Source organism: Bacillus cereus group sp. BfR-BA-01441, from assembly GCF_022663075.1.
GTDB classification, from domain to species: Bacteria; Bacillota; Bacilli; order Bacillales; family Bacillaceae_G; genus Bacillus_A; species Bacillus_A cereus.
This window is the reverse complement of sequence record NZ_JAKUEU010000038.1, coordinates 1-48,901: the sequence shown is the minus strand read 5'-3', so window position 1 is coordinate 48,901 and position 48,901 is coordinate 1. Positions and strand designations below refer to the sequence as shown.

Below are 48,901 nucleotides of genomic sequence, written 5' to 3'. Positions count from 1 at the left end.
CTTTAAAAAAAGAATGAAACCATTCATAATAGCGTTTGTAGAGATTAAATATGTTTTTTAGAAGATAAAAGGGCCTTTTTATCGCACTATTATGATAGGAATTATAGGGAAGAGGGGAAACTCAATTGAATTCATATACAGCATCGTCTTCAGAAGTTCAGACGAATCGAAGAAGTATATTTGCGTTGTTAGCGTTAGCAATTAGTGCGTTCGGGATTGGGACAACTGAATTTGTTAGTGTCGGTTTATTACCATCTATTTCGGAAGATTTACATGTGTCGGTTACAACGGCTGGTTTAACAGTTTCTTTATATGCGTTAGGCGTAGCGTTTGGGGCTCCAGTATTAACGTCATTAACAGCTAATATGTCACGAAAAACGTTATTAATGTGGATTATGATTATTTTCATTATTGGTAACGGGATCGCAGCGGTAGCAACAAGCTTCACTGTATTACTTATTGCGCGAATTATTTCTGCACTTTCGCATGGTGTGTTTATGTCAATTGGTTCAACAATTGCTGCGGCACTTGTCCCAGAAAATAAACGGGCTAGCGCGATTGCGATTATGTTTACTGGTGTAACAGTTGCAACTATTACAGGTGCACCAATTGGAACATTTATTGGTCAACAATTTGGCTGGAGAACATCATTTTTAGCAATTGTAGTAATTGGAATTATCGCCTTAATTGCAAATAGTATTCTCATTCCATCTAATATGAAAAAAGGTGCGTCTGTATCATTCCGCGATCAATTTAAACTGATTACGAACGGAAGACTGTTACTAGTTTTCATTATTACTGCATTAGGATATGGGGGAACATTCGTAACTTTTACGTATTTATCTCCGTTATTACAAGAGGTAACAGGATTTAAAGCAAATACGGTTACTATCATTTTATTAGTGTATGGAATCGCCATTGCGATAGGGAATGTGATTGGCGGAAAATTATCGAATCATAATCCAATTCGAGCGCTATTCTACATGTTCTTTATTCAAGCGATTATACTATTTGTTTTAACATTTACGGCACCATTTAAGGTAGCTGGGTTAATCACAATTATTTTAATGGGGCTATTCGCATTTATGAATGTTCCAGGGTTACAAGTATATGTCGTAATGTTAGCTGAACGATTTGTACCGAGTGCTGTCGATGTTGCATCGGCAATTAATATTGCGGCGTTTAATGCTGGGATTGCTCTTGGTGCTTATTTAGGCGGTATTGTAACGAACTCGTTAGGGTTAATTCATACAGCTTGGGTAGGCGGCATTATGGTAGTAGGTGCTGTTATTTTAACAGCATGGAGCATGACATTAGAAAAAAGAGATCAAGTAAAATAAAAGGAGAGAAAATAAAATGAAAAACTTACAAAGTAAAACAGTATTAAGTAATGGTGTGGAAATGCCTTGGTTTGGTTTAGGTGTATTTAAAGTAGAAGAAGGACCAGAACTTGTAGAAGCGATTAAATCAGCAATTAAAGCAGGATACCGCAGCATTGATACAGCTGCAATTTACGGAAATGAAGCAGCTGTAGGTGAGGGGATTCGTGCCGGTATTGAAACAACTGGTATTTCAAGAGAAGAATTATTTATTACTTCAAAAGTATGGAACGCAGATCAAGGATATGAAGAAACGATTGCTGCATACGAAGAGAGCTTAAAAAAATTAAAGCTAGATTATTTAGATTTATATCTTGTTCACTGGCCTGTAGAAGGGAAATATAAAGATACATGGAGAGCGTTAGAAACACTTTATAAAGAAAAGCGTGTACGTGCAATTGGCGTAAGTAATTTCCAAATTCACCATCTGCAAGATGTAATAAAAGATGCAGAAATTAAGCCGATGATCAACCAAGTAGAATACCATCCTCGTTTAACACAAAAAGAATTACAAGCTTTCTGTAAAGAACAAGGTATTCAAATGGAAGCATGGTCACCACTTATGCAAGGTCAATTATTAGATAATGAAACATTACAGGCAATTGCTGAGAAACATGGTAAAACAACAGCACAAGTGATTTTACGTTGGGACCTTCAAAATGAAGTGATCACAATTCCAAAATCAACGAAAGAGCACCGCATTATTGCAAATGCAGATGTATTTAACTTTGAATTAACGAAAGAAGATATGGAAAAAATCGATGCATTAAATCAAAATCACCGCGTTGGTCCAGATCCTGATAACTTTGATTTCTAATAGAAATGAGTAAAAAGAGTGCAAAAATTGCACTCTTTTTTTATTTTCTATTCAATAAAATGTTTCTGTTTATATTATGATTTTTAAATTACTTTAGGCGAGCTAAAGAACTTATTAACAGTATTAAAGTTTGACATAAAATAATGCATTCTATATTATATATGCTATAGCATATAAATTGCGATTTATTTGAAGGTGGCATATGGACTTATATGAGTTAACAGGACATCTTGTTCATCATACTGATGTGAAGTTAACAAATTATATAATGTAAGTTTTTAATCACATATTGCTTATAAAATTTATCCTTTATATGCTGTAGCATATAAGTGTTATCTCATAACTTGTAACGGTAAAAATTTAAATAATACAGTAGATATATTATGAAACGAGGAGATTTTAGTTATGGAAAAATTCATATTAGCGTTTGATAGAGAACTTGTAATTGCAGAAAAAAAAGACTCAACATGGAGCGTCCAATCGCAGTTTGTAGGTGCGAATCCGGTTGCGTTAGCTTCAGATCCATACGATCCAGAAAGAATGTATTGTGGTACCTTTGACAGGGGATTATGGAGAAGTAAAGATGGAGGAAGTTCATGGGAAGCGATTGGTGCGTTACCTTCCTTTGGTGAAGTGTTCCCAGCAAATGCTATTCATATGAGAGCTATTACAGCAGTTTCTGTATCTCCAGCGAAGGGGGATGACGGTAACGGGATTGTATATGTAGGAACTGAACCGAGCGCAATGTTCGTATCCAAAAATGGAGGAGACAGTTTTGAGCTGCTAACTGATTATCGACAAATGCCATCATATTCATCATGGTTCTTTCCTCAAAGAACATATACACACCATGTAAAACATATTGAAATTGATGCTAATAATCCAGAAACTATTTATACGACTATTGAGGTAGGCGGATTAATTAAAAGTGTAGATGGAGGTAAGACATGGACTGAGGAAAAAGAGGGGAACTATCCTCAAGATATTCACATTCTTAAATCACATGGCGATGCGCCAAATCGTTTATACGGGGTGTTAGGTGATTCATTCTTGAAAGAACCAGGTCAAGAGTATGCGGAGAGTAATGATGGAGGTAAGACTTGGAACTATATGTGTAGTGGGCTAAAGCATCATTACGCATATCAAATGGCAGTTAACCCAAATGATCCAGAAAATATTATTATCGCGACATCTTCAAATCCACACGTAGCGCATGATTACAATAATGGAAATTGTGAATCATTTATTTATAAGAAAGAAAAAAATCAGTCTTGGGCAGAAATGAATGTAGGTTTACCAACTCCTAAAGGCACAATCATACCAGTATTAAAGGCAACAAGTGATGGAACGTTTTATCTGTTTAGCAATAAAGGAGTGTATCAGTCAGTAGACGGTGGTTCAAATTGGACATCATTAGAGATTCCTTGGGAGAATAGATTTATGGAACAACATCCTTATGAGATGTTAATTATTAAATAAGTGACAGGTATAGTTTTTACTACTATTCATTGGTAATGTTTAGTTGAATTTAAATTAAAAATGTAAAAAGCCAGGTAATGTGTTATTCATGCTACCTGGCTTTTTTGACCAGCAATTTAAGGTTATTTTCATATTTGTGTAAATATGAAACAAGCAGGATACATGAATAGAGAATGGGTAAAATAATACCGAATGATCACTAGATTGTATCAATGATGCTATAAGTGTTTTTTTAGGGAAACTGAAGCAAGAAGCAGTGGTTTAGATTCAGAATGACTAGCAATTGGTGTTATGGTGTTCAATGGTTCAAAAATGAACTCATTTCAACTCATATTATCTTCGCAATGTATCATTTTGAAGAATATTAAAACTTAGGAGGAAATGAATTATGACAAAAGATTTCTATACTGCACTGAAAGAAAGACGTACTTACTATGGAATTAACAAAGAGGTACAAGTATCGGATGAAAAAATTAAAGAAATTGTGGAGTTTGCTGTGAAATATACTCCATCAGCTTTCAATTCTCAAACTGCGCGATTAGTTGTATTATTTTGTGAAGCTCATGATAAATTATGGGATATTACAACTGAAACATTAAGAAAAGTAGTTGGAGATGGAGATTTCTCAGGAACGCAACAAAAAATGGATTCTTTTAAAGCTGGTTATGGAACAGTACTATTCTTTGAAGATGAGGCTATCGTTAAATCGCTTCAAGAAAAATTTGCTGCATATGCTGAAAACTTCCCAATTTGGTCACACCAAGCATCAGGTATGCACCAATTAGTCGTGTGGACAGGTTTAGAAGCAGAGGGATTAGGGGCATCTTTACAACATTATAATCCATTAATTGACGATGAGGTAAAACAAGAATGGAATGTCCCTGCTAATTGGAAGCTAATTGCACAAATGCCATTTGGTAATCCAACAGCTGCACCAGGTGAAAAAGAATTCCAACCACTTGAAGAGCGTGTGAAATTTCATAAGTAATATTCAAATGCAATAAAATGGAAATTTAATTAGTGGTGGTCTTACTGTCCGCAAATAGCGGGATAAGCTAACTGTATTGTGAAAATAAAACTGTTTAGTTACAAAAATTCTATTTATTATTTCTGTTAATCGAGTATGTATTAATAAAAGTTGTTAAAATCACTATTTTAATCTTTAAAGGAACAAGGTGATCGGTTTGATCATCTTGTTTCATTTCTTAAATTTTATTTTATTCATTAAAAAACGCTAGCTTTTCATAAATGCTTGAAAAACTAGCGTTTTAATAATAGGTATCTGTAATTTGATTACTTAAAACTATATAAGAAAAAGCTTTTATGTTATTCCTCAAGTTCTATCCATTCCTGTGACCATTCTTCTATTCCGCGAATAATAGCTTCTAAAGCAAATCCTTTTTGAGTTAAAGAATATTCTATACGAACTGGTGTCTCAGGAAAGACTTTACGTTCGACAATTCCTTCTAGTTCTAATTCTTTCAATCTTTCTGAAAGTAATCTTCCGCTAACAGGAAGAGAAGATTCAAGCGTACAAAAGCGCTGAGATCCAGAAAAAAGTTGGTAAATAATTAGTGCTGTCCATCGTTGGCTAAAAAATTTCATTCCTTTTTCAAAGCGAGGGCATAATGTAGAATCATTCATTTTCCTTCACCTCCTAAAACAAATTATATAACATCTTACTATTAGTAACAAATGTTTTTATAATTAATTACTTGACGTAAATTAATTACGAATGTATACTCACTTACATAAAGTAACTAAGTTGTTTTATGTAACTAAAACTCTTTTCTTTAAATGGCCAAAGTTGTAATGATACATATTGCATATAAGCTGAGAGAAAAAAGAATAGCATCTGTAAAAACACTTACGTTGTGTAAGTTAAACAATAAAAAATATAACAATGGAAGAGAATTTTTAGAGATTCTCAATACTAGGAGGTACCTAATGGTTACAACAGATACAATTCATATGTTAGAAGATAAAATTCAATTTATACATCAAGATGGAAAGGATATTTATTTAGTAGGACCTATCAAATTGCCAATTAATTTATATGGGGAGACTAAAATTTTCCAATGGTATTCTTGGTTACAATGTAGTGAGGTTACAAATAGTGTAGAAGGAATTATCAAAAAACTCTCATCTATTAATTTAGCTGATATGCAGCAATCTAGTGTGCTTGTATATGGTGATTTTGAGAATTCTGAAGATGCCCTAATTCGTATGCATAGTATTTGTCACACCGGTGATATCTTTGGTAGTAAACGTTGTGACTGTGGATTCCAATTAAAGCAGTCTTTACAAATGATTACAGAACATGGTTCAGGTGCTTTATTTTACTTAGCGAATCATGAAGGAAGAGGAATTGGTTTGTTTAGTAAAGCAATGACGTACCTCTTGCAAGAAAATGGGTTAGATACAGTAGAAGCTAATCTGAACCTAGGCTTTGAAGATGATGTTCGAAACTATGATGATACAATTGAAGTATTAAAAGCGCTACGCTCAAAACCTGTAAAACTTATTACAAATAATCCGAAAAAATTAGAAGCGTTACAAAAAGCTGGATTAAATGTTACGAGTCGTGAACCGTTATGGGGTGATATCTCAGAGTTTAATGAGAAATATTTGCAAACGAAGATTCAGCGTTCTGGACATTTTGAAGGGGGACACTTACATGCTTGAGCATGAATTGTATATGAAGCTAGCACTAGAAAATGCCAAGGCTATGAAGGGACAAACGACTCCAAATCCATTGGTTGGATCTGTAATTGTAAATGATAATCGAATTGTAGGGGTCGGAGCACATATGAAGGCCGGAGAACCACATGCCGAAATACATGCGATACGTATGGCTGGAGAACAGGTACGTGGTGCTACAATCTATGTAACTCTTGAACCTTGTTCTCATCATGGTAGAACAGGGCCTTGTGCTGAAGCAATTGTACAAGCAGGAATTAAGAAGGTAGTAGTTGCTACACTTGATCCAAACCCGCTTGTTTCTGGACGTGGAATTAAAATTCTACAAGATGCAGGTATTGAAGTACTTGTAGGAGTGTGTGAAGAAGAATCTAAAAAAATGAATGAAGTCTTTAATAAATATATTTTGACAAAGCGTCCATTTGTAACGATTAAATCAGGAGTTACATTAGACGGTAAAATCGCTACGTCTTCATCGGATAGTAAGTGGATTACATCTACAGAAGCAAGACAAGAAGTACACCAAATACGAAACGAAAATGCGGCTATTTTAGTAGGAGCGAATACTGTTCAAAAGGATAATCCATCATTGACAACGCGTATTCCAAATGGACGAAATCCAATTCGAATAATATTGGACTCGACATTACGCATACCGATGGAAGCTAATGTTGTTACAGATGGAGAAGCTCCTACCTGGATATTTACAACAAGTAATCATGCAGCGAAAAAAAAGATAGCATTAGAAAATGCAGGAGTTAAAGTATTTGTTACTAGCGGAGAAAAGCATATAAACTTGCATGAAATGCTTGATGTTTTAGGGCAAAAAGGAGTTTCCTCCCTGCTTATTGAAGGTGGTGGAGAGGTAAATGCTTCGTTTATTGAAAATAAATTGATGGATAAACTTATATTATATGTCGCACCAAAAATTATTGGGGGCAGATTGGCGCCTAGCTTTGTAGGGGGGACTGGTATTACTAAAATGCAAGATGCAATTGAATTTAAGGATGTATCATTTACCCAGGTTGGAAAAGATTATAGATTTATTGGCCATCCAGAATATCGGAAAATATAAGGAGAATAAAAGCTACTTATATGTTCCGATAAATGGATTGCAGAAAGGAGCGATGAAGAGTGAAGTTTGGATTTGATATCGATGATACATTAATTGATTTAAGGCAGCATGCTTTTCATTTATATAATAAGAAATTAAACAAAAAAGTAGGATTGGATGTATTTCATTCTTTAAAAACAATTGAAATTCATGAAGCATTTGGCATGACTTCGGAGGAAGGCAGTCATATGTGGAATAGTTTGCTGGATGAGATTTATTATACTTCTTGTTCACCGTTTCCATATGCAGTAGAGACATTACAAGAATTAGAAAAACAGGGACATGAAATATACTATATAACAGCACGGCCTAAAGAACATGGAGAGCAAACAAAAAAATGGTTAATAGAAAAAGGTTTTCCGGTACATGAAGATCGCTTTTTCTATGGAATGAAGGATGAAGAAAAAATACACTTCATACAAGAAATAAAATTAAACTATTTCTTTGATGATAAGCCGGCAGTCTTAGAAACGTTAATAGGAAAACCGATAAATGTGTATGCAAAAACTACTTCTTACAATCAACATCTCAATATCCCGCGGATTACAAGTTGGACGGAGTTAGGAGATATTATAAAGAAAGAAATGTGAGGATTTAACTGGCAAATCAAATAGAGCTAAGAGTATATTGAGTGTTACAATTTTAGAGGAAAGACATAGGTGTTATGTCTTTCCTTATTTTTTAATACTATCGTTTTTATTAGTGTGATGTGCTAGGAGTACTTCTAATAGAGAGGAAATAGAAAAATGAGCAATAAGAAAAATATTTTTAAGCTAGTCTTGTATGGTAGTGTAATTTATACATCAATGATGGGTTCCCCTGGTGCCACAATATTTTTGGATATTTTGGATGAGAAGTTCAAGAATTAATAGGGTGTGTTCATAATCATGAATTTTTGGAAAACCAAAATTACAATGTTAGGTTATTTTGAATCAGTAGTGGATGATATGCAAAATTGCATATTACAAAATAAACATCGTAATTTTTGGATTCTTGGTATAAAATACATTACTTAAACTATATATTAGAATGGAGAAAGTGAATTGGAATTATTAAGAAACAGTAAGGTTGGTACAAAACTAAACATATTAATAACTATATCAAGTATTGCATGTATAGTATTATCCCTAATAGGGTTTTGGGGATTAGAAAGAGGGAAAAGTACTTCCTCTAATATGTATGAGGATAATTTACTACCAATTGAGCGGATTGGGATTGTAGAATCTAATTTTTATCATGTTAATATGAACTTTATGGAAATAATGTTATCAAAAGATGAAAAAAGAATGAATGAATTAATAAGAGAAATGGATGGAATTCGTAAGGAAAATGATCATCTTTTAAAGCTGTTTGAGGCTAAAGTTATTTCTACTAAAGAAAAAGAATTATATAACACGTTTCATGAAACATTTAATGAATTAAGGACTCAAATGAAGAAAGCGCAAGAATTAGGGAAATCTAATAATGAGGAAGCATATGCATATTACCTAAAAGAGATTGAACCTAATATGCAAAAATCAATAAAATCAATTCGTGAATTGATTTTATATAATAGTAATAATGCAGAGCTTTTACAGAAGGAAAATAATAATAGTGCTCAAAATACAATGATAATGTTTGTTAGTATTTCGATTTTAGCAATTTTAATAATTATATTAATCGGATATATTATTAAAATAACTATCCGAAAACCACTTGCGTTACTACAAAGTGATATGGAAAAAGTAGCAGCTGGAGATTTAACAACACGTACTCCTTATAAAGCAAATAATGAATTAGGGCATATTGTTCAGTCTTTTAATAGTATGTTAGATAACCTTCAACAATTAATTGCGAATGTTAAGATGACAACACAAGAGGTTATTTCTACTACGGAGGGCGTATTACAAGATACAAATCGAGCGTCTAGTATTTCAAATGAGGTTGTACAGACTGTTTTAGAAGTAAAAACAAAAATAGAAGGACAGGTAACTAGTATTCAGGAGAGCTCATCCTCAATGGAAGAAATTACAACAGGGGTGCAAACTGTAGCTGAATCTTCAGCAGTAGTCGCTGAGGTAGCAGTAACGACTACAGAACGAATAAATATCGGTAGTGAAGTGATAAATCACTCTATTCTTCAAATGAATAGTGTGCATGATGTTGTCGAGGAAACATCAAAAGTAATAAATAAACTTGTTACACGTACACAACAGATTGATACAGCTCTCGCTGCAATTACTAATATTGCCGAACAAACGAATCTTCTTGCCTTAAATGCCGCTATTGAAGCGGCACGTGCTGGAGAGAATGGGAAAGGATTTGCAGTGGTTGCCGCAGAAGTTCGAGACTTGGCTGAGCAATCTAAAGAATCTGCAAAGGAAGTGAATCATTTAATAAAATCCATTCAACAAGATACTCAAGATACAGTTAATGTCATGCGAAAAGGCCAACAGAAGGCAGTAGAAGGAAAAGAAGCTGCCCACAAAGCGAATCAAACCTTCTTGTCTATTATGAGAGATATTGATAAGATTACAAGTCAAATTCAAGAAGTATCCGCAGCGACAGAAGAGATGTCTGCTGGTACAGAAGAAGTAAATGCTTCTCTTTCGCTAGTTTCTGAAACTGCAACGGATGTGAAAAAGGAGACGCTTCAAACAGTAAATTCAATTCAATCACAGGCCGTATCAATTGAACAAATATCAATCCAATCCAACAAAATGAAAGAAAAGGTGGAAGAATTAAGGGGATTGGTTTCAAAATTTAATATTACAGAATAAGATAATTTATTCAATTATAAATGTAATAACATGTATGAAAACACATGAAGACTTAAGGGGCTTCGTGTGTTTTTTTTATTGAATAATGTATGAAATAATATTGGATCATTACAAGATATCTCGAAATTTTTCGTTAAACATTAATATATGCAAAATTACATATATTTAATGATTGATAATCATGAGCTAATGTAACTATAATAATTACACTAATAAGTAACTTACTGACGACAGTTATAAGTAAAGAAGGAGGGTTTTATTGTATTTTGTATATAAAAAATAGAAAAGGAGATATGTAAATGAAAAGGCTACTTGTTATAGGCATCATGTATACAATGTTTTTCCTCATAGGAAATATACACTTACATGCTGATGAACGAACAAATGTAAAAGAAATTACTAGTTTAGAAGAGCCTACTTGGATATTTCAGGCGGGCATAAGTAAGGGTAAATATCACGATCGACAAGATTTAGGATTTATTTTGCAGAGAAATACACCATTAAAGGTAAGACAAACGAATCCTAATTTTAAAGACAAATTAACATTACGTTTATTGTCTAATGACTCTAAAAATGAAAAATCCATACAAGTAGGAAATGAATGGATTACCATTCAAGGTGATACGCCTTTAGTTCCTTTCATAGATACTCCGTATGGTGAAGAGCACGCTGTACTTGAGTACCAAGTAGGGAATGAAAGTGCTACTAAACCTCTTCCCATTTATAAACAACAAGGAAGTGTATCTCAATTTTTTAGTACATGGGATCAATTTGATGGAGAGTATGCGTTACTTCAAGGGGAGAGTTTTCAATTATTTATACCTAAAAAAGATAAAGAAATAGTAAGGTCTTTAAAAGATTTTCAATCATTGGATGAGTTAATTGCGTATTATGAAAATATTTTTGCGATGTATGATTCAATTATTGGTTTAGATGGTTCAGCGGTTGAAAATAAAAAAAGTCAAAATCGTTATTTTTTAAAAGCAGATATATCCGGTGCTGGCGGTGCCTATTATGGTGCAAATTGGACAGCGAATAGTTCAGATAGTACAAAGATGTGGTTAGATAAACTGAGTTGGGGAACTTTACATGAAATCGCTCACGGATACCAAGCTGGTTTTGATAATCAAGGAATATTTACAGGAGAAGTTTCTAATAATCTATTCGGTGTTCAATATCAATATAGTAAATATGGAAAAAAAGCAGATCAAGTTGGTTGGTTGTTTAATTTCGGGAAAAAGGAACAAGTAGAACGGAATTTATATAATGCTTTAATGAAAGAAAATAAAAATTATGATGACTTAGATTTACGACAAAAACTTATTCTTTTAACGATGGCGAAACAAAAAGCTGGCGATGAAGCTTTTGCAAAAATGTATCAAGGTTATCGAAAACTAGCTAGTAATGCTGCTTTTAAAAAAGGTGACCATTCTTTACCAGATTTAATGAATCAGTATTATAGCGAGAATGTACAAGTTGATTTTACACCCGTTTTTGAAAGATGGGGCTTTAAGCTTAATCATAAACAAATAGAGATGAATAGGGCGAAAGGTTATCCGGCAGTTACTTCTTTAGCGTATATAGTGCCTGAATCACAATTAGCTAAGGCGAGAGCTCTAGTTGATCCTGATATTCCGATAAACTCTAACTTTGAAATAGTTACGAATCAGCAAATTGCTTCACTTGGGTTAAAAGGGAATTTGCATATCCATTTAAATACAAATGAAATAGATACATTGAAAGGAAGAAAGATTAAATTAAAAGAAGGGAATACAGTTGTTCAAGAAAAAACAATTGAAACAGCAGATATCAATTTACAAGACGTACCAAATGGGGTTTATACGGTTGAAATTTCAGGTGAGAAAATGGATAGAATGTATCATTTCCGTTCGTATTATGCCTATGTAAAGGAAAAGGATAATAGTCTAACGATTGATGTTAACGAAATGAAAGTGAGCAATTTGGTAAATGAAACGATTCAATTCCTAGGATTAGGAGATGATCAGTTTGCCGAATTAAATACAGACTTAGAGCAAAAGCGGGCTGTTTTTACGGTTACTACTAAAACGCCTCATAGCTATTATGCAGATGAAAAATACGCATCAATAGAGGTGTTTAATGAGAAAGGTGAAAAAATTTATACGAAGGAAATGGAAGGGACAAATGTAACGATTGTAAAAGATACTATTCCACTAAAAGAAGGATATAAAATTAAAATCTATCATGATGAAATAAAAAAACGATTAACTAGTAAAGCTACTATTATTAATCCTATGAATAAAACGAATGAATTTATAATGACAAAATGGGGACTGAAAAATACTTATTTAAAAAATAATCCAGAAGAAAATCTTATGAAAAGAATTGATGAAGAAATGGAAGAAATTATAAGTAATCCGGTTTTAAAAGAGATACCAATGCAAAAATTAGAAATGAAAAAGAATGTGTGGATGGCGATAAATATGTTATCAGAACCACAAAAAATAACGTATATAAATAAATATAAAGATAGCTTATATAATGAGTAATTTTTGAGGAATGAAATGAATCTAAAAGTAAAGACGCAATCTATCTATATTATGAGGAATCACAATTCATAAACAGTAGATAAACATAGATAGTTTGAAATATCTATGTTTCCAATTTTGGAAAAACATTTATTTAACTTAATAATAAGATTATAAAGGAGTAAGAATATGAATAATTTCGTAAAGGTAGGTTTAACTACAGGAGTGGTGTTATCGGCGATTATGCCCTATGGAGGAGTGCATGCGGAAACAGAAGATTTAAAAGTGGAAACAAAGGAAGATACGTTCCGAACAGGTAATTTAACAGCACCTTCTCAAAATTCGGCAGAAAATGTAGCAAAGGATGCACTAAAAGGAAAAACAGAACAAGCATTATCATCAAAGCAAGTTAATACGGAATCCAAAGTTAATTATAATGTTACGCAAAGTCGTAAATCTTATGATGGTACTACATTGGTACGTCTTCAACAAACGTATGAAGGACGTGATGTATACGGATATCAACTAACAGCACATATTAATGATGATGGTGTACTTACGAGCGTTTCAGGGGATAGTGCCCAAGATCTACAACAACAGGAAGATTTGAAACAACCTATTACTTTATCAGAAGAGGATGCAAAAAAACAGCTTTTCAACATCTATGGAAATAATCTCACATTTATTGAAGAACCAGAAATTAAACAAGTGGTATATGTAGATGAAAATACAAATAAAGCTACAAACGCATATCAAATTACTTTTAGTGCATCTACACCTGAATATGTATCTGGTACAGTATTAATTGATGCTTTTGGTGGTAATCTATTAAAAGAACTCGTTCAAAAATTGGGTATACAAGTAGATAGTAGTATTGTCCAATCTGCGACAGCAAATAAATCACAAGATTCTTCAAGATTAACAGGTACAGGAAAAGATGACTTAGGTATTAATCGTACGTTTGGAATTACGCAGCGAAGTGATGGAACGTACATGCTTGCAGATTATTCTCGTGGTAAGGGAATTGAAACATATACTGCTAATTATAAAGATTATAATAATTATAGAAGAAATGTATGGGGTTATCTCGATGATTTAGTAACAAGTAATTCTACAAATTTTACTGATCCTAAAGCAGTTAGTGCTCATTATTTAGCAACGAAAGTATATGATTTTTATCAAGAAAAATATGGCCGTAACAGCTTTGATAATAACGGACAAAAAGTAATTTCTGTCGTTCATGGTTGGAACACAAATGGTACGAATAAAGGAAATCCTAAGCAGTGGTTTAATGCATTTAGTAATGGAGCTATGCTAGTATACGGAGATCCAATTGTTAGAGCATTTGATGTGGCAGGACATGAATTTACACACGCGGTTACAAGAAATGAGTCTGGACTTGAGTATGCAGGAGAAGCTGGTGCAATTAATGAGGCTCTATCTGATATTTTAGGAGTAGCAGTTGAAAAGTATGCTAATAACGGAAAGTTCAATTGGACAATGGGAGAACAATCAGGTCGTATTTTTAGAGATATGAAAAACCCATCATCTATCTCTTCTAGATATCCGGAGGACTATAGACATTATAATAACTTACCTATTGATGCTGACCACGATCATGGTGGTGTACACACGAACTCTAGCATTATTAATAAAGTAGCTTACTTGATTGCTAGTGGTGGAAACCATAATGGAGTAAACGTACATGGCATTGGAGAAGATAAAATGTTTGATATTTTCTATTATGCAAATACGGATGAATTAAATATGACTTCTAACTTTAAAGAATTAAAAGAAGCTTGTATTCGTGTAGCAACGAACTTATATGGTAAAGACTCATTAGAAGTACAAGCTGTCCAACAAGCCTTTAAAGCAGCTTATATTTAATAATATTGCGATGAATTATAAACCCTTTTATTTTAATATAGTGATTAATTTGTGTGTATAGGCAAAAATCTTGTAGAATTTTTCTGCAAGGTTTTTTTAGAATTTTATTTTACAAATGTGTTATATGGTTTTTAGTTAATTAGGATAAAAATAATCCTATAACTGTATGTAAGAATGTGTGATTTTACAACCTTTTCTATGATAAAAAAAGATACTACTTTAGCAAATATAAAGAGTTAGAAATTATAGTTTATAGGGCACTTTTTTGTTCCTATGGAACTTTAAAGTGCGTAATTTTCTTTATCGTTAATATATATCATAATGGTATTTATTAGTTGGTTTTAGCTTTACTCTGCTGTTGATGTGATTTTTTAACATGACAATGATTAGAATCAGAATTATCGAGTAGATCTAAATGATGATAATTTCGATTTTTAATTCCGTACAGAGTCCAATAGCTACATAATTTTCGTTTATACTCTTTCGAAAAAAGGGTGGATCTGCTTATTTTCTGTTAAAGATAAGAGAAGTGAACCACAATATAAACGTAATTATTTATTCCAACGTAAGTCAATCATGTAGCACATGAATTTGGAGGAATCTATATGCATATGCAATTAAAAGGAAAAACAGCACTGGTTACTGGATCTACGGCAGGGATTGGAAAAGCAATTGCCACTTCATTAGTAGCGGAAGGAGCTACTGTACTTATTAATGGACGCCGTGAAGAAAATGTTAATCAAACGATAAACGAAATTCGAGCGCAGTATCCGGATGCTATTCTTCAACCTGTAGTAGCTGATTTAGGAACAGAACAAGGGTGCCAAAATGTGATTGAAAAGTACCCTGAAGTAGACATTCTTATTAACAACTTAGGAATTTTTGAACCTGTAGAATATTTTGATATCCCTGATGAAGATTGGTTTAAATTGTTTGAAGTCAATATTATGAGTGGTGTTCGACTTACTCGCTCGTACTTGAAAAAAATGATTGAAAGAAAAGAAGGAAGAGTCATCTTTATTGCTAGCGAAGCAGCTATTATGCCATCTCAAGAAATGGCTCACTATAGTGCGACTAAAACGATGCAACTCTCACTTTCTCGCAGTTTAGCTGAGCTGACGACAGGAACGAATGTGACTGTTAATACTATAATGCCTGGTTCGACTTTAACGGAAGGAGTGGAGACTATGTTAAATAGTCTTTATCCTAATGAACAATTGACAATAGAAGAAGCTGAGAAGCGATTTATGAAAGAGAATCGACCAACCTCTATTATTCAAAGACTTATTCGACCAGAAGAAATTGCCAATCTTGTCACGTTCTTAAGCAGCCCACTTTCTTCAGCAATTAATGGTTCCGCGTTGCGAATAGACGGGGGATTAGTACGTAGTGTGTTTTAAAAAATTAAAAACAACATAATATTCTGTTGAAGGTAAAGATGGTAAGGCAAATGAGTTGTATTTTATCTATTAATGGAAATATATAAAAAGCAAATTGCGACATGCAAACAGCCGAATTTTCTACTATAAGAAAAATTCGGCTGTTCTTTTTTTACTTGTTGTAAAGGATGGAAAGCTTTTAAGGTTGTGGCACGCCTCTTAAGACAAAGATAAGGCGAAGCAATCCCGCTGTTATTTGTATTATTTAGTGAAAGTTACCAAACGTTTTTCAATACTATTTTCCCAATTGCTTTATTTGACTCCAAATATTCATGTGCTTGTGCAACTTCATCAAACGTAAAAGTTTTAGAATCTAGCAATGGTCGAAGGTGTCCTTCTTCTACTATTTGTGTTAGCTTAGTTAAAATTTCCCCGCAAGCGTCACGTTTATCTGTATGTAATATTTTTAACGCCATAAAAGTAACGTGCAGAGAGAGTCCTTTTGCGTGTAAAGGAGAGAGGTCATGGGTTGAACGAGCTGCAATTGTTACGACAGTTCCGTTGACCGCAGCAGCTTCAAAAGAATGATCAAGATTCTTGCCGCCTACTGTATCAAATATAACTTCAAATCCGTTTCCGTTCGTATGTTTTTGTACATATTCTTGAACAGATTCTTCTTTATAATTAATAGCTATGTCGGCTCCTAGACGATGGGCGATGTCTATTTTGCTTTGCTGAGAAGCGGTTGTAAAAACTTTAGCGCCTGCCCATTTAGCTAGTTGAATGGCTACGTGTCCTACGCCACCAGTAGCTCCATGAATGAGAATATTTTGACCAGGTTTAATATTTGCACGATCAAATAAAGATTCCCAAGCTGTAATTGCAACTAATGGTAGAGCAGCTGCTGCTTCCATTGTTAAATTTTTAGGTTTGTGAGCAATTAATCGTGCATCAGCAAGCATAAATTCTGCAAGTGCACCTCCAGTTTCTTTAAAACCTCCGGCACATCCGTATACTTCATCCCCACATTTAAATTTCGAAACACCTTCTCCTACTTCAATAACAATACCAGCTACATCGCCGTGTAATATAGCTGGAAACTCAGGAGCGACTGCTGAAACGGCACCACTACGCATTTTTGTATCGATTGGATTTACACTTGTTGCTTTTACATCGATTAGAACATGACCTGGTAAAAGTTTTGGTTTTGAAACTTCTTCTAATTGAAATACAGATGAACCCCCAAAAGAATGGATAATTTGTGCTTTCATAGTTTATACCTCCTGTTTGTGGTTATAGCATAGCAAAGTACGAAAAATAAGTATAATATTTTGAATTTGGTTAGTAACAATTTTATATAAAGAAAGGGAAAGTACGTGAAATAATGAAACGTATTTGCAAAAGCAACAGTAAAGCTTTTTGAAGAAAGGGTAGATGTTATTTTTGCAGCATGATTTATTATTACTCACTTAGTATAGGTACTTTAAAGTGCCTACATCACTTTAAAGTACGTACTGTTATTCATGTTATGGCCGATTTATAATAACACTCGTAGCACAAAGAAAGTTATAACGATTACAATCGGCAACAATGTGGTGTTGCAGTGTTGCTTATAAATTTTGAGAAGAAACATGAAAAGTATAGGTTTATATGAATGAGGGAAAGTGAGTGAAACACATGGAAAAGTTTGCGAACCATTTTGGATATAATCGTATGTTTGCGAAAGATCAACTTACGTTAGGAGTTCACATTCCGATTGAAAATTATCAGTTTCATGCTCCAACGATGGAAAAACAAGTAGAGTTAGTACAAAAAGCGGAACAATACGGTTTTACAGGTGTATGGCTTCGCGATGTATTGCTGCAAGACCCTGATTTTGGTGATCCTGCAACAGGTCAAATTTACGATATGATGATTTATTTGACGTATTTAGCAAGCAAGACAGAGAAAATCGCATTTGGAACGTCGGCAACAGTGTTGTCACTTCGTCATCCATTGCGTGTAGCAAAAGAAATTGCTACATTAGATCAACTATTTCCAGAAAGAATTATGCTTGGCGTTTCATCCGGTGACAGACGTGCCGATTTCAAAGCGTTAGGTGTTAGTCATGAAACACGAGGTGAAAAGTTTAGAGAAGCATTTGCTTACTTGGAAGAAATTTTGTATAAAAACTTCCCGTCTATCCAGTCGACACTAGGAGAAGTTCATGGTGCGAATTTAGTTCCAAAACCGTCTAAACGTGTTCCAACCTTTATTACAGGTTTTAGTCAGCAAAATATGGAATGGTTTGCTGAACATGGAGATGGATGGATGTATTATCCACGTAGTCCGGTGCATCAGGCGGGAGCAATTGGACAATGGAGAGAACTAGTAGAGGATTATCATCCAGATGTATTCAAACCATTTATACAACCGATGCATTTAGATTTATCTGAAGATCCAAATGAACGTCCTACACCGATACGTTTAGGTTACCGTACAGGGCGTAAGGCACTAATTGAATTACTTGATATATATAAAAGTATTGGTGTGAATCATTTATTCCTTGCTCTATTTGATGGTCAACGTCCAGCTGACGAAGTATTGGATGAGCTAGGAGAAGAAGTGCTACCGCATTTCCCAGCCTTGTAAAGGAGTGAAAAGAATGAAAGCAATAGGACTTATGCAATATGGAGATAAAAGTGTACTACAAGAGATTGAAATGCAGACACCGCTATTGGAAGACAACGATGTACTGATTGAAGTATATGCAGCTGGTGTAAATCCTGTGGATTGGAAAATACGTGAGGGTTTACTTCAAGACGTAATTTCTTATGACTTCCCGCTCGTTTTAGGATGGGATGTTGCAGGTGTAGTTGCTGCTATAGGAAAAAACGTAACAGTATGTAAAGTGGGGGATGAAGTATATAGTCGTCCAGATATTGAACGAAATGGTACGTATGCAGAGTACGTGGCAGTAGATGAGAAGTATGTAGCGAAAAAACCGAGAAATCTATCTTTTGAGGAAGCGGCATCAATCCCTCTAGTAGGTTTGACAAGTTGGCAAAGTTTAGTGAAATTCGCTAATGTTCAAAAGGGTAATAAGGTTTTAATTCATGCTGGATCTGGCGGGATAGGTACGTTTGCTATTCAACTAGCGAAAAGTTTCGGTGCACATGTTGCAACTACGACTAGTACGAAAAACATGCAATTTGTAAAGGATCTAGGCGCTGATACTGTCGTCGATTACAAAACGGAAGACTTTTCTTTGCTTTTGCATAATTACAATATTGTATTTGATGTGTTAGGTGGGGATGTACTAAAGAATAGTTATAAAGTACTTGCACCAAATGGAAAGTTAGCGTCTATTTATGGTCCGAAAGGTATGAAAATTCCGCAAACCGAGATATCAAGAGAGAAAAATATTGAGAGTGACCATATATTTACTGAACCTAACGGATATGAACTTTCTCTTATTACAGAATTAATTGAGAGCGGGAAGATTAAACCTGTTGTCACGCATGTGTTGCCTTTACATGTAGAAGGTGTAAAAAAAGCACACCACATAAGTGAGTCAGAACGTGCTCTTGGGAAAATTGTATTGAAGAAACATTGGTAAAGTATGAGGTTTTAGAGACAGTATTGTGCTAAGTAGCGAATGAACTTATATATTCTATTCTAGCAATTGTTTTAAAAGGGAGAGAACAAATGGATTCAATGACATTTCTTTTACCCCGCATTAACAGGCAGTAAGACCCCCACCTCAAAATTCAGCGATATCATAGAAGTTAGGTGGGGGCAACTGCCTGTAAAAGCCCGATTGGTTCAACTAATAATCAGTGGGGATGAACAAAACCCCCACTGATTAAAGTTTCACTTTATTCGGAGCGACAGGGGATTTAGCGAAACGCAAAATTTATCCTGCTTTATATAAGCTATTTAGTAATCAAAATATACCACAATCTATTTCGATTATCGGTATCGGCAGAAGGGTAATGTCAGATGTGGAATTTCAAACAAAGGTAGAACAATCCCTTGCTACATTTTCTAGAAGATCTACTGATGATGAATTAGGAGTAGAAGAATTTATTAGCACATTTCGTTATTGTCAATTAAATACAGCGAATATAGAGGACTATCAAGATTTGTTGCGTCTTGTAAAGAGGCGTGAAACAGAATTAAACATTCCTGAAAACCGCATGTTTTACCTATCTGTTATACCAGAAGTATTTGATGTCATTGCTTTAAATATTAAGGAAAGTGGATTGTGGGCTACAAAAGGATTGAACCGTCTTATTATAGAGAAGCCTTTTGGTTATCATGTAACGTCTGCTCGTGAGTTTAATGGAAAAATAATTGAAGATTTTGATGAAACTGACATTTTTTATATCAATCATTATCTTTGAAAATGAATGGTAATTAGGAATACACTTAGAAAAGCATTACGAAATAAATAGTATGTAATGCAAGACATTTTTATTGACGATAATAATTTATATGGTTAATATACTAGACATAAGATTATTTAATTACTAAAAGTAATCGGATATACATTTGTTTGTTGGGTTCGATAAATAAGTAATCTGTGGTAGAAGTGCTTTGAATTGCCACTATTAATATTGGGGACAATTAGAAAGCGAAAGGTATAAAAGGAATTGGAATTTGATAACTCTTTGTTTTTTTATAAAAACAGGGGCTTCTGTACAATTCATTTTTAAAATATTGACAAGGATTATACAACAAGAGGGGGACTGAAATTGGAATCAATGACCTTTGTTTTATTTGGAGCGACAGGGGACTTAGCGAAACGCAAAATTTACCCCGCACTATATAACTTATATAGAGATCAAAAGCTTCCAAAGCAAATATCCGTTATCGGGCTTGGAAGACGTCAAGTATCTCACGAAGATTTTCAAGAAAGAATAAAAGAATCAATAGAGACGTTTTCTCGTCAGAGGGAAGAAGGTACTCCGGAACTGGAAGGTTTTTTAGATAATTTTCGCTATTGTCCATTAGATGTCAGTAAGCCGGAAGACTATGAGAGATTATTACAAGTCGTTCGTGAAAGGGAAGAAGAACTACATATAAAAGGTAATAGAATGTTCTATCTTTCAGTTGCTCCTGAATTTTTCGAGACGATTGCTTTAAATATTAAGGAAAGCGGACTTGATAAAACAGATGGATGGAAACGCCTGATGATTGAGAAACCGTTTGGGCACGACCTTGCATCTGCTCGTGAGCTGAATGATAAGCTTAGTCGCACGTTTGAAGAAGACGAGATATACCGTATTGATCATTATTTAGGTAAACCGATGATTCAAAACCTTGAAGCGCTAGAATTTGCAAATCCTGTTCTCCAGTCGATTTGGAATAAAGAACATATAGCGAATGTACAAATCACAGCTAGTGAAACAGTTGGGGTTGAAGAAAGGGCAGGATATTATGACCAGGCAGGAGCCATTCGAGATATGGTTCAAAATCATATGTTACAAATATTAATGATGACTGCTATGAATCTGCCGGAAAAGGTTAATGCATGTGAAATTCGAGAGGAAAAGCGAAAGGTAATGGAGACGCTTCGTAAAGTGAAAAAAGAAGACGTTCAAAACCATATCATTCGCGGACAATATGCTTCAGGAGAGATAAAAGGCGAGCAAGTTGTAGCATATAAAGAGGAACCAGGAGTAAATCCTTCTTCTAACATAGACACATTTGTTGCTGCTCGCTTGTGGATCGATAATCCGTTTTGGACTGGCGTTCCATTTTATATACGAACAGGAAAACGAATGAAAGAAAAGTCTACTCGTATTGTAATCGAATTTAAAAATACGTTAAAACAGCAATATCAAGATAATAATCCAAATGCAGAACCTAACTTATTAATAATTGAAATTAGCCCAGGTGAGAACGTTTCATTACAGTTAAATAGTAAAAATCCATTGAAAAATGGAGAAATTGAACCGATGCGTATTAACTTTACTTGTGAGCAAGCGGATGTGGGAGTACCTGAAGCGTATGAAAGACTCATTCATGATGCTGTGAGTGGAGACGCTACATTCTTTGCACATTGGAGAGAAGTTGAATTGTCATGGGAATGGGTACAACCAATTCTTGAAGCGTTCGAGGAAAACTTATTACCACTTCATGAATATGAGTCTGGTTCATATGGTCCAGATGCGTCGAATAAATTATTGCAAGAAAGTGGATTTAAATGGTGGTTAGATCAAGAAACGGAAAAATAAGTACTTTCTTTCATGAAAGCATGTAGGGGGACGATTACTATGACACAAAACATAAATCAATTAGCAGTGAATACAATTCGTACATTATCAATTGATGCTATTAATGCGGCAAATTCAGGTCATCCAGGTCTTCCGATGGGAGCAGCACCGATGGCTTATGCATTATGGGCGAATCATTTAAATTACAATCCTAATCACCCAGAATGGTTTAACCGTGATCGTTTCGTTTTATCGGCGGGACATGGATCTAGTCTGTTATATAGCCTGCTTCATTTAGCTGGATATGATGTTTCAATTGATGACTTGAAAAACTTCAGAAAGTTAAATAGTAAAACACCAGGACATCCTGAGTTTGGTCATACTTCTGGAGTCGAAGCGACGACAGGCCCGTTAGGACAAGGGATTGCCAATGCTGTCGGAATGGCAATGGCAGAAGCGCATTTAGCAGCGAAGTTCAATAAGGATGGTCACTCTATTATAGATCACAATACGTACGCTTTAGTCGGAGATGGTGACTTAATGGAGGGTGTCGCTTATGAAGCGATGTCAATGGCAGGACATATGAAACTTGGCAAGTTAATTGTACTGTATGATTCAAATGAAATTTCACTTGATGGTGAATTAGGCATTGCTTTCTCTGAAGATATTCAGAAAAGGGCAGAATCTGTACATTGGCAATATGTAAGAGTTGAAGATGGAAACGATGTCGATGCTATTACCAAAGCTATTCAATCAGCGAAAGAAAATACGGATCAACCTACTCTTATAGAAATTAGAACCATTATAGGTTATGGAAGTCCAAAAGTTGCTGGAACGAACAAAGCACATGGTAATCCGCTTGGAGTAGAAGAAGCGACAGCGACAAAACAAGTGTATGGTTGGCACTATGAGGAAGACTTCTTTGTGCCTGAAGAAGTAACAGCTCATTTTAATGAACTGAAACAAAAAGGTATTGAAAAAGAAAATGACTGGAATGAGCAGTTCAACTCATACAGAGAGTCGAACCCTGCACTAGCAGATGAATTAGAAAAAGCGATTACAGGTGATGTTTTAATTGAAGCGAAAGACATTCTATCTTTTGATACTGAAAAAACGATTTCCACTCGTGTTGCAAGTGGGGAAGCTATTAATCATTATGTGAAATCGATTCCTTCTATTTTCGGTGGAAGTGCGGATCTTTCTCATTCTACGATGACAGATATAAAAGGTGAAGCAGTATATGCAGTAGAATCATATGCTGGACGAAATATATACTTCGGTGTACGTGAACATGCAATGGGCGCGGCAGCGAATGGACTGGCTCTCCACGGAGGAGTAAAACCTTTCGTAAGTACATTCTTTGTATTTAATGATTACCTTCGTCCATCGATTCGACTGGCTGCACTGCAAAATTTACCTGTTACTTACGTATTTACACATGATTCGATTGCTGTAGGAGAAGATGGTCCAACGCATGAACCAATTGAACAATTGGCAGCGCTTCGAGCAATTCCTGGTTTAACAGTTATCCGTCCGTCAGATGCAAATGAAACAGCAAGTGCTTGGGCGTATGCTTTACAGCAAACGGATGGTCCAGTCGTTTTAGTACTGAGCCGTCAAAATTTACCGGTGTTTAATGAAACGAAAGCGAACATAGAGAATCTCTCTAAAGGAGCTTACGTATTAACACAAACAAATGAAAATCCGGATGTAATTTTAATTGCGACAGGTTCTGAAGTATCCTTAGCTGCTAGTGCGAAAGCAAAATTAGAAGAAGAACAAGTTTCTGTTCGCATCGTTGCAATGCCGAGCTGGGAGTTATTCGATCGCCAATCGAACGAATATAAAGAATCCGTTCTTCCGTCTTCTATAACGAAACGAGTATCTCTTGAGATGGGTGTATCTCTCGGGTGGGAACGTTATGTAGGACAAGAAGGAAAAGTACTATCAATTGAAACATTTGGAGCTTCAGGAACTGGAACTGAAGTCATGAATCTATTTGGATTTACGACAGAAAATGTTGTTCAAATTACAAAAAATGTGTTGAATTCTTAAGCTATGACTGTGAATACCTTTCTGTACATACTAACATTTCAGTGCTGAAAGGTATTCCAGATTGTAGTGATATGGATTTTTAATAAAAGATGATTTGAGGAGGAATTATATTATGCAAGTAGGATTAATTGGGTTAGGTAAAATGGGATTAAATTTAGGGAAAAATTTAATGGATCATAAACATGAAGTAGTAGCATTTGATTTAAATACGAGCGCAGTAGAAGAAATGAAAGAGTACGGGGCAACGGGTACATCTAGTTTAAGTGAACTTGTTCAGTCATTACAATCACCAAGAATTCTTTGGGTAATGGTACCACACGCTGTTGTTGATTCTGTTATTGATGAGGTTACACCACTTTTATCAAAAGGAGATATTCTAATTGAAGCTGGTAATTCACATTATAAAGAGTCTATCCGCCGATATGAGCAATTAAAGAAAGATGGCATTCACTTTATGGATGCAGGAACTTCTGGCGGAATGGAAGGCGCTCGTAACGGTGCTTGTTACATGATCGGAGGAGATCAAGAAGCTTGGGACATCGTTGAACCTATCTTCCGCGATACTGCTGTAGAAAATGGATTCTTATATGCTGGAAAAGCTGGTAGTGGTCACTTCTTAAAAATGGTTCATAACGGAATTGAATACGGTATGATGGCTGCTATTGGTGAAGGATTTGAGATTCTAGAGAAAAGTGAATTTGACTACGATTATGAAAAAGTATCAAGAGTATGGAACAACGGTTCAGTCATTCGTTCTTGGTTAATGGAATTAACAGAAAATGCATTTTCTAAAGATGCAAAACTGGATGAAATTAAGGGTGTTATGCATTCTTCTGGTGAAGGAAAATGGACAGTAGAAACAGCATTAGACCTTCAAACAGCAACTCCTGTTATCGCAATGTCTCTATTAATGCGCTACCGCTCATTAGACAATGATACATTTACAGGAAAAGTTGTAGCAGCTCTGCGTAATGAATTTGGCGGACATGCAGTAGAAAAGAAATAAAGTGAAACTTTAATAAGTAGGGGCTTTATTCCACATCAATCGGGCTTTTACGGGATAAGCATATTAAACATGTAACTCATCAACGTTTAAAAACTGGAGGGAATTGATCATGAAATTTTTTATTGATACTGCAAATCTTGAGGACATAAAAAAAGCATATAAACTTGGAGTTTTAGCTGGTGTTACAACGAATCCTTCTTTAGTAGCAAAAGAGGGCGTTAAGTTTGAAGACCGTATCGCAGAAATTTGTCAGGCAGTACCTAAAGTTGAGTCTGTTTCGGCAGAAGTAACGCCAGATGCTGTTACAGCTGAAGAAATGATTGCTCAAGCAGAAGAATTAATTAAAATTAACGGTGGCGATAAAAACGTCACGATAAAACTTCCAATGACGCTAGCAGGATTAGAAGCTTGTCGCTATCTTACTGAAAAAGGTGTGAAAACGAACGTTACACTTATTTTCACTGTGAACCAAGCACTTTTAGCTGCTCGAGCAGGTGCAACGTACGTTTCTCCATTTTTAGGACGTTTAGATGATATTTCTGAAGATGGTGTACTATTAGTTGCTAAAATTGCTGAATTATTCGATGTTCATCAATTAGATACACAAATTATTGCGGCTTCTGTCAGACATCCAGATCATGTAACTCGTGTAGCGATGGCAGGTGCTCACATTGCAACAATCCCTTATAAAGTAATCGAGCAACTTGCTATGCACCCATTAACAGACCAAGGTATTGAGAAATTTGCTGCGGATTGGGCGAAAGCTCCTAAATTATAATGCATGAAAGTGAAGGTGCTTTCCGAAAATTGCTTTTCATGAGAGGACAAATCCTAAGTAACTTCATCGTTTAAACTGGATCCTGATTTTGTAGTCTTACTACGTGAAAAAAGCAGAGATGAAAGTTTCATTCACTTTTAAAAAAGGAAAAATTGATCGCGCGAAGCGTTTATCACAATAACATTATAATTATGAAAGAGAAATCCCCTTATTAGAGAGATGAGTTATAGTGTATCTCTAATAAGGGAGATTCTTTTTATATAAATCATTATGATGTGAAGATGCTTTTAAACGTATAGCAATATGTAAAGGTATCTTTTACTCAAGTAAGAACTATATAGGTTCTTTTAATTATATAGTAATTATGAAAGGGTTTACATAAAGGGGGATTGAGTATGAATATGTACCTTTTAATTATTACATTATTATCAATTGTAATTGTTATTTTAGGGGTATCGTGGTGGAGATGGCATGCGTTTATTAGTTTAACGGTTGCAAGTTTGTTTTTAGCAATTATGTCTGGAATGCCAATGGATAAAATAGTGAGTGCTTATGAAACGGGAGTTGGAAGTGTTCTCGGGCATTTAGTAGGTATTTTAGTATTAGGTACAATTTTAGGGAAAATGATGGCAGAGTCAGGTGCTGGAATGCAGGTGGCAGAGTTCTTTATAAAATCCTTTGGGATAAAAAACTTACCATGGGCTATGTTAATTGCAGGTTTTATTATTGGAATCCCGGTGTTTTTTGAAGTAGGTATTTTAATATTACTACCGTTAGTAATTTCAATTCATAAAACAACGAAACAAAATATTTTATTGATAGCATTACCAGCAATTGCTGGGCTATCTGTCGTACACGGCCTTGTTCCTCCGCATCCAGGGGCAATTGTAGCAATTGGTATTTATAAAGCGAATCTTGGGAAGGTACTAATGTATTCACTCATTATTACATTTTTTGCAGCGATTATTGCAGGTCCTATATTTGCGAAATGGATTCACAAACGTGTAATTCCTGAAAATGAGCCAGAATTGATTCGTGTAAATACAAAATCAACGAAATTACCAGGAATAGGAGTTTCATTTTTAGTTATTTTGTTACCTGTTATGTTAATGGTTTTAGCTGCAGCAGCTCCTTATGTGCCTCTTTCTAATACTTTGATGAAGATTGTCACATTAATCGGTAGTCCTATCATTGCACTATTGATTGCATGTTTTGCGGCGTTCTATTTTCTTGGATTTCGTCAAGGTATCGATAAAAAAGCTATTAAGAAGATAACAGAAGATAGCTTATTACCAATCGGTTCAATTGTTGCGATTATTGGTGCCGGCGGGGGATTTAAGCAAATTCTTATCGATAGTGGTGTAGGCAATGCTATTGCTCAAATGTCTGAGCATTTAGCTCTATCCCCAATTGTATTAGCATTTATAGTAGCAGGATTAATTCGAATTGCGACAGGGTCAGCGACAGTCGCTTTAACAACAGCAGCGGGTATCGTTTCGCCAATCGTTGAAAATACAACAGGTGTGAACTTAGAGTTACTCGTTATTGCAACAGGTGCAGGAGCATTAATGTTTTCACACGTAAACGATGCTGGTTTTTGGATGGTAAAAGAATACCTAGGTTTAACAGTGAAAGAAACATTTAAAACATGGACAGTATTAGAAACGTTACTTTCATTTATCGCTTTTGGAGGAGTTTTACTACTCGATATGTTTGTTTAAAATAAGGATATTTTTATATGGATTGAGAGAGACAACTTTAGCACATAACGTTATGAACAGATAAAATAAATATATTTTTATGGTTCTTATATGATTAGGATACTGTAGGGATTTTTGTTAGGAGGAAGAAATGGTGAGCTCAAAATATATGGTTGGTGTAGACATTGGGACAACTAGTACAAAATCAGTTCTATTTTCTACTGATGGATCTGTTATTGCTAGTCATGGAATTGAATATCCTTTATATTCTCCTACGCCTGAAACAGCGGAACAAGACCCAGAAGAAATTTTTCGTGCAGTAATACATACGATTAAAGAAACTGTACGATCAAGTAGTGTACAGCCAAGTGATATTCTTTGTGTCTCTTTTAGTTCGGCAATGCATAGTATCATTGCCGTAGATGAAAAGGGAGAGCCGTTAACGAGATGTATCACTTGGGCAGATAATAGAAGTGCAAGCTGGGCGGAGAAAATAAAGAATGATATGAATGGTCATGAAATTTACCTTCGTACTGGGACACCAATTCATCCGATGTCACCACTTTCGAAATTAGTTTGGCTACAGAATGAGCAGGCAGAGTTATTCGCAAAAAGTTATAAATTCATTTCTATTAAAGAATATGTTTTTTACAAGTTATATAAAGAGTATGTAATTGATTATTCTATAGCGTCAGCAACAGGGATGTTTAATTTGAAATCTTTAAAATGGGATGAAGAGGCTTTACATGTTGCGGGAATTACAGATGAAAAGCTTTCTAAACTTGTTCCAACAACGCACAGTTTAACAGGATTAGATGAAGAGCTTGCCAAAGAGATGAATGTACTTGTTTCTACGCCTTTTGTAGTAGGAGCGAGTGATGGAGTACTATCTAATTTAGGTGTAAATGCAATAGATCCTGGCGTTGTGGCTGTTACAATTGGTACAAGCGGTGCGATACGTGCTGTAACAAATCGTCCTGTAACAGATCCAAAAGGTAGAATTTTTTGTTATGCGTTAACTGAAGACCATTGGGTAATCGGTGGACCAGTTAATAATGGCGGTATGATTTTCAGATGGGCTCGTGACCAATTGGGTACTTCAGAGATTGAGCTTGCAAAGCGTTTAGGGAAAGATCCATATGAAGTACTTACTGAAATAGCAGCAAAAGTGAATCCTGGATCTGACGGTTTATTGTTTCACCCGTATTTAGCAGGGGAAAGAGCTCCTTTATGGAATGCAAATGCACGAGGATCTTTCTTTGGACTCGGATTGCATCATAAGAAAGAACATCTTATCCGTGCTGTTTTAGAAGGAGTAATTTATAATTTATATACGGTTCTTCTCGCTTTAAAAGAGTTAATTGGCGAACCGAAAAAAATTCAAGCGACAGGCGGCTTTGCAAGGTCGGAACTTTGGAGACAGATGATGGCGGACATCTTCCATCAAGACGTATATGTTCCGGAAAGTTTCGAAAGCTCTTGCTTAGGAGCTGCAATCCTCGGTTTATATAGTTTAGGTGAAGTAGATACGTTGCATGTAGTTTCTGAAATGGTAGGTGCAGATTTCCATCATGAGCCAAACATGGAAAGTGTGGAAAAATATAAAGATTTAACGCCAATCTATATCCGTCTGTCCCGTCAATTGGAAGAAGAATATGAAAGTATAGCAGCGTATCAAAAAAAGTGGGTTTAAAAGCTATTTACCAAGAAAATATGGTAACGTATAAAGAGGTACTCCGATTTTTTAGGATACTCTTTCAACATAAAATATTTTAAGAAGCATGATGAACGAAAAATATAGGGAGAGAGGGTTATGAAAATGAAGGATAACAAAGAGTTTATTGGATATGTTGGAACTTACACGAAAGAAAATAGCGAAGGAATATATAAATTTACGCTAGATGTAGAAGCAAAAAAAATTAGTAATGTAACACTTGCCGCTAAGCTGGATAACCCTACATATGTAACGATTAACCGAAATAATGAATATCTCTATTCCGTTGTTAAGGAAGGCGAATCTGGCGGTGTAGCTGCGTATTCCATTGATAGTCATACTGGAGAACTAAAAGCGAAAAATAGACAAGTAGTAGAAGGTGCTTCTCCTTGTCATATTAGTGTTGATAGTGGAAATCATACAGTAGTTACAGCGAATTACCATAAAGGAACGATTGAGTCTTTTGAAATAAATGAAGAAAATGGAACTGTAAATCCTGCTTCATCTATTATGGCACATGAAGGTTCAGGTCCGAATAAAGAAAGACAAGAAAAACCACATGCACATTACGCGGGGTACACTCCTGATGAAAAATATGTAGTGGGCGTTGATTTAGGGATAGATAAAATAATTACGTATGAAGTAAAAGATAGTACATTAACAGAAGTGAATCGTTTATCTGTAAATCCAGGAAGTGGTCCAAGACATATTACTTTTCATCCGAATGGAAAGTATGCATATGTGATGACGGAGCTTAGTTCAGAGGTTATTGTGTTAACCTATAATCCTGCAGAAGGATCCTTTACAGAATTACAGTATATTTCTACTGTTCCAGAAGAGTTTGATGAAAATAATCAAGGAAGTGCGATTCATATTTCTTCTGACGGCCGTTTTGTATATGCAGGTAATCGTGGTCATAATAGTATCGCTGTTTATAGCGTAGATCAAAGTTCAGGTCAGCTTACATTTGTTGAACACACATCTACAGAAGGAAATTGGCCAAGAGACTTTGTATTAGATCCTACTGAAAAGTTCCTTGTTGCTACAAATGAAAAGTCACATAATCTTGTGTTATTTTCAAGAGATGAATCTACAGGTAAGTTAACACTTTTACAATCTGATGTTGCTGTGCCAGAGCCTGTTTGTGTGAAGTTTTTAAATATATAATTTCAGATGCCTAAACAAAAGCAAAGCGATATCGCTTTGCTTTTTATTGTTTCTTTTTTGGCCTACGTACTAATTCGCCGCCGCAGTTTGGACAAACGTTATGTCTTTCTTCTGTACATGGTGCGCAAAATGTACATTCATATACACAAATGTATGCTTCAGAATTTTGTTCGAGCGATTGATCGCAAATTTGACAGTTTGTTTTCATTTCTAGTGCCATAATAAGTCTCCTTTTTAGTTAGAAAATTTATAATTTAATTATAATTCATTAAATAGAAATAGTCCTTTTCAATTGAAAGGAAATCGAATGATAAAGTTATGAATTGAAACGAAAGATGCTGGTTTATTTTAAAATTGATTATTTATTACAGTTGGAATATTATGAAATAGTCAAAAGACAACAGGGGGTATAGATTTTGACTAATCATAACGATCATTTAAAAGCAAACTGCGAAAAATGCTTCGGTCTATGTTGCGTTGCATTACCGTTTGCAGCATCGGTAGATTTTGCAGTGAATAAAGATGGTGGTAAACCATGTTCCAACTTACAATCAGATTTTAAATGTAGTATACATAAAAATCTTAGAGGAAAAGGTTATAAAGGTTGTACAGTATTTGAATGTTTCGGTGCTGGGCAGAAGATTTCTCAGGGTACGTTTAAAGGGATTGATTGGAGGGAAGATGCAAAGCATGCAAGAAAAATGTACGATGCTTTTCCGGTTATGCATCAACTTCATGAAATGCTTTGGTATTTGAATGAAGCGATTCTTTTAAAGGCAACACAGCCAATTCATAAAGAGCTGGAGACCGCAATTGAGGAGACAGAGCGACTTTCGAATTTAAATCCAGATGAGTTAATGAAAATAAATGTTCCAATGCATAGGGCAGAGGTGAACATTCTTCTTTTAGAAACGAGCGAATTAGTATGGAAGGAAATGAATACTGCGCGTAAGAAACGAATCATTCACCGCGGAGCAGACCTTATGGGAGCGAATCTGAAAAAGAAAAATTTACAAGGTGCAAATTTAAGAGGAGCTTACTTAATTGCGGCTAACTTAAATGGTGCAGATTTAAGAGGAGCAGATCTCATCGGAGCAGATTTGCGAGATGCAGATATTCGCGGGGCTGATTTTACTAATAGTATTTTTCTGACGCAAGTTCAAGTTAATGCTGCTAGAGGGGACAAACATACGAAATTACCGAAATTATTGTCTCGTCCATCGCATTGGAGTGCGTAAAGAGTGAGGAGTATTTAGTGTGGATATATTTCAGTATTTAGAAGAGATGCAAGAGGATGTCTTTTCGTTAGCAGTAGAGCAAATAGAAGCGAAGTATTATGATATTTGTTGCATGTTGGCGTCTACAGAATATGTAGAACGAATTAAAGTAATTGATGTAGAGTCATATAAGGTAAGTATTCGAGTAGGTTTGGATGCAGCTGTAGAAATGGCTACTAATGAAGAAGCAAAAGCGATTTATTTTGAGTATGACCTTGATAACGAGTGGACTAGTCAGTTTTATATTTGTGAGGAGTATGCTCCACTTGAAGAAGAGGATGATGATTGGGCTTCTGAATGGACATATGATGTTGAGGGACCGGAGTCTGTAGAATTAGCGGATATGTATAATGAAAATGGCTTTGACACAAGTGAAAAAGCAATCGGTATCACTTTATATTTAATTGCTAAAACGCTGTGTAGTTTTATAAGTGTACGTAGTGAAGTGCAAAATAATATACCGATTTGTATTGGTTTTCACGACCAAGATCCAATAATGCGAACAGGCAGAGACTAAGAATCTCTGCCTGCTTTTTATTTCTTTTCAAAAGTAGTAATTAAAACGCTACATATAATAAGAATACCACCAATAAAAAAGTTACTATTTAATGTTTCATTTAATAAGAGCCAACCAAGTAACGATCCAACGATAGGTTGGAAGAAGAAAAATAAGGAACCTATGCTTGCATCCAGTAATTCTAATCCTTTATTCCAAAGGAAAAAGGCACCTGCTGTTGAGAGGATTCCTAAGTATAATACGCCTAATATTACGTACGTATTTACTGTTCCGATAGAGGCCGCTTGTAGCTCCCATATCATAAAAGGTGTAATAAAAAAGAGTGAAAAGAAAATTGCGTACGTTGTAATAACTAAGGATGAAAATTGGATTGAAGCGATTTTTACATAAATAGATAGTAAAGCCCACGTAATAGCGGCGCCAACTAAAATGATTGTTCCAATAAAATAGGAGCCAATTTCAATATCCCATCCGATTACGATAATGACACCGATTGTCGCTATTATAGTAGATAAAAGTCTACGAGCAGTTAGTTTTTCTTTCAAAATGAGCGCTGCAAATATAACCATAAATGCAGGGGTAGCTGATGTAACTAACGAGCCTGTATGAGCGTCGGATAATTTTGTTCCGATAAATTGGCATGTGATCGAAATGAAATAGCCGATAAATCCAATCCAAGCGAATAGGAGCCAATCTTTTTTGCGAATGGTTACTTTTTTCTTTTGCTTTTTCTCAGCTAGTTTCAAAATGCCATATAAAACAACAAAAGCGATAATAAAGCGTAGCCAAACGAGTGTTAGTGGTGGAATGAAATCGAGTACGTATTTGCTAACAACATACATACCGCCCCATATACTTGCTGCTAGTGATAAGTATATAGCTCCTAAAATTGTTTGTTTCATTTGAAATACCTCCGTCTATTTTTAGGGTAATATGTGCTCCCTAAGACGAGGCATAGTGTATGTGCTAAATGAATGCCCGTCTTAGTTTATAGACGGCCTACAGGTTGATCGTTTTCGAATGAAGTGTTGTAGTACATGAGTGCATTCCTCCTTCATAATTTTATAATGATATTATAACTTAATTTTCTGATTATTGGAGGTTGTTATGAAATATATCGTTATAAAATCACATGTTAGCAATTATCCTAATCCAATTCGCTTAGAAGAGGGGGATGTAGTGAAAATGATAGAGAGTTACGCTGGTCCAGAAAACTGGGAAAACTGGATGTTTTGTCACGAAGAGAAGTATAACCGGAAAGGATGGGTTCCGGAGCAAATTATAAGAAAAGATATGAATGGAACAGGAATTATTATAAAACAATATACTGCGAAAGAATTAAATGTGAGTATTGGAGAAAGATTGATCGGATTAGAAGAATTGAATGGATGGGTTTGGTGCGAAGGAAGAGATGGTGAGAAGGGCTGGGTACCAAAGGAAAACTTACAAAAATATTAATAATAATATTTGATCAATAATTAGGAAACATATTTTTGCTTATGAGTATATTGGTTGTAGGATAAAAAGTAGATTAATAGAGAAAGAGGAGGAGATTATTATAACTACAACCGTTATTTCACATTTTTACAATGAAGAGTATTTATTGCCATGGTGGCTTATGCATCATACGAAACTTTTTGATCATGGTATTTTAATTAATAAAGGTTCAACAGATCGTTCCGTTGAGATTTGTAAAAAATTCGCACCGCATTGGGAGGTGCGAGATTCTGTAAATCCAGAGTTTGATGCATATGCGACAGATCATGAAGTGATGAGGATAGAACAAGAAGTACAAGGATGGAAAATGATTTTAAATACGACTGAGTTTCTTTGCGTGCAAGATAAAAATCAGTTTTGGAAATCGCTACATGAATTGGGGGGGAGGATGTATTGGCTGGACGGGCTTATTATGGTTGATGATCCTAACTACAACTATCCGGACCTTAACTTTGGAATACCTTTAATGAAACAGCGATTTCATGGTTATTTACCAGAAGATTGGCCGTTATGGAGAAGAGGTAGATTTATTCATAATCATGAGCATGGAAGTTATACGGTTGGAAGACATTTATCTGCGCATGAATCGATGATTTATCCACCTCTTGCCTGTATATTATGGTTTGGGTTTAGTCCGTGGAACGATGCGATGAGAAAGAGAAAGTTACAAATTGGTCCGACTCTTTCTGAAGCTAGTAAGCATGGGGGAATGGGGACGCAACATATTGTTACGTCGGAAAGATTAGAAGAATGGTATAAGGAATTAGCGAGAGGAACGAAGGATTTACGTTTTAATGATGCATATCGTTATGTTTTTGTATAAATGATTTCCACCATAAAATTGTTTCTTCAATTCCTGTATTTAGATCGTATGTTGGTTTCCAGTTTACTTCAGTTTTTAAACGTTCTACATTAACCCCGACAAATAAAGGTTCATCTTTAGAGAAAGGGATTGCACCTAGTTTAATTAAATGTTCTTTTCCTATCTTTTTAGCAATGATAGAAGCTAACTTTTTAATTTGTACAGATTGACCAGAAGCGATATTGATGGTGCCTGTAACGCTGTGTTCTAATATTGTTACGAGAGCGTCAGCGACGTCACTCACATGGAGGAAATCTCTCGATTGTTTTCCATGTGTACATAGTGCCTCCTCGTTTTTTAATAAGGAAGTGATAATGTTAGAAACGAGCCGATTACCTTGTTCGTGAGGTCCATACATATGAAAAATGCGGCCCCAACACATGCTGAGGCCTGTTTGTTGTGCATACGTTTCTAGCCAGGAGTGCAGTGCATTTTTACATAAAGAATACGGGGTTTTATAGGAAAGGAGCGGTGAATCTTCAAATAATACGCCGTTAAACCATTCGTACTCTGCGCCAGTACCTGCAACGACAACACGCTTTCCACCGCATGTTGTGAAGTGTTGAATCAATGAAATACTAGACTTTAGCCAATAGTAATTATTAATAGATACATAGCATGCTGGTGGCACTGCTTCCCAAGCAAGGTGAATGAGATGGCTAGGCTGAACATCCGAAATGAATTGTTTTACTTCGTCATCGCGAAGCAAGTTTACTTTATGCCAATGGCAAGGGAGGTGAGAGGGGTTATTTTTATTATACGTGGCGTGCACTTCATATTCCTTTTGTATAAGTGAATGTACAACATATTTACCTATCCAGCCACTACCACCTGTTACAACAACTTTCTTCATGGCTCGATCACCTCAATTTCTGGAACCGTCACTAAAAATTTACCGCCCCATTCACGAATGAAAGAGCATTCTTTCATAATTTCGTCTTTCAAATTCCAAGGAAGTATAAGAATGTAATCCGGTTTTGTACGTTTAATTTCTGCTGGAGATTTTATTGGAATACGAGTTCCTGGTAAAAGGAGATGTTGTTTGTGAGGATTTTTATCTACTGTATAAGCTAGAAATTCTTTACCTATCCCGCAATAATTCAAAAGGGTGTTTCCTTTAGCTGGAGCACCGTAACCGATAATTTGTTTGTTTAAAGCTTTCGCTTCAATAAAAAACTTTAAAATATTTATTTTCAATTGTTCGATGCGTTTAGAAAAAAGGAGATAGCAATCTAAAGTATCTAACCCGTGGTCGACTTCTTTTTGAATTAATTTTGTAACATTGGAATGGATAGTTGATTGGGCACTTAGATGGTTTACAAAAATCCGTAAGGAACCACCATGCGTTGAAAGTTCTTCTACATCAACAATTTGTAAATGATGATAACTTAAAACTTTTTGAAGGCTTATAAGTGAGAAGTAGGAAAAGTGCTCATGGTAGATAGTATCGAACTGTTTAAAGGATATGAGGTTTAATAAGTGTGGGAATTCAATTGTTATCGTGCCATCTTGTTTTAATAACGTTTTTAAACCGGCAACAAAATCATGCAAGTTTGGAACATGTGCTAATACGTTATTTGCGACGATTAAATCAGCTTGTGGCAATTTTTTTGCTAAGTCATTACTGAAAAAATTCACATGAGTAGGAATTCCTTTTTTGATAGCAATTTCTGCTACGTTTTTCGCGGGTTCAATTCCCAATGTCTCGATATTTTCTTTTTTAAAGTATTGTAATAAGTACCCATCGTTACTTGCGATTTCAATCACTTTTGAATGTTTCGTTAAGTTGAAACGCTTAATCGCCATTTCTACATATTGTTTAGCGTGTAGTAGCCAACTTGAGGAGTAAGAGCTGAAGTATAAATAGTTATGAAAAATATTTTGTGGGGATTCAAATTCATCTAGCTGTACGAGTAAACAAGAGTTACAAACAAATGTGTGCAGCGGATAAAAAGGTTCCATTTTATATGAGCTTTCAGGAGCTACAAATGAATTAGCAAGAGGGGAAACGCCCAAATCTAAAAAAGTGTTGGTTAGTAATGAGTGGCAAAAACGGCATTTGTTCTGTTCCATTTTATAGCCTCCTTATAAATTTTTGAATGCATCGATTTGTTGTCGTGTGAAAGATTCTATATTTTCACCAGATGCATATTTTTTGTACCAATCAACAGTCCAAGCGATAGCATCATCTGTTGATAACTTAGGAGTCCAGCCGAGTTTGTTTACTGCTTTTGTACTATCGAGTGTTAAAACAGGTGATTCATAAGGAGTATTTGTAGAGGAGGAAATGATTGTTAGTGGGTTATTCCATAATTTTATTACAGATTCAATGACATCATGAACGGTTCTGTTAGGTTCATTCATTGGGCCGAAATTCCACGCTTCTGCATATTTAGCATCATTCCAAAGTTTCTCAGCTAAAAGGATATAGCCATGTAGAGGATCTAAAACATGTTGCCACGGACGGACGGCATATTTGTTTCGAATACACAAAGTATGATTGTGCAAATATGCCCGAATGATATCAGGGAATAATCGATCTTCTGCCCAATCACCACCGCCGATGACGTTACCAGCTCTGACTGAGGCGAGTTTCTGGGTATTAGTGCGGAAGAATGATTTTTGATAGGATGTTGCTACTATTTCAGCGCAAGCTTTACTAGCGCTATAAGGGTCGAAACCTCCTAGTCGGTCATTTTCCACGAACGCTCGGTCGCCACTACCGTCATTCTCATAACATTTATCGCTTGTCACATTAATAATGGCACGTACGCTTTCGACGGACTTTGCTGCTTCTAGCACGTGGACAGTACCTAAAACATTCGTTTTGAATGTATCGATAGGATTTTTGTATGAAGCGGTTACGATTGGCTGAGCTGCTAAATGAAATATTATGTCAGGTTTATGCTGCTTCATAGCATGAAATAAAGAATGGTAATCTGTAATATCGCCTTTCATTGTCGTGCACTCTTTTGCTACGTTACCTTGTTCAAAAATGTTAGGAATGGATGGGGGATGAGAAGAAAAGCCTACTACTTCTGCACCTAAAGAATTTAAGAAAAGGGTGAGCCAGGAGCCTTTAAATCCAGTATGTCCTGTAATAAATACTTTTTTCTTATTCCAAAAAGATGATGAAGCCATATTACCAAACCTTCCACGGAGCGTTATTACTTTCCCATAGCTCGACTAATTTATTTTTATCGCGCAATGTATCCATCGGATGCCAAAAACCAGAATGTTGATATGCGGCCAATTCATTTTTGTTTACTAACTGAACTAAAGTGTCTGTTTCAAAAACAGACTTATCTCCACTAATGTAATTGAAAACTTCAGGATTTAAAACGAAAAATCCACCGTTAACCCATCCGCCATCACCTAATGGTTTTTCTTGAAAAGATGTTACAGACTGTTTATCTAATATGAGAGAACCAAATCTACCAGGAGGTTGTACAGCAGTAACAGTAGCCATTTTTCCATGTTTTTTATGGAATGTAATAAGTTCTTTTATATTTACATTACTTAATCCATCACCATAAGTGAGGCAGAAAGGTTCGTCTCCGACATAATTTTGAATCTTTTTCACTCGGCCACCCGTTTCGGTATTTACACCAGTATCGATTAGTGTAACTTTCCATGGTTCTACACGATGAGAATGGCTAGTAATTGTATTATCGTTTAATTGTATTGTGAAATCAGACATGTGTAAGTTGTAATTTAGAAAGAACTCTTTAATTGCATATCCTTTATAGCCTAAGCAAATAATAAACTCAGTAATTCCGTAATGACTATACAAACTCATAATGTGCCATAGAATGGGTTTTGTTCCAATTTCAATCATAGGTTTCGGTTTTAAATGTGTTTCTTCCCCAATTCTTGTACCGTACCCACCAGCAAGAATAACAGCTTTCATTTTTTCCTCCTAAAATAAAAATTTATTATTTATACAGTATTCATGTTTTATGCAAATGAGATTGTTTTTGATTAAGTGAATGAAAATGTTTGAGGTGATGACGATGCAGAAAGTATTACGGTTTGAATTTTGGGAATAATTCTTGATATTCAGGGTTATGACGGAGGTCTTGTGTTAGGTTACTAAGCTCTAAAAAACGTATGTCCAGTACTTCAGGAGATTGACCGTAATGTGTTTGAAGTCCCATTTGAACACCCCTTTTTGAAAGGGTAGGTGTAATTTGTAATTTTCTTGCCTTTGATTGTTCATTCCAAGGGCTAAAATAAAATTTTAAAATAAATGAAGGATAGTCATAAATTATATATCCGTGCCGCGAATGATGTCTACCAGGTAAATATGCACCGTCTAGATGATTGTGAATAAATCTCCAAGCACATCCGAGATTTGGGTTATAAGGGAAGACACCGTGGTATCGCTGTTCTACTAAGGGGATAGAATATCTAGGCTTTGAATAATTATAATTATGATTATCTATCATTAAAATCATTCTAATCGCATACATGTTTTGGCCTAGTGTATGAAGAGATGAAAAAAATTCTTCAGTATTATTACAACAAAAGAATTCAGTAGTATTTAAAACGATTTTCCAACCTGAAACTTCTCTTTCAATTTCCATCACTTCAATATCAGTATTAGTTGGATCAAACTCAAGAAATCTTGAATTTCGTACTTCCCAGTGGGGTGCTAATAGTTTACAAATCTCTACGGAACGATCTGTAGACCCTCTATTAATTAAAATGCCGTGATCGAATATTTTCGTGTGATGCATAAGCCACCATGGAAGTAGGTATTCTTCATTATAAAAATGAGAAATGATTGTCTTTTTCATATTAATTCCCTCCTATACAAGCAATCATTATTAGTAGGATATGCTTTTAAATAAGAAAGGTTAAAAGTGGCAGATAATGTAGTGATTAGGTAGTAGTTTAGTAATTTTATTGTATAAGTGTAGATTACTCGTATTGAATCATCATAGGAGGAGATTGGAATTTTGTATAAATTGTGAATAATAAACCGTCACGTTTGACTGTACAGTTTATGTATTGTATGATGTAAGTAATATAAACAAGGGGGGAAGATCGTTGGGAAGGTGTATCGAATCGGACAGTTGGCTCTCATGGCTCACGTGTCGAAACGAACGATTGATTATTATACGAATCTAGGTATCTTAAAAGCGGAGCGATCTCAATCTAATTATCGCTATTACGACGAAACAGCATTTGAGACATTACAATTTATTGAGAAGTGCAAAGAAATGCATATGCCGCTTTGTGAGATTAAAGAGAAAATCGAGGAGAAGAAGAAGCTGCTCGGTATCAATGAACACGTTTCGAAACAAGTGAATGAAGTGACAGACCATATTCATCGATTAGAAGTGGAGCTTACTGAGTTAAAACCGCTTTTAGATGAATTGACTGATTCACAACGTGAAAAAATATCGAAATCTTTATCAGGTCAAACGACAGCTTTAATACAGACACTTGCTCTATTATTATAGAATAAGTGAAATCCGACCTCTTTAATTTTTGTATCGGGCTATGTTTTCTAACAAACAAATAAGAAAACATTATAGTATACAGGAGGTGGACACCTTAGTTTTTTAACTAAGGGGATTCATTGGAAATATTTAATTTAGTCATGGTTGCGATTTTAATCGCATTTACTGGATTTTTCGTAGCAGCAGAGTTTGCGATTGTAAAGATACGTTCAAGCCGTATCGATCAGCTTGTTGCGGAAGGAAAACGCGGTGCTTTAGCAGCGAAAAAGGTAACAACAAATTTAGATGAATATTTATCTGCTTGTCAATTAGGTATTACAGTTACAGCTATGGGATTAGGTTGGTTAGGTGAACCGACAATTGAAAAGTTATTACACCCGTTATTTGAGAAATGGAACTTAAATCCTTCTATTTCATCAGTATTAACATTTGGTCTTGCTTTTATGATTATGACGTATTTACACGTTGTAGTAGGAGAATTAGCTCCAAAAACGATGGCAATTCAAAAGGCTGAAAGGGTAACGTTATTATTGGCAGGTCCATTAATGATGTTCTATAAAGTAATGTATCCATTTATTTGGGTATTGAACGGTTCAGCTCGTGTGATAACTGGTTTATTTGGTTTAAAGCCAGCTTCAGAACATGAAGTAGCTCATACAGAAGAAGAATTACGTCTTATCCTTTCAGATAGCTATGAAAGTGGCGAAATTAATCAAGCTGAATACAAGTATGTAAATAACATTTTTGAATTTGATAATCGTATTGCAAAAGAGATTATGGTACCGCGAACAGAAATCGTTGGTTTCTACCTGGAAGATTCAGTAGAAGAACACATGAAAGTAATCCAAAATGAGCGATACACACGTTATCCGATTTTTGGAGAAGATAAAGATGATATTATCGGTATGGTCAACGTAAAAGATTTCTTTATTCGATATATGACCGAGGATCAAAAAGATTTATCATCTATTCGCTCGTATATGCGTCCGATTATTGAAGTGATGGAAACGACTCCAATTCACGATTTATTACTTCAAATGCAGAAGAAGCGAATTCCGATGGCTGTTTTATATGATGAGTACGGAGGAACAGCTGGAATTGTAACGCTTGAAGATATCTTGGAGGAAATCGTCGGCGAAATTCGTGACGAATATGATGAAGATGAAGCACCACCAATTCAACATGTGAACGAGCAACATATTATTGTTGATGGAAAAGTGCTTATCTCAGAAGTGAAAGATTTATTTGGATTACACATCGAAGAAGATGATGTGGATACAATCGGTGGATGGATTATGATGCAAAATCATGAAATCGAAGAAGGACAACACGTTGAGGCGGAAGGTTATGAATTTAAAGTGTTAGAAAAAGACGCTTACCAAATTAAACGTGTTGAAATTCGTAAGATGGAACAAGAACAAGAAGAAGAGAAAGCAGCAACTGTGTAAGTTGCTGCTTTTCTTCTAAAGTACAAAAAATGAGAACTTAGGAGCGGATATTTTGATTCAAGAAGCCTTACGTGCATATCGATTACAATTGTATGTGATCTTTAGTGGTTTACTACTTATGTGGACGATTACTCCGTTTGGAAAACAAGTGACAGGGTTCGGTATTGGATTAGCAGTAAGTGCTTATTGTCTTTGGTTATTAGCTCGCAGAGTGGAGAAACTCGGGAAAAGTATCGTAATGAAGGAAAAGGCTCCTGGATTAGGAGTTTTAAACCGATTTGCAGCTGCTATTTTAGGAGCTATCATCATGTATGAAATTGAGCATGAAATGGAAATGTGGGCATTCGGTACAGGTATTTTAGGTGGTCACTTTTTAATGATTGCAAATTTAGCGTACGCAAATATGCAGTTAGTGAAAGAAGAAGAGAAGCAAAGAGAACATGCTTCGAAAAATATAGAGCTATGATGAAAAGGACCTAATCAGGTTCCTTTTTTAGTTTAGCGATATGATACAAGTAATCAAATTAATGACAAATATAATACGCTTCTTTTTTGTGTTTTTCAATAGTATGAAAAATAATAAAAAAATTTTAAAAAACCCATCGATTTCTAAAGGTTATGTATGTTATTATGACAAAAGACTTTTTGAAAGAGGTGGATACCAATGTTACAAGCGCTACTTATTTTTGTGCTTCAAATTATTTACGTTCCAATATTAACAATCCGTACGATTTTGCTTGTAAAGAATCAAACAAGATCCGCTGCTGGTGTTGGATTGTTAGAAGGAGCTATTTACATTGTCAGTTTAGGTATTGTGTTTCAAGATTTATCAAATTGGATGAACATCGTTGCCTATGTCATTGGCTTTAGTGCGGGACTGTTATTAGGCGGTTATATAGAGAATAAATTAGCAATTGGTTATATTACGTATCAAGTTAGTTTACTAGACCGTTGTAATGAATTAGTAGATGAGTTACGTCACTCTGGATTTGGCGTTACAGTATTTGAAGGCGAAGGTATTAATTCTATACGTTATCGCTTAGATATCGTCGCAAAGCGTTCTAGAGAGAAAGAGCTTTTAGAAATCATTAATGAAATTGCACCGAAAGCGTTTATGTCTTCGTATGAAATTCGCTCGTTTAAGGGTGGATATTTAACGAAGGCGATGAAGAAAAGAGCGTTAATGAAGAAGAAAGATGAACATGCATCGTAAAAAAGAGGAATAGTGATGCATTAAAAGCGCAGTATAAGTCTAAATGTAAAAGGGAGGAATCTATTTTGATGTAGATTCCTCTCTTTTTTTATGAAAAATATTCATCTGTTAATTCAAAAAAACTAAATCGTATAATTATGTTTTTTACTCATTCTCAAATTAATGATTAGCCATATAATTTGAAAAAATACCGGTATGATAAACGTGATTAATAAAACGATAAGTGATATTGATTTAATTTCAGGTGTTTGAATAACACCAGCACCATCAACATCTCGTAGCCAAATAATAGCGGCCCATATTCCAAAAACGATAATCCAAAATATGTTACCAATCCACCAAGAAATCCATCGTTTTTTCATGTTAGCACCCCCTACATTTATCTACTGTTAAAAGTATATTTTCTTTTGTTACATTTATAATGAAACAACTTTAAAATCAGTTTTTAACTGTATATCTAACTTGTTTGAAGGTTACTATTTCTCCATCATCATCATCGTCTTTCGTTTGTAAAAGTTGAACTTTTGGTTTGTAGTCCGTCCTATGAGCGTGTTCGATATCTTTAATGTTAAGTTTGTAGGATTCACCATTTTTTAGTTTTTGTTCCAACACTTTTTTATTAGCAACATAAATAAAAGTTACTTTATTTTCATCAATGCCTTTAGTTTTAATTTCTAATTCATTGTCTTTTGCTGTGATCGTTGGTGTTAATAATTCCATACTGCCTTTCCCGCTTTCTAAAGAATTCTCTGCTATAGTTGAACATCCTGATAATATGATTCCAGTGAATAGAAGAACAAGTAATTTCTTTTTCATAACATCCCCTCCGATTCTATGTGATTTTTGATTTTGGTATTGCTAGATTACTAGTGTGGAGCGTAAATGTTTAGTTAGTACCCCCTTAATTGTACCATAATATGTAAATTAAAACAGGGTGTATATCCAATTTAAGGGAGATTGAAGAATTTACTGATTGTTGTAAATTCTTGTGTTTTAGCTTCTATTTCAATCGAAATGTAGACGAGAGAAAGAAATTTTTTTATAGAAATTACAATTTTTACATTTTACAATAATGATAGGGAATAGATGAATTCATTCACTTCGGAGGTAGTTATTTGAACATTAATGAGAAGGCAATTGAAATGTTTGAACAAAATAAATATGAGGAAGCAATGGAACTATTTCAACAAGCAGTACATAAATCTAGAGATGTACAATCTCTCAATAATCTGGCTTGGATGTACTTTTATGAGGAAGAGAATGATGAGAAAGCTCTTGAATTAATAAGAGAAGTTGTTAAGTTGAATCCTTCTTCATACTTTCCCTATAACATCTTAGGGGAAATTTATATAAAACAAAAAAAGTGGGAAGAAGCGAAGGAAGTATTACAAAAATCTATTTCGATTCAACCATCAGATGAAGCATATCATAATGTAGCTGTAGCTCATTATAAACTTGGAGAGCTGGAAAAAGCTTCGGAATTTTTTTTACGAGTTGCAGGGGATTCGGACTATATCATGTATAGCTATGTAAAATGTTTAATTGATTTAGAACGAACGACAGAAGCAAAAGAGAAGTTAGATACTTTTAACAGGGAAGCTGATAATTTTTTAGGGGAAATTAATGTAGCAGATTTATATGTTGAGTTGAATTGCTATAAAGAAGCAATTGAATGGTTCGAAAAGGGATATAAAGAATGCTGGAAAAGTCCTAATTGGATTGGTAGATTTGTGTATGCTCTATATAAAACGAATAATTTCTCCCGTATAAATGAAGTTATACGGGAATCTATCGAAGCGAAAACAGCAGAAATAGAAGATGTTCAGAATGAAGAAGTAGAAGAAAACTGGACAGAAAATGATAAGAAAGAGTTAATTGAGGAATATACAGAAGAGAATAATTGTTATAAAACAATGGTAGAACGTATCAAATCTGGATACGTTCCAGGATTAGAATTTGAAACGGATTTTATAGGTGGGTGCTATTTGTTTGGTTGTAAAAGACATAATCACCTTGAATATGAAAAATAAAAAGATTCGACTGTCAAAGATGATGGTCGAATCTTTTTCGTTATAGGTCGCTTGTATTACATAGGTGTATATCCTCTTTAGAGGCCACTTTTTTTATATTTAAAATATGTAGTGAAATAAAACCAATAAGTCCTATTCCGCCAAAAATAAGCCATGGTGTATACATTCCGCTTAAGTTGGATGTAAAAGATGTACCGGTATAATTACCAATGATAAAACCAAATGCGAGTGATAGTTGATAAAATCCGAAGAAAGTGGCTGTATATGATTCATTACTGTAATTTGCAATAGTGATATCAGCGTTAGGTAATACGAGTGTTTCACCGATTGTAAATAAAATTACACAAATAAAGAGCCAATATGGGTGTTGAAATAAAGGAATGAGTAAAAAGGAAATACTCATTAATAAAACACCGTATTTAATAATTGAAAGTGTGTTGTATTTGTGGAATAATTTTCGGAATAATACCATAAATATGACGCCTGTTATCGCATTTATCGTAATAACGAGTGTAGCAAGTTGATTGCTACTACTAATGTTTTTCATATGAAGTGGAAGTGCGACAGTAAGTTGAGTAAACATAATATAGAAGAAAATCATGATAAAGGAAAACAGAAGGAAAGACTTGTTTTGTAAGATGGCCTGTATTCCTAATGTAATAGACGTGTTTTCAGTAGTGACTTGGAAGTGATTTTTAAGTAAGTAAAAGATAAAAGCGAATAACAGCATAAGTGATCCTGTTAGAGAGAAGGCATAGATTGGATCAAGTAAGAGTAAGAACCCTCCTGCAATTGGTCCGATTATTGCACCGCAATTAAAGCTAAGGTTTAAATATGTAAATAAATTTTTTCTCAAATGAGCTGGTTGTGAACCGAATATGGCGCGCGCAGCAGGTTCGTAAAATGCAGTTCCGAAGCCAATAAGTGCAGAAGAAATAGAAATTGTATAGAAATCAGAGCATATTCCTAAAGCGATAAATCCGATTCCTCTCAAAAATAAACCGGCTATCATCATAATGATATAGCCTATTTTGTCAGCAATTAACCCTGAGAATAATGGGATAACTCGTGATGTAATTGTCATAACCGTCAACACTGTTCCTACTTGGACAGCAGAAAAATGAAGAAAGGTTAATAGATAAATAGCTAAAAATGCGTATACTGCAAAATACCCAAAAGACATAAAAAATGAAGAAATAAGCATGAAACGTATCGGTGTTGAGAAACTTTTCATAGAAATCCTCCTAATTATGTAACCAGTAAAATCATTTGATGGTTAACTATTTTATACTATAATTATACATAAAGTCAGAAAAAAGTAAATTTTAAGAAGAAGGTGGATCGAATTGAATCAAAACGCTCCAAATGAACTAGAATATATTCGGGAATTTTTAAATACATGGAGAATACCAAACGATACGAGAGAGCCAATTGATTTGCTGCAAACAGAAGAAGACATAAAGCTTTTTATGAAAGAATATTTTGATGAAGAGTTTCCATTTCATACGATAGAGGAATTAAGAGGTTTTCGAGAAGATATTCGGATGACAATTGAAGGCGAAGGATCATTGCAAAAATGGTTAGAGAAATACCCATTTCATGTACATATAAAGGATGATATGAAAGGTATTACATATGAACCGGTATATGAAGAGAATGTGTATACAAAAGTGTTAAGTATTGTGTTAATGTCAATTCAAGAAAATGTATGGGGAAGGTTAAAAGCATGTCCAGATTGTCGCTGGGTATTTTATGATCATTCGCGAAATGGAAGTAAAAGATGGTGCGGTATGTATGCTGGAGAAGAAGGAGGAAGAGCATGCGGTACGATTGCGAAAGTGAAAAACTACCGGGCGAAGAGAAAAGGGCGATCTGGTTATGATATGTAATTAATATTAGAGAAAGAAAAATGGATGGGGGAATGTAGAATATGAAAGGTACGCAAATGTTAGCTTTAAATAAAAAGTGTTGGGAGACAGTTGCACCTTATTTCTTTCAAGTGGATTGTTTACCTAAATATGGTCCGTATACGGCGTCTGAAGATGAGATTCGTTTGTTCGATTCAATCAGAAAGAAAAAGGTTCTTGATATTGGCTGTGGAAGTGGGCATTCGTTGCAATATATGGCGGAACAAGGGGCAGAGGAATTATGGGGGCTTGATCTTTCGAGTACACAAATTGAAATAGCGAATAAGACGTTAAAGGATTGGAATCCAAAGTTAGTATGCGGAGCAATGGAAGAAGAAGGCGATATTCCGAAAGGATATTTTGATATTGTATATTCCATTTATGCATTAGGTTGGACTTCGGATTTAAGAAAAACGTTGGAACTGATTTATTCATATGTAAAGCCAGGGGGAAGTTTTATTTTTAGTTGGGAGCACCCGGTATATTCAAACTTACAGTATGGTACGGAAGAAGTTGCTATAAAGTCTTCTTATCATGAGGAAACGCCCATTACGTTTGAAACATTTAAAGGAGAAAATGTACAAGCGACATTATATAAGAGAAAAATAAGTACATACATAAATGAGTTAAATAGAGTGGAATTTAAAATTGAGAGAATAGAAGAGCCTGAACCATCAAGCTCGTTTGATGGAGAACTAGCTGAGCCGTCTACGAAGTATTATTCTTTATATAAAGCTAGAATGGTGCCGACTACTTTTATTATTAAAGCTAGAAAGTAAAGTGTTTTTATAAAAGAAGCCTATGATTTCAAATAGATGAAATGATAGGCTTCTTTATTTTAAAAAAATGAGGTCAAAGGTGTACTTTTCTTATAAAAATGCATTTCATATAAAAGGTGTAATTATTTTGGGGAAGGGGGATTGTTGTGCGTCATCATAGAAAGTGCAAAAAATTTGGAGTGGCACTGCCTCTTCCGCTTATAGGAGCAACGGGTCCGACAGGTAATAGTGGTCCAATCGGTCCAACTGGAGGGCATGAAGGTCCTGTTGGTCCTACAGGGGTGACTGGACCGACGGGAGCAACTGGGCCCCAAGGTCCTCAAGGTATCAGGGGGATACAAGGTCCCCGAGGGACAACAGGAGCACAAGGAATACAAGGAGTTATTGGTGATACAGGAGAGCAAGGTATAACTGGCCCAACTGGTCTCCAAGGTGCTCAAGGATTAATCGGAAACCAAGGTCTAATTGGTGATATTGGAGTACAAGGATTAGAAGGAATACAAGGAGCTACGGGTCCTGCTGGTAGTCAAGGAATACAAGGTATACAAGGAATACAAGGGGAAATAGGTGAGCGAGGACAAACAGGGGCACAAGGAATGCAGGGAGAAAGAGGCGTAACTGGAGTCTCGGGTGTAACTGGTCCACAAGGCCCTCAAGGTGTTCAAGGAATACAAGGAGAGCAAGGGGCTATTGGTATACAAGGAGAAGACGGCTTCCAAGGTATACAAGGAATTACTGGAGAGGAAGGCCCACAAGGAGCTCAAGGAATACAAGGTGAAGTGGGTCCAACTGGTTCTACTGGAATGCAAGGTGCCCAAGGTATAAGTGGAATAAAGGGGATAACAGGTGTAATAGGTTTACAAGGACCACAAGGTGTGCAAGGAATACAAGGTATAACGGGAGCAACAGGTTTTCAAGGGATAAAGGGAATAAGAGGTATAACAGGAGCGACGGGTAGTATTGGTACTCAAGGCTCAGAAGGACCACCGGGCGGTCCGACGGGAGTGACCGGTCCAATTGGCCCTTCTAGTGGAGTGACTGGACCAGCTGGCCCACCCGGTCCACCAGGAGGTCCAACAGGTCCAACGGGTGCGACCGGTTCAACAGGCGTAAGCGGAGGGATAGGTCCAATTGGAGGGCAAGGTGTGCAAGGTATAACAGGTCCAACAGGTCATCAAGGTGTAAGGGGAGCGCAAGGTGCCCAAGGTGTAGTTGGAGCAGTTGGAGTACAAGGAGCACAAGGTCCTCAAGGTAACCAAGGT

43 protein-coding genes and 2 pseudogenes are annotated in these 48,901 nt (G+C 35.3%); 33 read left to right on the top strand and 12 right to left on the bottom strand.

The window, feature by feature from the left end; all coding sequences use genetic code 11:
* Positions 1–125: 125 nt before the first annotated feature.
* The 4 genes from MR107_RS16990 to MR107_RS16975 all read left to right on the top strand — a co-directional run bounded on the left by MR107_RS16990 (position 126) and on the right by MR107_RS16975 (position 4,663).
* Entirely contained in the window at positions 126–1,340 is a 1,215-nt protein-coding gene (locus MR107_RS16990; protein WP_001089891.1) for an MFS transporter, read from the top strand.
* Between the two features lie 16 nt (positions 1,341–1,356).
* Entirely contained in the window at positions 1,357–2,196 is an 840-nt protein-coding gene (locus MR107_RS16985; RefSeq protein ID WP_000793565.1) for an aldo/keto reductase, read from the top strand.
* Positions 2,197–2,601: 405 nt separating this feature from the next.
* Positions 2,602–3,675: a WD40/YVTN/BNR-like repeat-containing protein gene (locus MR107_RS16980; RefSeq protein WP_000410430.1), complete on the top strand. Its 1,074-nt coding sequence runs from the start codon at positions 2,602–2,604 to the stop codon at positions 3,673–3,675.
* A 388-nt stretch (positions 3,676–4,063) separates the two neighbouring features.
* On the top strand, positions 4,064–4,663 hold the full coding sequence (locus tag MR107_RS16975) for a nitroreductase family protein (protein ID WP_098280679.1): 600 nt from the start codon (positions 4,064–4,066) through the stop codon (positions 4,661–4,663).
* A gap of 338 nt (positions 4,664–5,001) precedes the next feature.
* Here the strand turns inward: MR107_RS16975 and MR107_RS16970 are convergent, their stop codons facing one another.
* Positions 5,002–5,319, bottom strand: coding sequence for a winged helix-turn-helix transcriptional regulator (locus MR107_RS16970; protein WP_001000104.1), 318 nt, complete (start codon positions 5,317–5,319; stop codon positions 5,002–5,004).
* A gap of 303 nt (positions 5,320–5,622) precedes the next feature.
* Between MR107_RS16970 and MR107_RS16965 the strand changes: the two genes are divergently transcribed.
* The 7 genes from MR107_RS16965 to MR107_RS16935 all read left to right on the top strand — a co-directional run bounded on the left by MR107_RS16965 (position 5,623) and on the right by MR107_RS16935 (position 16,042).
* Positions 5,623–6,360 carry a GTP cyclohydrolase II gene (locus MR107_RS16965; RefSeq protein WP_000258858.1) on the top strand — a complete coding sequence of 246 codons (738 nt, stop codon included), beginning with the start codon at positions 5,623–5,625 and terminating at the stop codon, positions 6,358–6,360.
* The gene (ribD, locus tag MR107_RS16960; RefSeq protein WP_242292559.1) at positions 6,353–7,450 is read left to right on the top strand and encodes a bifunctional diaminohydroxyphosphoribosylaminopyrimidine deaminase/5-amino-6-(5-phosphoribosylamino)uracil reductase RibD; all 1,098 of its coding nucleotides are present in this window, start codon (positions 6,353–6,355) and stop codon (positions 7,448–7,450) included. Before MR107_RS16965 ends, ribD begins: the two co-directional genes overlap by 8 nt.
* A gap of 59 nt (positions 7,451–7,509) precedes the next feature.
* A complete protein-coding gene (locus MR107_RS16955) occupies positions 7,510–8,079 on the top strand; it encodes a 5' nucleotidase, NT5C type (protein WP_000668224.1) in 570 nt (189 codons plus the stop codon).
* Between the two features lie 453 nt (positions 8,080–8,532).
* Complete coding sequence (locus MR107_RS16950; RefSeq protein ID WP_086404023.1) at positions 8,533–10,248, top strand: methyl-accepting chemotaxis protein; 1,716 nt, start codon at positions 8,533–8,535, stop codon at positions 10,246–10,248.
* Positions 10,249–10,547: 299 nt separating this feature from the next.
* Positions 10,548–12,776, top strand: coding sequence for a putative mucin/carbohydrate-binding domain-containing protein (locus MR107_RS16945; RefSeq protein WP_071741111.1), 2,229 nt, complete (start codon positions 10,548–10,550; stop codon positions 12,774–12,776).
* Between the two features lie 168 nt (positions 12,777–12,944).
* Positions 12,945–14,642, top strand: coding sequence for a M4 family metallopeptidase (locus MR107_RS16940; protein ID WP_001058949.1), 1,698 nt, complete (start codon positions 12,945–12,947; stop codon positions 14,640–14,642).
* Positions 14,643–15,247: 605 nt separating this feature from the next.
* Positions 15,248–16,042, top strand: coding sequence for an SDR family NAD(P)-dependent oxidoreductase (locus MR107_RS16935; RefSeq protein WP_000551092.1), 795 nt, complete (start codon positions 15,248–15,250; stop codon positions 16,040–16,042).
* 254 nt (positions 16,043–16,296) lie between these two features.
* Here the strand turns inward: MR107_RS16935 and MR107_RS16930 are convergent, their stop codons facing one another.
* Positions 16,297–17,292 carry a zinc-dependent alcohol dehydrogenase family protein gene (locus tag MR107_RS16930; protein WP_000647270.1) on the bottom strand — a complete coding sequence of 332 codons (996 nt, stop codon included), beginning with the start codon at positions 17,290–17,292 and terminating at the stop codon, positions 16,297–16,299.
* Positions 17,293–17,698: 406 nt separating this feature from the next.
* Between MR107_RS16930 and MR107_RS16925 the strand changes: the two genes are divergently transcribed.
* The 10 genes and pseudogenes from MR107_RS16925 to MR107_RS16880 all read left to right on the top strand — a co-directional run bounded on the left by MR107_RS16925 (position 17,699) and on the right by MR107_RS16880 (position 30,641).
* A complete protein-coding gene (locus MR107_RS16925; RefSeq protein WP_002195683.1) occupies positions 17,699–18,652 on the top strand; it encodes an LLM class oxidoreductase in 954 nt (317 codons plus the stop codon).
* Between the two features lie 13 nt (positions 18,653–18,665).
* Positions 18,666–19,619, top strand: a complete 954-nt coding sequence (locus MR107_RS16920) for an NADP-dependent oxidoreductase (protein WP_000643793.1) — start codon at positions 18,666–18,668, stop codon at positions 19,617–19,619.
* A gap of 250 nt (positions 19,620–19,869) precedes the next feature.
* Positions 19,870–20,406, top strand: a pseudogene (locus MR107_RS16915) (glucose-6-phosphate dehydrogenase); the annotation flags it as partial.
* A 351-nt stretch (positions 20,407–20,757) separates the two neighbouring features.
* Positions 20,758–22,242, top strand: coding sequence for a glucose-6-phosphate dehydrogenase (gene zwf, locus MR107_RS16910; RefSeq protein ID WP_242292558.1), 1,485 nt, complete (start codon positions 20,758–20,760; stop codon positions 22,240–22,242).
* 39 nt (positions 22,243–22,281) lie between these two features.
* Complete coding sequence (tkt, locus tag MR107_RS16905) at positions 22,282–24,276, top strand: transketolase (RefSeq protein ID WP_017657585.1); 1,995 nt, start codon at positions 22,282–22,284, stop codon at positions 24,274–24,276.
* A 112-nt stretch (positions 24,277–24,388) separates the two neighbouring features.
* Positions 24,389–25,282: a phosphogluconate dehydrogenase (NAD(+)-dependent, decarboxylating) gene (gene gnd / locus MR107_RS16900; protein WP_001195925.1), complete on the top strand. Its 894-nt coding sequence runs from the start codon at positions 24,389–24,391 to the stop codon at positions 25,280–25,282.
* Positions 25,283–25,391: 109 nt separating this feature from the next.
* Positions 25,392–26,060, top strand: a complete 669-nt coding sequence (fsa, locus tag MR107_RS16895) for a fructose-6-phosphate aldolase (protein ID WP_000667692.1) — start codon at positions 25,392–25,394, stop codon at positions 26,058–26,060.
* 395 nt (positions 26,061–26,455) lie between these two features.
* On the top strand, positions 26,456–27,781 hold the full coding sequence (gntP, locus tag MR107_RS16890) for a gluconate permease GntP (RefSeq protein ID WP_017657583.1): 1,326 nt from the start codon (positions 26,456–26,458) through the stop codon (positions 27,779–27,781).
* 130 nt (positions 27,782–27,911) lie between these two features.
* Positions 27,912–29,453: a gluconokinase gene (gntK, locus tag MR107_RS16885; protein ID WP_048538065.1), complete on the top strand. Its 1,542-nt coding sequence runs from the start codon at positions 27,912–27,914 to the stop codon at positions 29,451–29,453.
* A 120-nt stretch (positions 29,454–29,573) separates the two neighbouring features.
* Complete coding sequence (locus MR107_RS16880; RefSeq protein ID WP_074047500.1) at positions 29,574–30,641, top strand: lactonase family protein; 1,068 nt, start codon at positions 29,574–29,576, stop codon at positions 30,639–30,641.
* A 43-nt stretch (positions 30,642–30,684) separates the two neighbouring features.
* Here the strand turns inward: MR107_RS16880 and MR107_RS16875 are convergent, their stop codons facing one another.
* Complete coding sequence (locus MR107_RS16875) at positions 30,685–30,861, bottom strand: DUF1272 domain-containing protein (RefSeq protein WP_001162793.1); 177 nt, start codon at positions 30,859–30,861, stop codon at positions 30,685–30,687.
* A gap of 196 nt (positions 30,862–31,057) precedes the next feature.
* Here MR107_RS16875 and MR107_RS16870 point away from each other — a divergent pair, with 196 nt between their 5' ends.
* Both MR107_RS16870 and MR107_RS16865 read left to right on the top strand, forming a co-directional pair.
* Entirely contained in the window at positions 31,058–31,879 is an 822-nt protein-coding gene (locus MR107_RS16870; RefSeq protein WP_000181423.1) for a pentapeptide repeat-containing protein, read from the top strand.
* Between the two features lie 19 nt (positions 31,880–31,898).
* The gene (locus MR107_RS16865) at positions 31,899–32,435 is read left to right on the top strand and encodes a hypothetical protein (protein WP_242292557.1); all 537 of its coding nucleotides are present in this window, start codon (positions 31,899–31,901) and stop codon (positions 32,433–32,435) included.
* Between the two features lie 17 nt (positions 32,436–32,452).
* Here MR107_RS16865 and MR107_RS16860 read toward each other — a convergent pair whose 3' ends face one another.
* Entirely contained in the window at positions 32,453–33,337 is an 885-nt protein-coding gene (locus tag MR107_RS16860) for a DMT family transporter (RefSeq protein WP_242292556.1), read from the bottom strand.
* 205 nt (positions 33,338–33,542) lie between these two features.
* On the opposite strand from MR107_RS16860, the gene MR107_RS16855 reads away from it, so the two are divergent.
* Positions 33,543–33,893 (top strand): SH3 domain-containing protein, encoded by a 351-nt coding sequence (locus MR107_RS16855; protein ID WP_000875289.1) that lies wholly within the window; start codon positions 33,543–33,545, stop codon positions 33,891–33,893.
* Between the two features lie 61 nt (positions 33,894–33,954).
* Entirely contained in the window at positions 33,955–34,755 is an 801-nt protein-coding gene (locus tag MR107_RS16850; protein WP_071739851.1) for a glycosyltransferase family 2 protein, read from the top strand.
* Here MR107_RS16850 and MR107_RS16845 read toward each other — a convergent pair.
* The 5 genes from MR107_RS16845 to MR107_RS16825 form a co-directional block, all read right to left on the bottom strand.
* Complete coding sequence (locus MR107_RS16845; RefSeq protein WP_071741117.1) at positions 34,724–35,647, bottom strand: NAD-dependent epimerase/dehydratase family protein; 924 nt, start codon at positions 35,645–35,647, stop codon at positions 34,724–34,726. The two genes, MR107_RS16850 and MR107_RS16845, sit on opposite strands and share 32 nt — an antisense overlap.
* Positions 35,644–36,867, bottom strand: coding sequence for a class I SAM-dependent methyltransferase (locus MR107_RS16840; RefSeq protein WP_071741118.1), 1,224 nt, complete (start codon positions 36,865–36,867; stop codon positions 35,644–35,646). The genes MR107_RS16845 and MR107_RS16840 overlap by 4 nt, the downstream gene beginning before the upstream one ends.
* A gap of 12 nt (positions 36,868–36,879) precedes the next feature.
* A complete protein-coding gene (rfbG, locus tag MR107_RS16835; protein ID WP_017657580.1) occupies positions 36,880–37,935 on the bottom strand; it encodes a CDP-glucose 4,6-dehydratase in 1,056 nt (351 codons plus the stop codon).
* A gap of 1 nt (position 37,936) precedes the next feature.
* Positions 37,937–38,704, bottom strand: coding sequence for a glucose-1-phosphate cytidylyltransferase (gene rfbF, locus MR107_RS16830; RefSeq protein ID WP_000648807.1), 768 nt, complete (start codon positions 38,702–38,704; stop codon positions 37,937–37,939).
* A 115-nt stretch (positions 38,705–38,819) separates the two neighbouring features.
* Positions 38,820–39,593: a glycosyltransferase family 2 protein gene (locus tag MR107_RS16825; protein ID WP_000750973.1), complete on the bottom strand. Its 774-nt coding sequence runs from the start codon at positions 39,591–39,593 to the stop codon at positions 38,820–38,822.
* Positions 39,594–39,854: 261 nt separating this feature from the next.
* On the opposite strand from MR107_RS16825, the gene MR107_RS16820 reads away from it, so the two are divergent.
* The 4 genes from MR107_RS16820 to MR107_RS16805 all read left to right on the top strand — a co-directional run bounded on the left by MR107_RS16820 (position 39,855) and on the right by MR107_RS16805 (position 42,923).
* The gene (locus tag MR107_RS16820; protein ID WP_000285639.1) at positions 39,855–40,262 is read left to right on the top strand and encodes a MerR family transcriptional regulator; all 408 of its coding nucleotides are present in this window, start codon (positions 39,855–39,857) and stop codon (positions 40,260–40,262) included.
* 119 nt (positions 40,263–40,381) lie between these two features.
* Positions 40,382–41,710, top strand: a complete 1,329-nt coding sequence (locus MR107_RS16815) for a hemolysin family protein (RefSeq protein WP_000402258.1) — start codon at positions 40,382–40,384, stop codon at positions 41,708–41,710.
* A 52-nt stretch (positions 41,711–41,762) separates the two neighbouring features.
* Entirely contained in the window at positions 41,763–42,176 is a 414-nt protein-coding gene (locus MR107_RS16810) for an ATP synthase subunit I (RefSeq protein WP_134208370.1), read from the top strand.
* Between the two features lie 198 nt (positions 42,177–42,374).
* Positions 42,375–42,923 carry a DUF2179 domain-containing protein gene (locus tag MR107_RS16805; protein WP_000938438.1) on the top strand — a complete coding sequence of 183 codons (549 nt, stop codon included), beginning with the start codon at positions 42,375–42,377 and terminating at the stop codon, positions 42,921–42,923.
* 122 nt (positions 42,924–43,045) lie between these two features.
* Here MR107_RS16805 and MR107_RS16800 read toward each other — a convergent pair whose 3' ends face one another.
* Together MR107_RS16800 and MR107_RS16795 are read right to left on the bottom strand one after the other, a co-directional pair.
* Positions 43,046–43,285, bottom strand: coding sequence for a DUF3923 family protein (locus MR107_RS16800; RefSeq protein ID WP_000747681.1), 240 nt, complete (start codon positions 43,283–43,285; stop codon positions 43,046–43,048).
* Between the two features lie 76 nt (positions 43,286–43,361).
* Positions 43,362–43,739 carry a hypothetical protein gene (locus MR107_RS16795; protein WP_000728046.1) on the bottom strand — a complete coding sequence of 126 codons (378 nt, stop codon included), beginning with the start codon at positions 43,737–43,739 and terminating at the stop codon, positions 43,362–43,364.
* Positions 43,740–44,038: 299 nt separating this feature from the next.
* Here MR107_RS16795 and MR107_RS16790 point away from each other — a divergent pair, with 299 nt between their 5' ends.
* Positions 44,039–44,953 carry a tetratricopeptide repeat protein gene (locus MR107_RS16790; RefSeq protein WP_242292555.1) on the top strand — a complete coding sequence of 305 codons (915 nt, stop codon included), beginning with the start codon at positions 44,039–44,041 and terminating at the stop codon, positions 44,951–44,953.
* Between the two features lie 40 nt (positions 44,954–44,993).
* On the opposite strand, the gene MR107_RS16785 is transcribed toward MR107_RS16790, so the two are convergent.
* Positions 44,994–46,187: an MDR family MFS transporter gene (locus MR107_RS16785; RefSeq protein WP_000834867.1), complete on the bottom strand. Its 1,194-nt coding sequence runs from the start codon at positions 46,185–46,187 to the stop codon at positions 44,994–44,996.
* A 112-nt stretch (positions 46,188–46,299) separates the two neighbouring features.
* Between MR107_RS16785 and MR107_RS16780 the strand changes: the two genes are divergently transcribed.
* The 3 genes and pseudogenes from MR107_RS16780 to MR107_RS16770 form a co-directional block, all read left to right on the top strand.
* Complete coding sequence (locus MR107_RS16780; RefSeq protein WP_001072930.1) at positions 46,300–46,842, top strand: CGNR zinc finger domain-containing protein; 543 nt, start codon at positions 46,300–46,302, stop codon at positions 46,840–46,842.
* Between the two features lie 41 nt (positions 46,843–46,883).
* Positions 46,884–47,639, top strand: a complete 756-nt coding sequence (locus MR107_RS16775) for a class I SAM-dependent methyltransferase (RefSeq protein ID WP_134208366.1) — start codon at positions 46,884–46,886, stop codon at positions 47,637–47,639.
* Positions 47,640–47,785: 146 nt separating this feature from the next.
* Positions 47,786–48,901: pseudogene (locus tag MR107_RS16770) on the top strand (collagen-like protein); the annotation flags it as partial.

Bases quoted from the DNA above. Each gene is read 5' to 3' on its own strand.
- MR107_RS16985 (WP_000793565.1), top strand. From the start codon at position 1,357: ATGAAAAACTTACAAAGTAAAACAGTATTAAGTAATGGTGTGGAAATG.
- MR107_RS16980 (WP_000410430.1), top strand. From the start codon at position 2,602: ATGGAAAAATTCATATTAGCGTTTGATAGAGAACTTGTAATTGCAGAA.
- MR107_RS16975 (WP_098280679.1), top strand. From the start codon at position 4,064: ATGACAAAAGATTTCTATACTGCACTGAAAGAAAGACGTACTTACTAT.
- MR107_RS16970 (WP_001000104.1), bottom strand. From the start codon at position 5,319: ATGAATGATTCTACATTATGCCCTCGCTTTGAAAAAGGAATGAAATTT.
- MR107_RS16965 (WP_000258858.1), top strand. From the start codon at position 5,623: ATGGTTACAACAGATACAATTCATATGTTAGAAGATAAAATTCAATTT.
- ribD (WP_242292559.1), top strand. From the start codon at position 6,353: ATGCTTGAGCATGAATTGTATATGAAGCTAGCACTAGAAAATGCCAAG.
- MR107_RS16945 (WP_071741111.1), top strand. From the start codon at position 10,548: ATGAAAAGGCTACTTGTTATAGGCATCATGTATACAATGTTTTTCCTC.
- MR107_RS16940 (WP_001058949.1), top strand. From the start codon at position 12,945: ATGAATAATTTCGTAAAGGTAGGTTTAACTACAGGAGTGGTGTTATCG.
- MR107_RS16935 (WP_000551092.1), top strand. From the start codon at position 15,248: ATGCATATGCAATTAAAAGGAAAAACAGCACTGGTTACTGGATCTACG.
- MR107_RS16930 (WP_000647270.1), bottom strand. From the start codon at position 17,292: ATGAAAGCACAAATTATCCATTCTTTTGGGGGTTCATCTGTATTTCAA.
- MR107_RS16925 (WP_002195683.1), top strand. From the start codon at position 17,699: ATGGAAAAGTTTGCGAACCATTTTGGATATAATCGTATGTTTGCGAAA.
- MR107_RS16920 (WP_000643793.1), top strand. From the start codon at position 18,666: ATGAAAGCAATAGGACTTATGCAATATGGAGATAAAAGTGTACTACAA.
- tkt (WP_017657585.1), top strand. From the start codon at position 22,282: ATGACACAAAACATAAATCAATTAGCAGTGAATACAATTCGTACATTA.
- gnd (WP_001195925.1), top strand. From the start codon at position 24,389: ATGCAAGTAGGATTAATTGGGTTAGGTAAAATGGGATTAAATTTAGGG.
- fsa (WP_000667692.1), top strand. From the start codon at position 25,392: ATGAAATTTTTTATTGATACTGCAAATCTTGAGGACATAAAAAAAGCA.
- gntP (WP_017657583.1), top strand. From the start codon at position 26,456: ATGAATATGTACCTTTTAATTATTACATTATTATCAATTGTAATTGTT.
- gntK (WP_048538065.1), top strand. From the start codon at position 27,912: ATGGTGAGCTCAAAATATATGGTTGGTGTAGACATTGGGACAACTAGT.
- MR107_RS16880 (WP_074047500.1), top strand. From the start codon at position 29,574: ATGAAAATGAAGGATAACAAAGAGTTTATTGGATATGTTGGAACTTAC.
- MR107_RS16875 (WP_001162793.1), bottom strand. From the start codon at position 30,861: ATGGCACTAGAAATGAAAACAAACTGTCAAATTTGCGATCAATCGCTC.
- MR107_RS16860 (WP_242292556.1), bottom strand. From the start codon at position 33,337: ATGAAACAAACAATTTTAGGAGCTATATACTTATCACTAGCAGCAAGT.
- MR107_RS16855 (WP_000875289.1), top strand. From the start codon at position 33,543: ATGAAATATATCGTTATAAAATCACATGTTAGCAATTATCCTAATCCA.
- MR107_RS16845 (WP_071741117.1), bottom strand. From the start codon at position 35,647: ATGAAGAAAGTTGTTGTAACAGGTGGTAGTGGCTGGATAGGTAAATAT.
- MR107_RS16840 (WP_071741118.1), bottom strand. From the start codon at position 36,867: ATGGAACAGAACAAATGCCGTTTTTGCCACTCATTACTAACCAACACT.
- rfbG (WP_017657580.1), bottom strand. From the start codon at position 37,935: ATGGCTTCATCATCTTTTTGGAATAAGAAAAAAGTATTTATTACAGGA.
- rfbF (WP_000648807.1), bottom strand. From the start codon at position 38,704: ATGAAAGCTGTTATTCTTGCTGGTGGGTACGGTACAAGAATTGGGGAA.
- MR107_RS16825 (WP_000750973.1), bottom strand. From the start codon at position 39,593: ATGAAAAAGACAATCATTTCTCATTTTTATAATGAAGAATACCTACTT.
- MR107_RS16805 (WP_000938438.1), top strand. From the start codon at position 42,375: ATGTTACAAGCGCTACTTATTTTTGTGCTTCAAATTATTTACGTTCCA.
- MR107_RS16800 (WP_000747681.1), bottom strand. From the start codon at position 43,285: ATGAAAAAACGATGGATTTCTTGGTGGATTGGTAACATATTTTGGATT.
- MR107_RS16795 (WP_000728046.1), bottom strand. From the start codon at position 43,739: ATGAAAAAGAAATTACTTGTTCTTCTATTCACTGGAATCATATTATCA.
- MR107_RS16785 (WP_000834867.1), bottom strand. From the start codon at position 46,187: ATGAAAAGTTTCTCAACACCGATACGTTTCATGCTTATTTCTTCATTT.
- MR107_RS16775 (WP_134208366.1), top strand. From the start codon at position 46,884: ATGAAAGGTACGCAAATGTTAGCTTTAAATAAAAAGTGTTGGGAGACA.